Here is a 56674-nt window from a genome sequence, read left to right on the forward strand (position 1 = left end):
CCTGTCGAGGTTGTCATGAGCTTGTTCCGCACATCCACGTACCGTGGGGTCGGCGTCGCCGCGTCCATCGCGACGGCCATCGGTCTCGTCTTCGGCGGGCTGGCCATCGCCGGCCCCGCCAGCGCAGACACCATGCCGCCGAATCCAGCCAACCCGGCCACTCCGCCGACGGTCAGCGCGCAGGCGCTGCCCACCACGCAGATCGACGGTGTCGCGTGGGCGCAGGTCGTCGTAGGGAACACGGTCTACGTGGCAGGCAAGTTCACCACGGCACGTCCAGCCGGGGCGCCGGCCGGGTCCAACACGACGCCGCGCAGCAATCTGCTCGCGTACAACGTCGCCACCGGCGCCCTCATCTCCACCTTCAACGTTCCGCTGAATGCTCAGGCGCTGGCGATCGCGGCCACGCCGGACGGCTCCCGCGTGTACGTCGGAGGCGATTTCACCACGGCAGGCGGTGGAAACTACTACCGCATCGTCGCCATCAGCACCGCAACGGGCCAGATCGTCAGCTCGTTCCGGCCGATCATGGAGAGCCAGGTGCGCGCCCTCGCCGCGACCAACACCGCCGTCTACGCCGGCGGGACGTTCTCGAGCGTCAACGGCGCCTCCCGTGGCTACATCGCCGAGATCAACGCATCCAACGGGGCATTGATGACGACGTTCGCCGCGAGCGCAGACTACGTCGTGGATGCGCTCGCCGTCAGCCCGGACGGCACCAAGCTGTACGCGGGCGGCCGGTTCCAGAACATGAACGGCAGCTCCCACTACGGCCTCGCCATGCTGAACGGCACGACCGGCGCGAACCTGCCGTTCCCCGCCAACTCCGTGGTGCGGGATGCGGGCACCCAGGCGGGCATCACCACTCTCGTCGCCACATCGGACAGGGTGTACGGCGCCGGCTACGTGTTCGGATCGGGCGGCAATCTGGAGGGCAGCTTCGCCGCTGACGCGAACACCGGAGCGTTGATCTGGCTGGAGGACTGCCACGGCGACACGTACAACGTCTATCCGCTCGGCGACGCATTGTACGCGGTGGGTCACCCCCACGACTGCCGCAACGTCGGCGGCTTCCCCGAGACCAACCCGCGCACCTTCCACCACTCCATCGCGTTCTCGAAGGCGCGGACGGGCACGCTCACGAACGACGGCAACCGCAGCTACTTCAACTTCTCAGGGCAGCCGTCCCCGTCGCAGCTCAACTGGTTCCCCGACTACGTGACGGGGTCGTTCACCGGCCAGGGCCAGGCCGCGTGGAGCCTGGCGGGCAACAGTCAGTATCTCGTCGTCGGCGGCGAGTTCCCGTTCGTGAACGGCGTCGCGCAGTACGGCCTCACCCGTTTCGCCTTCGACAGCGTCGTGCGCAGCAACGTCGGACCGAACAACAACACGGCACTCGCGCCGAACGCGACCTCGCCGACGGCCGGACAGGCCAAGGTCACCTGGACGTCGACCTACGACCAGGACAACACCAACCTGAACTACAAGCTGGTCCGCGATGGCAACACCGCCAGCCCGGTCTACCAGGCCAATCAGCTCTCGACCTTCTGGAACCGGCCGGCCATGAGCTTCACCGACACCGGGCTCGCGGGCGGCAGCCAGCACACTTACACCCTGTATGTGACCGACCCGGACGGCAACCAGATCAACCGAGCGGGCAACACCGTCACCATCGCCGGCGGAGGAGCGAACCAGAACCCGGTAGCTTCGTTCGTGGCGACACCGGATGGGCTGTCCGTGTCCGTCGACGGGAGCGCATCCAGTGATCCTGACGGCTCGGTCGCCGCGTGGGCCTGGACGTTCGGCGACGGAGGAACAGCGACGGGCGTGACCGCCGGGCACACATATGCCGCAGCGGGCACGTACACGATCACGCTGAAAGTCACCGACAACCGCGGTGGCCAGGCCACCACATCCAAGCCGGTCACCGTGACGGCGACCGCCAGCACCACGGTGGCCAGGGATGCGTTCGAACGGTCGGTCGCGACCGGCTGGGGATCCGCGGAGGTCGGCGGGACGTGGGCGGGAGCCGGTGATGCGTCTGCATACGCGGTCGGCTCTGGCACCGGCCAGATGGTCGATCCCGCCGGCGTCACCAAGACGGAGACGCTGAACGCGGTGTCGTCGAACCGCACAGACACCGCGGTCACGTTCACCACCGACGTCGCGTCGTCCGGCGGCGGGATCTTCGTCTCGGCCATCGGGCGGCAGGTGGGATCCATCGGCTACGAGGGTCGAGCGTGGATCAGCGGGAGCGGGGCCGTGCAGGTGCAACTGCTGCAGGGTGGGAACACGCTCCAGGCCGTGCCTGTCAGCGGCCTCACATATACGGCGGGGCAGCAGCTCACCCTGCGTGTGCAGGTGTTCGGCACATCGCCGACCACCGTGCGGGCCAAGCTGTGGCCTGCCATCCAGGCCGAACCGGCCGCATGGCAGGCGAGCGTGACCGACACGACGGCCACCCTCCAGGCCACCGGTTCCGTCGGGCTGCGCACCTACCTGTCCGGCGCGGCGACGCTCACGCCGGTGAGGGCGAAGTTCGACAACTATCTGGTGTCCGTTGTGCCGTAACCGGCACGGCGTCTGCGGCGGAGGGGACCGGCAGAGCAGAGGCACCGCACGCAGCCCCGGCACAGGCAGATGGACTGACGGGCGTGGAGGGCGCACAGAATGCACGAGACGATGTCGGGAGAAGGCACTGATCGGAGTGGGTCGGCGGGGGCGCATGGACGCCGCTACCGATCGCTCGACGGGCTGCGAGGTGTGGCGGCGCTGTCCGTCGTGCTGTACCACTCGCTGCTCGTCGTGCCCGCTGTCTCCGTGCTCTACGTCGAGAGGACGGACCCGGCGCCGCTGACGCCGGAGTGGTGGCTGTTCCGCACGCCGTTCCGCCTGATGATGCCCGGGCACGAGGCCGTGCTGATCTTCTTCGTGCTGTCCGGATTCGTCCTCACCCTCCCGCTGCTCACGCACCGGCAGAATCCGCGTAGCATCCTGGCGTACTACGCGCGACGCATCCTCCGGCTCTACATCCCGGTGTGGGGAGCGGTGGCGTTCGCTCTCGTGCTCGCCGTCGCCGTGCCGCGCGACCCGTCGACGGGCGGTAGCTGGTTGGCCACACACGTCGCTCCGACGTTCTCCGCCGTCTGGCACGACCTCGTGCTGGTGCTCGGCACCTCCAACCTGGACAGCCCGCTGTGGTCGCTGACGTGGGAGGTGTGGTTCTCGCTGCTCCTGCCGGTCATGTATCTGCTGCTCAGGGTCGCCCGGGTGCACGACTGGTGGCTCGGCGGCATCGCGCTCCTGATCGCTCTGTCGGCGATCGCGCGCTTCCCCGCGGTGATCGACGCGCTGCCGCAATCGTGGCTGACCGGCGGGATGCTGCAGTACCTGCCCGTGTTCGGCATCGGGATGATCATCGCGACACGACGGGACACGATCGCAGACCTCGCCGCGCGCATCCGGAGCTGGTGGCCGTGGATCGCCGGCGCGTTGCTGCTGCTGATCGCACCCAGCCTGGTGCCTACGGGTCCCGCGTACACACCCGTAGCGGCGGCGCTCGCCGCTGTGAGCCTCGTCGGTGTCGCCGGGGTGGTGGTCGTCGCCCTGGAATCGCCTGCGCGGAGGGCGCTGGAGACGCGGCCCGTGCAGTGGGCGGGCACGCGCTCGTTCAGCATCTACCTCATCCACGAGCCGATCCTGGTGGCCGCCGCCCTGCTCACCGGAGCCGACGCGTGGGTGCCGTGGCTGTTCCTGGCGCTCGCCGCCGTTCCGCTGATCCTGGTTGCGGCAGAGGGCTTCTATCGCGCGATCGAACGACCGTCGATGCTGCTGTCGCAGCGGGTCGGCAGGGCGATCGCGACGTCCCCTCCTGCGCGGCCGGCGCATGGGGCGCAGGATGCGCCGATCCGGGATGCGACGACCGAGCCCGTTCGCGCTCCCAGAAAACGCAGGTAATATACCCGGATGCGCGAATCGGACACGCCCGATACTGGCATGTCGAACGGCTCTGAGCCTGACTCGACCGACACCCCCGCCACCATCGTCCCCCAGACGGACTCCCTCGACACGAGCGAGCCCGCGACCTCGTCGACCCGCGCCGCGCGCCGGTCGGAGGAGCGAAAAGGGGCTGGTGCAGGAGCAGGCACCGCACTCGGCGCCGGGCTCGGGGGCGTCCTGACGGCCATCAGGAGGCACCCGAAGGCGTGGATCATCGCCGGTGCCTCCGCGGCGTTCGTCATTCTCGGTGCAGGCTCGGTCGCTCTTGGCGCGACCGTCGGCTCGCCCGCCGAGGCAGCAGCGGTTCCGACCCACAGCGCCAGCGCGACGCCGACGCCGACGCCCACCAAGACCGCGGACCCCGTGCGCCCCGTCCCGGCCAACCAGCCGGCAGCCGCCAGGGTGCGCACCTGCTCCGTCGCCGGTCTTTCGCAGGACGGCCGGCTCGGGAACCTCGAAGCCCAAGTGGTGGATGCGCGCACCGGCGAGGTCCTGTTCGACCGCAACGGCGGCAAGCCGGGCCCGACCGCGAGCGTGCTCAAGACCCTCACCTCCGCCGCAGCCCTGCAGGTGCTCGGCCCCGATTACCGGGTGTCGACCACGGTGGTGAAGGGCAGCGTGCCGGGCCAGATCGTGATCGTCGGAGGCGGGGACGTCACGCTTTCGCGCCTCCCGGACGGCCAGGCATCCTTCTACACCGGCGCCCCGAAGATCCAGGATCTCGCGAACCAGGTGACGCAGGCGATGGGCGGCCAGCCGATCACGTCGATCGTCACGGACACGTCGCTGTTCGGCGGCCCGGTCTGGCAGCCGAGCTGGGACGAGCAGGAGGAGCGCGTCGTCGAGGGTTCGACGTCGTACATCACCGCCCTGCAGGTCGACGGCGACCGCGACGACCCGACCGCTGTCGAGTCTCCGCGCAGCACCGACCCCGTCGGGCGTGCCGTGCAGTACTTCCAGCAGTACCTCGGCACCAACGTCCCCGTGACGGCAGGCACGGCCCCCGCAGGCGCGCAGCAGATCGCGGCGGTGCAGTCGCAGCCGGTCACGACGCTGATCGACCAGGCGATGCGCGTCTCCGACAACACGATCATGGAGGAGCTCGCCAGACTCGTCGCGATCAAGACGGGCGCGGGCAACACCTTCGATGCGGAGAACGCGGGGGTGCTCGCCGCTTTGAAGCCGTACGGGATCGACACCACGGGCATCCACATCGCGGACGGATCCGGTCTGAGCGCGGACAACGCCGTGCCGCCGTCCTACCTCACGCAGCTCTTCATCAAGGTGCTCAACAAGCAGAACGGCCTCGGCGTCGTCTACGACGGCCTGCCCGTCGCCGGCCAGTCGGGAACGCTCGGGCCCGGCTACAACCGGTTCACCGGTGCGAACGCGGCCGCCCGCGGAGCCGTGCTCGCGAAGACGGGCTGGATCGACAACGGGTACACCCTGTCCGGGATCGTGAACGCGGCGGACGGCACCCCGCTGACCTTCGCCGTGTTCGCTCTCGGCAATGTGGGAGACAATGCCAAGCAGGCGATCGACACGCTCGTCACCGGCTTCTACACGTGCGGCGGCAATCTCTCCAACCAGTAACGGAGGCGACCATGGGCAAGGCCCTGTTCATCATCGACGTGCAGAACGACTTCACAGAGGGCGGGGCACTCGGAGTCGAGGGGGGAGCAGCGGTCGCCGCCGGCATCAGCGGCTACCTCGCCGCTCACTCCGGCGAGTATGCGGCGATCTTCGCGAGCCGTGACTGGCACGACGCAGACAACGACAACGGCGGACACTTCGCCACGGACGCGGCCCCCGACTTCGTGCACACCTGGCCGCGGCACTGCGTCGCGGGCACCACAGGGGCCGACTACCACCCGGCCCTCGACACGTCGGCGGTGACCTTCCACATCCGCAAGGGCCAGGGTGTACCGGCGTACTCGATCTTCGAAGGCCGCACCGAGGCCGGTTCGAGCGTGCACAACCTGCTCGACGAGCACGGCATCGACCAGATCGACGTGGTCGGCATCGCGACCGACTACTGCGTGCGCGCGTCTGCATTGGATGCGCTGGGTCACGGTCAGCGCGTCCGCGTCATCACCGACCTGGTGGCGGGGGTCGCGCCGGAGTCGTCGGAGGCGGCGCTGGCAGAGCTGGCGCACGCGGGCGCGGAGCTGGTCGTCTCCCGCTGACCGGGCGGCGGGAACGCGGACACGACGGGCAGCGGTGCACCTGCGCGGTGCGGCATCCGCAGGCGCTGGCGCTCCTCCCGATATGCGCGCTAAGCTGATTACTACCTTGGCTAGCTAATCTCGGAGGCGCAGATGAAAACCCGATCCGACTGGACTCCGGCCCGCTGGCTGCGGATCGTGCTGCCTGCCGTCGTCATCGTGATCTGGCTGATCGCCGCCGGTGTCGGCGGACCGACCTTCGGCAAGCTCTCCTCGGTGTCCGAGAACGGCCAGGCCGCCTTCCTGCCCGCCAGCGCAGAGTCCACCGAGGTCCAGGACTGGCAGAAGAAGTTCACCGACTCGAACGCGATCCCCGCCATCGTCGTCGTGCAGTCGGACACCAGCATCCCGTCGTCGTCGCTCCAGGACTACGCCGCCCTCGGGGTGAAGCTCGGCCAGGTCGACGGCGTGCAGCGGCCGGAGGGGGATGCGCAGACCAGCGTCGCGGGACCGATCCCCTCGGAGGACGGCAAGGCCGTCGAGTTCATCGTGCCGATCGCGGACTCGGACAACGTCAAGACGGTCGTCGCGGAGTTGCGAACCGTCGTCGCGGACAATCTCCCGGACGGCACCCAGGGCTGGGTGACGGGCCCCGCCGGTCTCACGGCCGATCTGGTCAACGCCTTCGGAGGCATCGACGGCATCCTGCTGCTGGTGGCCGTCGGTGCGGTGTTCGTGATCCTGCTGCTGGTCTACCGGTCGCTGGTTCTGCCGTTCCTGGTGCTGTTCACGTCGATCTTCGCGCTGTGCGCGGCGATCCTGGTCGTCTACCTGTTCGCGCTGTGGGGCTGGATCAAGCTCAGCGGGCAGAGCCAGGGCATCCTCTCGATCCTGGTGATCGGCGCGGCCACCGACTACTCGCTGCTGCTCGTCGCCAGGTACCGGGAGTCGCTCGAGCACGTCGAGTCCCGGTGGGCGGCCATCGGACGCGCCTGGCGCGCCGCGTGGGAGCCGATCGCCGCTTCCGGCGCCACGGTGATCCTGGCGCTGCTGTGCCTGCTGTTCTCCGACCTCAACTCGAACAAGAGCCTCGGCCCCATCGCAGCCATCGGCATCGTGTTCTCGCTGCTGTCCGCGCTCACGCTGTTGCCGATGCTGCTCGCCGTGTTCGGCCGCGCGGCGTTCTGGCCGTTCCGTCCGAAGTTCGTCGGTGAGCGGCCGGCCGAGCACAAGCACGCCGATGGCGTGCGCATCGCGGGGCTCGAAGGCATCGGCGGCCTCTGGCGCAGGGTCGGCACGCTCATCGCGCGTCGGCCGAGGGCGACCTGGATCGTGGCGCTCGTGCTGCTGGCCGCGTGCGCGGCAGGAGTGACGCAGCTCAAGGCGAACGGGGTGCAGCAGTCCGACCTGGTGCTCACGCAGTCGGACGCCGCGGACGGGCAGAAGATCGTGGCGAAGCACTTCGACGCCGGCTCCGGCAGCCCTGTCCTCGTGGTCGCGAAGGAGAGCGAAAAGGACGCAGTGCTCTCGGCGGTGCAGGGGACCGACGGCATCGCGACGGCGTCCTTCTACACCGGGAACGTGCGACCTGCCGCGGTCACAGGTCCGGACCAGCCGGCGCAGACCGGCCCTGCGCCTGATCCGATCGTCAAGGACGGCCGCATCCTCATCAATGCGACCCTCTCGTCGGAGGCCGATTCCACCGCCGCTGAGCAGACGGTCCGCGACCTCCGCGAGACCCTCCCGAAGACCGACCCGTCCGTGCTGGTCGGCGGCGTGACGGCCATCGCCATCGACACCAACGACACCGCCCAGAGCGACCTGGCCAAGATCATCCCCATCGTGCTCGCCGTGATCCTGGTGATCCTGATGCTGCTGCTCCGCTCGATCCTCGCGCCGCTGCTGCTCATCGCTAGCGTGGTGCTGTCGTACGCGGCCGCGCTCGGCGTCTCGGCGCTCGTGTTCAACAACGTGTTCCACTTCCCCGGGGCGGATGCGGCCGTCCCGCTGTTCGGGTTCGTCTTCCTCGTGGCGCTCGGGGTGGACTACAACATTTTCCTGATGACGCGCGTGCGGGAGGAGTCCCTGCGCATCGGAACGCGCCCGGGCATCCTCCGCGGCCTCGGTGTGACCGGCAGCGTCATCACCTCGGCCGGCGTCGTGCTCGCGGCGACGTTCGCGGCGCTCGGCGTGATCCCGATCCTGTTCCTGGCGCAGATCGCCTTCATCGTGGCGTTCGGCGTGCTGCTCGACACGGCGATCGTGCGCTCCCTGCTGGTGCCGGCGGCGGCGTACGACATCGGGCGCGCGATCTGGTGGCCGTCGAAGCTCTGGCGGGATGCATCGCACGAGGAACGACGGGGCGCGGAAGAGGCGCTGCCGGCAACGCGACGGGACTGACGCGCAACCCGCCGCCCGCGTCGCGCTGGGACTGAACAGAATGCGCAGCGGGTAGGCCGCATCCACTGTCGGAATGGACAGGATGAGCAGCCCGCGCTGTGCGCGTTGCCCACCGTACCCGCCCCTGCGAGAGTGGCGGCATGACCTTGACCACTCCCGAGAGCGCCGTGGGCGCGCGCGGCGACGATGCCGCGCTTCTTCGGCGGCTGTATCGCACGATGGTGACCGTGCGGCGGCTCGACCTCGATGGCGTCGCCATGCAGCGGCAGGGCATCGTGCCCGGCTACGCGCCGACGCGCGGGCAGGAGGCCGCCCAGGTGGGCAGCGCCGCCGCCCTCGATCTGGCGCGCGACTTCGCCTTTCCCACCTACCGTGAGCTGGGCGTCGCGGTGACGATGGGCGTCGACCCCGTCGCATACCTCGCTTCGCACCAGGGGGCGTGGCACGGCGGCATGTGGGATGCGGCCGCCGCGCGGCTCGCGCCGATCAACGCCGTGGTCGGCGGGGCCGTCACGCACGCCGTCGGGTGGGCGCTCGGCGCGAAACTGGACCGCAACGGTGGATGCGCTATCGCCTACTTCGGCGACGGCGCCAGCTCGCAGGGCGACATCCACGAGGCCATGAACACCGCGGGCGTCTCGCAGCTGCCCGTCGTCTTCTTCTGTCAGAACAACGGCTGGGCGATCTCCGTGCCGACCAGCAAGCAGGTCGCGGGCGGCTCTGTCGCAGCGCGCGCGGCCGGCTACGGGATGCACGGGGTGCGCATCGACGGAAACGACGTCGTCGCCGTGTACGAAGCCACCCGCGACGCCCTGGACCGCGCCCGTGATGGCGGAGGCCCGACCGTGATCGAGGCGATGACCTACCGGCTCGGCCCGCACTCCACCTCCGACGACCCAGGCCGCTATCGCAGCCTGGACGAGGAGCAGAGCTGGCTCGCCCGCGACCCTCTCTCGCTCTGCGAGGAGCGGCTGCGCGCGACAGGAACCGTCGGCGACGACTTCTTCGCCGAGGTGTCCGACACCGCCAACGCGCTCACCGAGCGGGTGCGCGCGGACGTCGCAGCGCTCGGTGGCCGGCCGGGCGAGGAGATGTTCGATTTCGTGTTCGCCGACGCGCCTGCTGCGCTGCTCGGGCAGAAGAGGGCGTGGGAGGAGTCACGACATGGCTGAGGTCATTGCTCAGGTCAGCACGATGCAGCGGGCGCTGAACCGCGCACTGGACGACGCCCTGGCAGCCGACGACCGCACGCTCGTCTTCGGCGAGGACGTCGGAAAGCTGGGCGGGGTGTTCCGCGTCACTGACGGTCTGAACGCCAAGTACGGCGACGACCGCGTCTTCGACACCACGCTCGCCGAGTCCGGGATCATGGGCATGGCGGTCGGCCTCGCGATGGCGGGCTGGCGTCCGGTGCCGGAGATCCAGTTCGACGGGTTCTCGTACCCGGCCATCGACCAGATCGTCAACCAGGTCGCCAGGATGCACTACCGCAGCCGTGGCGCGTTCGAGATGCCGATCACGCTCCGGCTGCCCAGCTTCGGCGGCATCCGAGCGCCAGAGCACCACGGAGAGAGCCTGGAGGCGCTGTTCGCGCACGTTCCGGGGCTCAAGGTGGTGTCGCCATCGACGCCGGCAGAGGCGTACACGCTGCTCCGCCAGGCCATCGACGATCCAGACCCCGTGATCTTCCTCGAACCGAAGTCGCGCTACTGGCACAAGGCCGCAATGGACGAGGCCGAGCTGTCCGAGCGGCTGCCGGTCGGCGCATCCAGAGTGGTCAGGCAGGGCAAGCACGTCACGCTCGTGGCGTGGGGTGCGATGGTCGCCCGCTGCCTGCAGGCGGCTGAGCTCGGCGCGGAGGACGGCGTTGAGATCGAGGTGGTCGACCTGCGCTGGTTGAAGCCGATCGACGCGGACGGGCTCGCGGCCTCCGTCGCCAGAACCAGGCGCGCTGTGGTCGTGCACGAGGCTCCGCTCACCGCCGGGCTCGGCGCGGAAGTCAGCACGCTCATCACCGAACGCTGCTTCGACGACCTGCGCGCGCCCGTGCAGCGAGTCACGGGATGGGATGTCCCGTACCCGTCCCCCGTGCTCGAAGACGAGTACCTGCCGAGCATCGACCGCATCCTGGAAGCCGTTCAGAAGACCTTGGAGTACCGCCGTGGCTGAGATCACGTTCGCCCTTCCCGATCTGGGTGAGGGCCTGCAGGAGGCGACCGTGCTGGAGTGGCTGGTCGCCGAGGGGGACTTCGTCGAGCGGAACGCTCCTCTGGTCGAGGTCGAGACGACGAAGTCGGCGGTCGAGCTGCCGTCGCCGCAGGCGGGGACTGTCGCCCGGTTCCACGCGGCAGAGGGGGAGTCGCTGGAGGTGGGGGCATCGCTCATCACGTTCACGGTCGACGACGACACCGCGGGTATCGTCGGAACCGTGCCCGTCGAGGAGGCGCCAGCGCGCCGCGTGCGCCTGCAACTGCCGGAGGACTGACCGCATGAGCACCGCCCGCACCGCCATCACCGCCGAAGGGATGCGCATCGCATACGAGCGCCACCCAGGCGACGACCCCGTGCTCCTCGTCCACGGCTTCGCCACCACGGGCGCCCTCACCTGGGAGGCGACGGGATGGGTCCGCGCTCTCGCCGAAGCCGGCCGTGGCGCCATCGTCCCCGACCTGCGCGGGCACGGCGGCAGCTCGGCGCCGCACGAGCCATCCGCGTATTCTCCGCAGCTCCTGGCAGGCGACCTGCTCGCCGTCCTGGATGCGGAGGGCCTGGACCGTGTGGACGTGGTCGGATACTCGATGGGGAGCTGGGTGACGCTCGCTCTCGTCGGGATCGAACCGGAGCGCATCCGCAGGGTGGTCGTCGGCGGCATCGGCACGGTCGAGCAGTTCGCCCGTTGGGGGGTGGATGCGGTCCGCTCCGCCCTGCTCGACGGTGCGGAGTCCGTGCCGCCTGAGTCGCCGCTCGCCCCGCTGCTGTCGTCGCTGCGGCAGGCGCCAGGCGTGGACACGACGGCGCTCGCCGCGTGCGTGGCCGGGATGGCCGCGCATCCCCTGCCGTTGGCGTCGAGCGTCCCGACGATGCTGGTCGTCGGAGACGTCGATCCTGTGACAGAAGGGCGGGAAGAGGCGGCGACAGCGCTCGGCGCCGAACTGGTCGTGCTGCCGCGCAGAAACCACGTCACGACGCTGAGCGCGCGCGCCTTCAAGCAGGCTGCTCTGCCCTTCCTGGGAGCCGTCGTCAGCGTGTAGGTGTTCGCGCATCCTGGTCGTACGATGTGCGAGGACCGAAGGAGGCCGGATGTCGATCGACAAGCTGGATGCCGAGCTGATCGCACTGCTCACCGATGAGCCACGGCTCGGCGTCTTCGAGGCATCCAGGCGGCTCGGCGTCGCCCGCGGCACGGTGCAGGCGCGGCTGGACAGGCTGCAGCGCTCCGGCGTGGTCAAGGACTTCGCACCGACCATCGACAGTGAGCGGCTCGGCTATCCGGTGACGGCGTTCGTGACGGCGGAGATCGCGCAGGGCGACAGGGACGTGACCGTCGTCGCCCACCTGAGCGAGATCCCCGAGGTGCTCGAGGTGCACACCATCACGGGCGCAGGCGACCTGATGATCCGCGCGGTCGCGCGATCCAACGCCGACCTGCAACGGGTGATCGACCGGATCGTCAGCGACCCGGGGATCACGCGCACCTCGACGGTGATCGCGCTGGCGACGAAGATCGACCATCGCGCCGTGCCGCTCGTGCTGGCGGCGGTGGACGAGCGGGAGACGGCCGCGGAGTGAGCATCGAAGCGGAATGAGGACCAAGACGACATGGGAGACGCGAACATGAACGAGCAGGAACTGCTGGCGAAGGTGCCGGGAACGCTGTACATCGGCGGCGAGTGGGTGGATGGGACATCGGGGAGGACCATCGCGGTCACCGACCCTGCAACCGGGGACACCATCAAGACCATCGCGGACGCCTCGGAGGAGGACGGCGCGGCAGCACTGGATGCGGCGGTCGCTGCCGCGGACGCATGGGCGGCGACCGCGCCTCGGGTGCGGGGCGAGATCCTGCGGAAGGCGTTCGACCTGCTGCAGGAGCGCCGCGACGAGTTCGCGCTGCTGATGACGCTGGAGATGGGCAAGCCGCTGGCCGAGGCGAACGGCGAAGTGACGTACGGCGGGGAGTTCCTGCGCTGGTTCAGCGAGGAGGCCGTGCGCATCTCCGGCCGGTACGCCACCAGCCCGGAAGGCACCGGGCGGATGATCGTCTCGCAGCATCCGGTCGGCCCGTGCTTCCTCATCACGCCGTGGAACTTCCCGCTGGCGATGGCGACCCGCAAGATCGCCCCCGCCCTGGCCGCGGGATGCACGGTGGTGGTCAAGCCCGCCGCCCTCACGCCGCTGACCACGCTGTACTTCGCGAAGCTCCTGGAGGACGCCGGGCTGCCAGGCGGAGTGGTGAACGTGATCACCACCTCCGTGTCAGGGAAGGTGTCCGGCCCGATCATCGCCGACCCCCGGCTGCGGAAGCTGTCGTTCACCGGGTCGACGGAGGTCGGCCGGTCTCTGCTGAAGCAGTCGGCGCAGAACGTGCTGCGCACCTCGATGGAGCTCGGCGGCAACGCGCCGTTCGTCGTCTTCGAGGACGCCGACCTCGACAAGGCCGTCGACGGTGCGATGCTCGCCAAGTTCCGCAACATCGGCGAGGCGTGCACGGCGGCCAACCGGTTCATCGTGCACGAGTCGGTCGCAGACGAGTTCGCGTCGCGCGTCGCGGAGCGGGTGCGCGGGATGCGCGTCGGCCGCGGCACGGAGGAGGGCGTCACGATCGGGCCGCTGATCGACCAGGATGCGGTCGACAAGGCCGCGACACTGCTCGAGGATGCGGTCTCCCGTGGCGCGACGGTGCTCGCCGGCGGTTCGCGCATCCCGGGTGCCGGCACGTTCTTCGAGCCGACCGTGGTCACCGATGTCGCCGCAGGAAGCGACATCCTGCGCGAGGAGATCTTCGGGCCCGTGCTGTCGATCGTGCGCTTCCGCGACGAGGACGAGGCGGTGCGGATCGCGAACGACACGGAGTTCGGGCTGGTCTCCTACGTCTTCACGAAGGACCTCGCGCGCGGGCAGCGGATGATCGAGCGGCTGCAGACGGGGATGATGGGCCTCAACGTCGGCGTCGTCTCCAACGCGGCTGCGCCGTTCGGCGGGGTGAAGCAGTCCGGGCTCGGCCGCGAGGGAGGGCTGGAGGGCATCCACGAGTACCTCTCCACGAAGTACACGCTCACCCCCGACCCGTTCGGAGCCTGACATGGCGACAGAGGCGGTCATCGTCGATGTGATCCGCACCCCGTCAGGGCGCGGGAAGCCGGGCGGAGCGCTGTCGGACATCCACCCGGCCGACCTGCTCGCCGGGGTGCTGGCCGAGCTGGTGCACCGCAACGGGCTTGACCCTGCTCTCGTCGACGATGTGATCGGCGGATGCGTCACCCAGGCGGGCGAGCAAGCGGGCAACATCACCAGGACGGCCGTGCTGAGTGCCGGCTTCCCGGAGAGCGTGCCCGCCGTGACGATCGACCGGCAATGCGGGTCGAGCCAGCAGGCGGCGGCGTTCGCAGCGCAGGGCGTCATCTCCGGTGCGTACGACATCGCGATCGCCTGCGGGGTGGAGTCGATGAGCCGCGCGCCGATGGGCTCGAACGTCGGGGGCGCATCCATCGGGGGAGCGCTGCTCACGCGGCGATACCCGGACGGGCTGGTGAACCAGGGGGTGGCAGCGGAACTCATCGCCGAGCAGTGGGGCTTCGAGCGGAGCGAGCTCGACGACTTCGCGGCGCGGTCGCACGCTCTCGCCGCCGAGGCCGCCTCCTCTGGAGCGTTCGACGGCGAGCTCGTGGCCGTTCCGACGCCGGACAGCGGAAGCGTCACGGCGGACGAGACGATCAGGGCGACGACCGCAGAGGCGCTCGCCGGCTTGAAGCCGTCGTTCCGGACGGACGCGCTCGCCTCGCGCTTCCCGCAGCTCGACTGGCGGATCACGCCGGGGAACTCCTCCCCGCTCACCGACGGAGCGTCGGCGGCGCTGATCATGAGCGCCGAAGCCGCAGGGCGCCTCGGCCTGCGGGCGCGGGCACGGTTCCACAGCTTCGCAGTCGCGGGGAGCGACCCGCTGCTGATGCTGACCGGGGTGCTTCCCGCCACGCGGAAGGTGCTCGACCGCAGCGGCCTGCGTCTGGACGAGATCGACGCGTACGAGGTCAATGAGGCGTTCGCGCCCATCCCGTTGCTCTGGCAGCGCGAGTTCGACACAGAGCCGGCCAAGCTCAACCCGCACGGCGGCGCCATCGCGCTCGGGCACGCGCTCGGCTCGTCAGGCACCCGGCTGCTCGCCACGCTGCTGAGCGAACTCGAAGCATCGGGGGGCCGCTACGGCCTGCAGACCATGTGCGAAGGCGGAGGAACCGCCAACGCGACCATCATCGAAGTCCTCCGCTGAACGCGGCTTTCGGAAAGGGAATTACCATGCAGATCGACGGATGCTCCGCCATCGTCACCGGCGCAGCGAGCGGTCTCGGGAACGCCACCGCCCGTGCCCTCACCGAGGCGGGAGCGCACGTGGTCGTGCTCGACCTGCCCAGCTCGGAGGGCGAGAAGGCGGCGATCGCGCTCGGCCCGACGGCACGGTTCGTCGCGGCCGACGTGGCGAACGAGGACCAGGTGCAGGCGGCGGTCGACGTCGCCGCCTCGCTCGGCCCGCTGCGCGTGGTGGTCAACTGCGCGGGGATCGCGACAGCGGCCAAGGTGCTCGGGCGCGACGGCGTGCTGCCGCTGGAGCAGTTCGAGCGGGTGATCAGGGTCAACCTGATCGGCACGTTCAACGTCGTGCGGCTGGCCGGCGCTGCGATGGTGCAGACCGAGGCTGTGGGGGAGGAGCGGGGCGTGATCGTGAACACCGCCTCCGTCGCCGCGTTCGACGGGCAGATCGGCCAGTCGGCGTACTCGGCGTCGAAGGGCGGGGTCGCGGCCATGACGCTCCCGCTCGCCCGCGAGTTCGCCCGCGACCTCATCCGGGTGGTCACCATCGCGCCCGGCATCTTCGAGACGCCGATGATGGCCGGGCTCCCGCAGCCGGCTCAGGACTCGCTCGCCGCGCAGGTGCCGCATCCCTCCCGCCTCGGCAAGCCGTCCGAGTACGCCGCGCTCGCCCTCCACATCGTCCAGAACCCCATGCTGAACGGCGAGACCATCCGCCTCGACGGAGCCATCCGCATGCAGCCCCGCTGACCAGCTCCATCCCGCCCCCGTCTCTCCCGGGACGGGGTCAGGAGGCGGAGTGGGTTTCGAGGAAGGTGTAAACGTCGGAGTCGTCGACGCCCGGGAACGAGCCGGAGGGGAGCGGCGACAGGATGTGCGCGTGAAGGCGCGCGCTCGGCCAGGCCTGGCCCGCCCAGCGGCTCTCCAGCGCTGCGGGCGGGCGCTTGCAGCACGACTCGTCCGGGCAGTGCGACTCCGCCCGTGCCGCCGTCTCGCGGCCGCGGAACCACTTGGCCTGGTCGAACGGCACCCCGACGCTGATCGAGAAGCCGCCGGCCGAGGTCGTGCCGGTCTGGGTCGCGCACCAGTACGTGCCGGCCGGAGTGTCGGTGTACTGGTACAGCTCCGTCGTACGGTTGGTGTGCGTGAACGCCGAGCGGGCGCCCCACTTCCTGCAGACGATCTGGCCCTCGATCGACCCCGTCACATCCGTCGGCAGCGGCAGGCCGTCGTTCTCGTAGCCCTTGTACAGCGCGCCGTCGTCGCCGACGCGCAGGAAGTGCAGCGTCATGTCCAGGTGCGTGGTCGCCAGGTTGGTCAGCCGCAGCGCCGCCGCCTCGTGGGTGACGCCGAACGCATCCCGGAAGTCTTCTACCGCGATGTCCTTGTCCTGCTTGGCCTGCGCGAGGAAGCCGACGGCCGCTTCCCTGGGCATCAGGCAACTCGCGGCGAAGTAGTTGATCTCCAGTCGCTGCCGCAGGAAGTCGGCATAGCTCTGCGGGCGTTCGTGGTCGAGCAGCCGGTGCGCCATCGCCTGCAGCGCCATCGAGCGCAGACCGTGCCCGCCAGGGATGCTCGCCGGCGGCAGGTAGATGCGTCCGTTCGCGAGGTCGGTGATGGAGCGGGCGGAGTGCGGAAGGTCGTTGACGTAGATCAGGTCGAAGCCGAGCTGCTCGGCCATGATGCTCACTTCGCGGTGCGTGAGCGCGCCGTGCGTGTGCCCTGAGGCGCGCACCCGTTCCTCCGCCAGGGCCTCGATCTCCGGGATGTAGTTGTTCTGCGCACGCATCCGCTCGCGCAGTTCCGTGTTGGCGCGGCGGGCCTCCTCCGGCGTGGCGATGGCTTCCGATGCGCGCCTGCTGAGCTCCCTGTGCATCCCGACCAGCGCGGCGAGGGTCTCGGTCGGCGTGCCTTTCGTCGGCTTGACGGCCGGTAGCCCGAGCGAGCCGTACAGACTGCCGCGCTGCGCCCTGGCGAGTTCGATCTCGAGCGCGGCGCGCGCATCCGGTGGCTCGGCGGAGAGCAGATCGGCGAGCTGCACGCCGAGCGCCGTCGCGAGGCTGGTCAGCAGCGTGATGCGGGGCTCGCGCTTGCCGTTCTCGATCAAGGAGAGCTGGCTCGCGGCGACCCCGGCGGCTGCGCCGAGCTCGTCGAGCGTGAGGCCGCGCTGGCTGCGGAAGTGCCGGATGCGGTGGCCGAGGGTCGCTACGTCGGCGGTGGGCTGATCCATCTCTTCACGATAGCGAAAGAATCGCGATTCTTTCCAGCACTTTTCGAGAGATTAACCCCGAAAACTCTCGGATGCTTGGTTCACGCCCAAACTTTCTACCGAGAGGACTCCGGAATGACACTCGCCGAGCTCCCGCTCTCCGACCTCGATGACCAGCCTGACGGCCTCGACGCGCTGCGCGCCTGGGTCGCTGACATCGCCGCCATCACCCAGCCGGACGACGTCGTCTGGTGCGACGGCTCCCTCGCCGAATCCGACAGGCTCACCAAGCAGCTCGTCGCAGAGGGCAAGCTCATCCGCCTCAATCCGGAGTGGCGTCCCAACAGCTTCCTGGCCCGCACCGACCCCGGCGATGTCGCCCGCGTCGAGGACCGCACCTTCATCTGCTCCGTCGACGAGACGGACGCAGGGCCCACCAACAACTGGCGCGAGCCGGAGGCGATGCGCGCAGAGCTGCGCGAGGTCTTCACCGGCAGCATGCGCGGCCGCACGATGTACGTGGTCCCGTTCTCGATGGGCCCGGTCGGCGGTCCGATCTCCCAGGTCGGCGTCCAGCTCACCGACTCCGCCTACGTCGCCGTCAGCCTCGGGATGATGACCCGGGTCACCCCGACGGTCCTCACCCTCATCGAGGCCGGCCAGCCGTGGGTCGCCACCGTGCACAGCGTCGGGGCGCCCCTGGTGGATGCGCACGGCGTCCGGCACGACGACGTCGCCTGGCCGTGCAACGAGACCAAGTACATCGTGCAGTTCCCGGAGACCAGGGAGATCTGGTCGTACGGCTCCGGCTACGGCGGAAACGCGATCCTCGCCAAGAAGTGCTTCGCACTGCGCATCGCCTCGGTGATGGCGCGCGACGAGGGCTGGCTGGCCGAGCACATGCTCATCGTCAAGGTCACGTCCCCCGAGGGGCGCGCGTTCCACATCGCTGCGGCGTTCCCGTCCGCGTGCGGCAAGACGAACCTCGCGATGCTGCGCCCGAGCATCCCCGGCTGGACGGTGGAGACGGTCGGCGACGACATCGCCTGGCTCCGTCAGGGACCGGACGGGCGCCTGCGCGCGATCAACCCGGAGGCCGGGTTCTTCGGCGTCGCACCCGGCACGGGTCCAGGCACGAACGCCACGGCGGTCGACACGCTGTGGGGCAACACGATCTTCACGAACGTCGCGCTGCGCGACGACGGCGACGTGTGGTGGGAGGGCCTGACAGAGGAGCCGCCTGCGCACCTCATCGACTGGCGCGGCGAGGACTGGACGCCGCAGAGCGGACGTCCGGCCGCGCATCCGAACTCCCGGTTCACGGTTTCCGCCGCGCAGTGCCCCGCGATCGCGGACGACTGGGACGCCTTCGACGGCGTGCCGATCGACGCGATCCTGTTCGGTGGACGCCGTGCGACGAACGTGCCGCTGGTCGCGCAGTCCCGCGACTGGAACCACGGCGTCTTCCTCGGCGCGACCATCTCGTCCGAGCAGACCGCCGCTGCGGAGGGGACGGTCGGCGAACTGCGCCGCGACCCGTTCGCGATGCTGCCGTTCTGCGGATACAACATGGCCGACTACTGGGGCCACTGGCTGAAGATGGGCGAGAAGCTCGGGGCGAACGCTCCGGCCATCTTCCAGGTCAACTGGTTCCGCAAGGGCGAAGGCGGCCGGTTCCTCTGGCCGGGCTTCAGCGAGAACGCGCGCGTGATCGAGTGGATCGTCCGACGCGTCGAAGGCAGCGCGGGAGCAGTGGATGCGCCGATCGGCCGGCTGCCGATCCCCGCGGAGCTCGACCTGGACGGCCTCGACCTCCCCGACGCCGACGTGGATGCGCTCTTCGACGTCGACCGCGAGTCCTGGCTGGCCGAGTGCGATCTCACCGAAGAGTTCTTCTCCCGCTTCGGCGACCGCGTCCCCGCCGCGCTGCGAGCCGAGCTCGCGTCGCTCCGCTACCACCTGCGCGACTGACCGCCTCCGTCCCGCCCCACGACCCCCGCGCCTGACCGCGGGTACCCATCGAGTCCGGACCTCTTCACACCGCTCCCCGGCGTGTCTCGTGAAGAAGTCCGGACTCGATTCTTTAGACGAGGAGCTGGTGCTTGGCGAGGTCGCGGTAGAGGGGCGTGGAGACGACCAGCTCGGAGTGCGTGCCTGTGTTGAGGACGCGGCCGTGGTCGAGCACGACGATCTGGTCGGAGTCGACGACCGTCGAGAGCCGGTGGGCGATGACGATGAGCGTCCTGTCCTCTGCGACGGCGTCGATCGCTTCGCGCATCAGCTGCTCGTTGCGGCCGTCGAGGCTCGACGTCGACTCGTCCAGCAGCAGCACGGGAGGGGCGGCCAGCAGCGCGCGGCCGATGGCGAGACGCTGGCGCTCGCCTCCCGACAGCATGATGCCGTCTTCGCCGACCGGCGCATCCAGGCCAGTGTCGTCGCGCTCGAGCACCTCGGTGAGGTTGACGGCGTGCAGCACCTCGATGCACTCGGCGTCCGTCGCATCCGGTGCGGCGAGTTTGAGGTTGTCGCGCAGCGAGCCGGCGAGCACCGGCGCGTCCTGCTCCACATAGCCGATCTGGCCGCGCAGCGCCGCGCGGTCGAGCGTGCGGACGTCGAGGCCGCCGAAGCGCACCTCGCCGCCTGTCGGGTCGTAGAACCGCTCGATCAGGGCCAGGATGGTCGACTTGCCGGCGCCGGACGGGCCGACCAGCGCGGTGCGCTTGCCTCGGGGAGCGGCGAAGCTGACCCCGTGGAGCACCCCGGCCTGCCGGTGCCTGCCTGCGCCGTCGCTCTCCGCATCGCCGCGACCGGCAGCGACCTCAGCCTCCGCGACGATGTCCGTGCCTCCCATCGCCTCGAACGCGAGCCGTTCCATGCTCGCCTCGCCGGCGTCCGGCGTCGGCTCGGCCTTCACGGAGGAGTCCGGATAGGAGAACTGCACGTTCGCGAACTCGATCGCCGGCGCATCCGGTGCCAGCCCCTCGTTGGCCGCGCCGATGGTCATGGCGAGCGGCGCGATCTCGCGGTCGTGCTCATCCTCCGACGGCAGGTCGATGATCTCCTGGATGCGCCCGAGTGCTCCGAGCGCGGAGTTGACGGCCGTGACGGCGCCGAACGCCTGACCGAGCGGCAGGATCATCATGAACAAGAACAGGATGAACGCCACCAGGTTCGCCACCGTGATCGCGCCGCTCGCCACGCGGAAACCGCCGACGCCCAGCACGACCAGGAACGACACCTGCATCGCGATGCCGGCGACGGGGACCACGAGCGCCGAGATCTTTGCGACCTTGATGCCCATCTTCCACGCGCCGGTTGCGTCGGCGTCGATCGCCGCGATCTCGCGCTCTGTCGCGTTGGCGGCACGGATCGTCCGCACGGAGCTGATCGCCCGCTCGACAGACGCGGCGAGGTCGCCGACCTTGGTCTGCGCCTGCTGGCTGGCCACCCGGATGCGGCCGGACAGCAGGGTGACCACCACGATGGACACCGCGATCACCAGCACCGTCAGCCCGAGCAGCACGGGGTCGATGATGAGCATGGCGATGAGCGCGCCGATGAACGTGAGCGCGCCGCCGATGGCCTCGACGAGGCCCTGTGTCAGCACAGCGCGCAGCAGGGTGGTGTCCGAGCCGACCCGCGACACCAGGTCGCCGGTACGCCTGGTGTCGAACTCGCTGATCGGGAGGTTGAGCATCCTGGCCACCAGGCGGCGGCGCGAGGAGAGCACGACGCCCTCGCCCGTGCGCTGCAGCAGGTAGTGCTGGTAGCCGGAGATCAGAGCGGAGACGACCACCAGGACCACCAGCAGCCAGACCAGGCCGCCGAGTGGCTGCTGCTTGCCGACGATGTCGATCACCTGGCTGACCAGCAGCGGCTGGGCCAGGCTCGCGGCCGCGCCGAGCACGCTGAGCACGATGACGACGCTCAGCACCGCTTTGTGCTCGAACAGGTACGGCAGAAGCTGGCTGAACTTCGCGCGAGGGCCATCGTCCCCGTCTTTGCCCGGTCGGCCGAAGCGTCGGCGCGGTTGGCTGGTCTGTTCGGTGGTCATGACAGTCTCGTTCGTCTTCTCGGGGTTGATGGGGCTTCTCGGGGTTGGTGGGGCGCTGCCGCTGCTCGGGATGCGCGGACGCGGGATGCGCCGACTCGGAATGCTACTTCGACCGTACTTCCTGCGGACTGCGTGTTCACCCAGATCTGGTATCTCGCCCGACCGATCGGCAGTACCGATCGATCCGCGGTGCGGGCCGATCGGCGGCACAGGCGACGATGTCGGAGGATCGGTCTACTCTGATGAACTATGCCAGCGCCTGTCATCACCGCGAACAACCTTGTCAAGAAGTACAAGGAGTTCGCCGCCGTCAACGGGATCAGCTTCGAGGTGGCTCCCGGGGAGTCGTTCGGGCTGCTCGGTCCGAACGGCGCAGGCAAGTCGACGACGATGCGGATGGTCGGCGCCGTGTCAACGCGCACGGGCGGCGAGCTGAGCATCCTGGGCCTCGATCCGAACAGCCACGGACCGGAGATCCGCTCGCAGCTGGGCGTCGTGCCGCAGGCCGACAACCTCGACACCGAACTGCGCGTGCGCGACAACCTGATCGTCTACGGCCGCTACTTCGGGCTGCCGGGCTCGCGGGTGCGGAAGCGGGCGGACGAGCTGCTGGCCTTCGCACAGCTCGAGGACAAGGCGAAGGCCAAGGTGGACGACCTCTCCGGCGGCATGAAACGCCGCCTCACCATCGCCCGCGCCCTCATCAACGACCCGCGCATCCTGCTGCTCGACGAGCCGACCACCGGGCTCGACCCGCAGGCCAGGCACATCCTCTGGGACCGGCTGTTCCGGCTCAAGGAGCAGGGCACCACGTTGGTGCTCACCACCCACTACATGGATGAGGCCGAGCAGCTCTGCGACCGCCTGGTGGTCGTCGACAAGGGCACGATCATGGCGGAGGGATCGCCTGCGGCGCTCATCAGGGAGTACTCGTCCCGTGAGGTGCTCGAGGTGCGGTTCGGCTCCGAGCGCAACAGCGAGGTCGCCCAACGGCTCGACGGCATCGGCGAACGCATCGAGGTGCTGCCCGATCGCATCCTGGTCTACAGCGACGACGGAGAGGCGGAGCTGGTGCGCATCGCAGAGCGCGGTCTGCACCCCATCACGAGTCTCGTGCGCCGCTCCAGTCTGGAGGACGTCTTCCTCCGGCTCACCGGCAGGAGTCTGATCGAATGAGCGCAACAGACACGGCTCCGGATGCGCAAGTCGCCATCGCCGCGGCGGTCCGGCCACGCAGGTTCGGGGCGTGGTACGTCGCGGAGCACCGCTTCCGGGTGATGCGCTCCTACCTGCAGACGGTGCTGATGACCGCGCTGGGGTACCCGCTGCTCTACCTGTTCGCGATGGGCGTCGGTCTCGGCAGCCTGGTCAGCCGCAACCTGGGGGACCAGGGCGTCGATGGCGTCAGCTACCTCGCGTTCGTCGCCCCGGCGCTGCTCTGCACGGCGGCGGTGACGATCGCCAGCGAGGAGTTCACCTACCCGGTGATGCTCGGGTTCAAGTGGAACCCGACCTTCTACGGTATGAACGCGGCGCCGATCTCGGCCGGGCAGATCATCGACGGCCTGGTGATCTCGGTGGTCGCGCGGCTGCTGACGGCCAGCATCATCTACTACGCGGTGATGCTGCTGTTCGGCGCGGTTCCGCTGGCCACCGGGTTCCTGGCCATCCCGGTCGCCGTTCTCGCCGGCGTCGCGTTCGGCGTGCCGGTGATGACCTACGTGGCGACCCTGGAGCAGGACACCGGCCAGCTCGCCCTCGTGATGCGCTTCGTGCTGCTGCCGATGACGCTGTTCTCCGGCACGTTCTTCCCCCTCACCGCGATGCCGTGGTTCCTGCAGTGGATCGGCTGGCTGTCCCCGCTGTGGCATGCGTCGGAGCTGGCGCGCGTGTTCACCTACGGCATGCCGGAGCCGCTCTGGCTGACGATCACCCACGTGCTCTATCTGGCTGCGCTGTTCGTCGTGTTCTGGATGTGGACGCGCCGGATCGCCGCGAGGAGGCTGAACAAGTGAGCGGCGCAGGACAGACCCAGACCGACGAGCGTCTCATCGCGACCGTCTCGCACAGCAGGCCGCTGCGCGCGCTCTACGCGGGGAACGCATCCAGTGTCATGCAGCGCGGCTGGCTCGCCACCCGCAGCACCAACTGGCTTGTCGTCGTCTCCGGCTTCTTCGAGCCGATCTTCTATCTGCTGTCCCTCGGGGTCGGGCTCGGCGCGATGGTCGGGGTCGTCACCACCTCGTCCGGCCAGGAGGTGTCGTACGCGGCGTTCATCGCGCCGGCCCTGCTGGCGACGGCCGCGATGAACGGCGCGGTCTACGACTCCACGTGGAACGTGTTCTTCAAGATGCACTTCGCGAAGCTCTACGAGGGGATGCTGTCGACCTCGCTCGGGCCGCTCGACGTGGCGCTGGGGGAGATCCTGCTCGCCCTGGCACGCGGAGCGCTCTACGCCATCGGCTTCATGCTGGTGATGCAGGTGCTCGGGCTCAACCTGTCGTGGTGGGCCATCCTCGCACTGCCGGCCGTGCTGCTGATCGCGTTCGGGTTCGCCAGCTTCGGGATGGGCATCACCAGCTACATGAAGACCTTCCAGCAGATGGACTGGATCAATTTCGTCATGCTGCCGATGTTCCTGCTGTCCGCCACGTTCTACCCGCTGAGCGTCTACCCACCGGCCATCCAGATGGTCATCCAGGCGCTCCCGCTCTGGCACGGCGTCGAGCTCGTCCGCGACCTGACCACGGGGGCGGTGGATGCGGGGCTCCTCTGGCACGTGCTGTACTTCGCCGTGATGATCGTGCTCGGCCTCATCCTGACGACCAGGCGGCTGCGCGCGCTGTTCCTCGACTAGCGCGCGCATCCACTCGTGCGAAAGGCGCGGCCCGGGCATCCCGGACCGCGCCTTCTGTACGAGTCGAGCCCGCTAGGAGACGTTCTCGTTGAAGTCGATGTCCTTCGTCTCCTTGCTGAGGAAGAGCGCGATGAGCGTGAGGACGCCGGCGCCGGACAGGTAGATGCCGACCCAGAGCGTCGAGCCGTGCGCGACGGTCCACAGCCAGACCGCGATGGTCGGGGCGACGGCCGCGCCGAGCACGCTGGACAGGTTGTAGCTGATCGCGGAGCCGGTGTATCGCACCTTGGTCGGGAACAGCTCAGGCAGTTCGGCGCCCATCGGCCCGAAGGTCAGCCCCATCAGCGTGAAGCCGACGATGAGCAGCGCCATCGTGCCGACGAACCCTCCGCCGAACAGCGGGACGAACAGCAGACCGAAGACGATGATGCCGAGCGTCACCCAGATCAGCGTCTTGCGGCGGCCGTAGCGCTCGGCGAGCGGTCCGGCGACCAGCGTGAAGACGCCGAAGAACACCACGCCGACGATGAGCATGATGAGGAACTCGTTGCGGGTGTAACCGAGCCCCGGCACGAACGTACTCGGGTCGAACGCCTTGCCCGCCTTCTCGGCTGCCGCGCGGGCCGTGGCCTCGGTGGCGGCGGTGGTGCCGTAGGTGAGGGTGAACGCGGTCATCAGGTAGAACAGCACGTAGGTGGCCAGCATGATGAACGTGCCGAGGATGATCTGGTACCAGCTGGTCTTGAACACCCGCGCCAGGGGCAGCTTGGCCACCTCGCCGGTGTCGACGACTTTCTGGAATGCCGGGGTCTCGACCAGCTTGAGCCGCACGTACAGCCCGACGATCACCAGGATGGCGCTGAGCAGGAACGGAACGCGCCAACCCCACGCGCTGAACGCCTCGGGGCTCATCGACAGGTTGAGCGCCAGGAACAGCAGGTTGGCGATGATGAAGCCGATCGGTGCGCCGAGCTGCGGGAACGTCCCGTAGATCGCGCGCTTTCCTGCCGGGGCGTTCTCCGTCGCCAGCAGCGCCGCGCCGCTCCACTCTCCGCCGAGCCCGAGGCCCTGGCAGAACCGCATCACGACGAGGAGGAACGGCGCCCAGAACTCCCAGCCTGGCACCTGTGCGGTGGGCAGGCAGCCGATGAGGACCGTCGCGATGCCCATCGTGAGCAGCGAGCCGACGAGGGTGCCCTTGCGGCCGATGCGGTCGCCGAAGTGACCGAACAGGATCGAGCCGACCGGCCGGGCGATGAACGCGACGCCGAAGACCGCGAACGACGCGAGGAGCGCCGTCGTGGGGTCTTCGTTCGTGAAGAACAGCGCGGGGAACACCAGCACGGCCGCGGTCGCGTATACGTAGAAGTCGTAGAACTCGATCGAGGTGCCGATGAGGCTGGCGAGGATGACGCGGCCGCGCGTGTTCGCTGGTGCGGCTGGTGGGGTGACGGAGGCCGTCGAAGACATGGAGGTGCTACTTCCGGGTTGCGTGACGAACAGAGAACGATGCTGGTGGATGCGGGCGTCGGTCGGGCGTCTCGCGAACTCGTGAGCAGAAGTGGTGTGGTTGCGGCGCTTGTGGCGCCCCTCCACCATACGTCGGCGGCGCGGCTGGCTCGAATCCGGCGCGGATGGGACCGGTCGCTACGCTGGAGGCATGGATACTCTGTTCGCAGTTCTGCACGTCGTGTCGGCCGTCTTCATCGTCGGTCCGATGGCCATCCTGCCGATGACCGCGATGCGCGCCGTCCGCGCGGGCAACGCCGCCCAGGTGGCCACGCTGGCGAAGTCGACCAACCTCTTCTCGCTGCTGTCGCTGCTCGTGATCGTGTTCGGCTTCGGTGTGATGGGGATGTCGGACCCGAAGTACAAGACCAGCGTGACGACGCCGTGGATCCTCTGGTCGATCATCGCCTACGTGATCGCCCTCGGCCTGACGCTGTTCGTCGTGGTGCCCGCGATGAAGAAGGCTGCGGAGGCGCTGGAGACGCGCAGCGCATCCGATGCCCCGGCCGCCGTCGCGGCAGGACAGACCCCGGCAGGCGAGGCCGCCGACCTGTCCTCGCGCGGCTACCCGGCCATCGCCGCAGGCTCAGGAGTCGCGTCGCTGCTGCTGGTGCTCGTGGTGGTGCTGATGGTCTGGAAGCCGTAGCGGCCCTCAGCCGCGCAGCGCGCGCAGCGTGACAGCCGTGCTCAGCGCAGCGTGCGCCGCCTCAGCGCCCTTGTCCTCTCGCGAGCCCGGCAGGCCGGCCCTGTCGATGCCCTGGGCTTCGTCGTCGAGGGTCAGCACGCCGAAGCCGACGGGCTTGCCGGTGTCGATGGCGACGCGGGTGAGGCCATCGGTCGCCGCGGACGAGACGTACTCGAAGTGCGGCGTCCCTCCGCGGATGATGACGCCGAGGGCGACCACCGCATCCGCACCGGCCTCGAGGGCGGCCTTGCTCACCACGGGGAGTTCGAAGCTGCCAGGCACGCGCACCAGAGAGAACGTCGCTCCTGAGGCCTCCAGCGTGCGCTTGGCGCCCGCGATCAGGCCGTCGGTGATCTCGTCGTGCCAGGTGCCGGCGACGATCACGACGTTCATGCCGGTTCCGTCGACGTTCTCCAGGGCGTTCGGGGCTCCCGCTCCGCTCATCGTGCTGTCCTTTCCGCTGTCTGCTCAGCAGGGGTGAAGAGGTGACCCATGCGGTCACGCTTGGTTTCCAGGTAGCCCTCGTTGAAGGTGCCGACGCCGACGACGAGCGGCACGCGCTCCTCCACGCCGATGCCGTGCTCTTCCAGCTGGCGCACCTTCTCCGGGTTGTTGGTCAGCAGGCGCACCGACTCGATGCCGAGCTCCTGCAGGATGGCCGTCGCCGCCCCGTAGTCGCGGGCGTCGATCGGGAGGCCGAGGGCGAGGTTCGCGTCGAGCGTGTCCAGGCCCTCCTCCTGCAGCTTGTACGCGCGGAGCTTGTTGATCAGCCCGATGCCGCGGCCCTCGTGGCCGCGGAGGTAGACGACGACGCCGCCCTCGCGCTGGATCGTGTCGAGCGCCGCATCCAGCTGCGGGCCGCACTCGCACTTGAGCGAGCCGAACGCCTCACCTGTCAGGCACTCCGAGTGCACCCGGACGAGGGTTCCGGATGCGCTGGGCTTGCCAGACACGATGGCCACGTGGTCCGCTCCGGTCATCCGGTCGCGGTATGCGCGCATCTTGAACGAGCCATGCGTGGTCGGGACCGTGGTCTCGACCTCGAAGATCACCCGGGAGGTCTCCGGGATGGGCGTGACCGTCTCCAGCTGCTGGTCGCAGTGGAACTCCTGCAGGTAGGCGATCAGCGCCTCGATCGTGATGACGAGCACGCCCTCGCGCTCGCCGAGGTCGATCAGGCCGGGGAGGCGCATCATCTCGCCGTCGTCGGCGACGATCTCGGCGATGGCGCCCACCGGGGTGAGCCCGGCCAGCTTCAGCAGGTCGACGGCGGCCTCCGTGTGCCCGTCGCGCTCGCGCACGCCGCCGTCGACGGCGCGCAACGGCAGGATGTGTCCTGGCCTGTGCAGGCTGGACGGCACGGAGTCGAGGTCGGCGAGCACGCGCAGCGTGTGGGCGCGGTCGGCGGCGCTGATGCCGGTGCTGAGCCGGTCGGCCGCATCCACGCTCACCGTGTAGTTGGTGCCGCGCGCGTCCTCGTTGGTGGCGACCATGACGGGGAGGTCGAGCCGGTCGGCGATCTCGTTGGTCATCGGGGCGCAGATGAAGCCGGAGGAGTTCTTGACCGTCCAGGCGATCCACTCCTGGCTGGCCAGCTCTGCGGCGAGGATGACGTCGCCCTCGTTCTCGCGGCTCTCGTTGTCCGCGACGATCACCGGCCGTCCGGCGCGGAGCTCGCTGAGGGCCTGGGGGATGGTGGCGAGGCTCATGATGCGCTCCGTTCCGGTTCTGCGGTCGATGGGTCTGAAATGGAGGACGGGAGCACGCTCTCGCGTCCCGCGTAGCCGAGGCCGAGCATCCGCTCGACGTGCCTGGCGAGGATGTCCGTCTCGATGTTGACGAGGTCGCCGACGGCGCGCTCGCCCAGGGTCGTGGCCGCGAGGGTCTCCGGGATGAGGGAGACTTCGAACCAGCCGTCGTCGATGGTGCCGCCGACCTCGCTCACTGTGAGCGAGACGCCGTCGATGGCGATGGAGCCCTTGCGCGCGACGAGCGGCGCGTGCTCAGGGTCGAGGCTCAGCCGCACGACGCGCCACGCGCTGCCGTCTGTGATGGAGAGCACACGGGCGGTGCCGTCGATGTGGCCCTGCACGATGTGGCCGCCGAGGCGGTCGCCCACCTGGGCGGCGCGCTCGAGGTTCACCGTGCGGCCGGGCTGGACGCCGTCGAGCGTGCTCATGGCGAGCGTCTCGGCCATCACGTCGGCGGTGAACGTCTCCGCATCCTGGCCGATGACGGTGAGGCAGACGCCGCTGACCGAGATCGAGTCGCCGTGTTTCGCGTCGCTGACCGCGAGCGGGCCGCGCACCGTGATGCGGGCGGCGTCGTCCGTGAGGTCGACGGCGACGATCTCGCCGAGCTCTTCGATGATTCCGGTGAACATGCTCAGTTGCCTTCTCTCTGTGACTGCTCTGTGTTCTGCGACGGCTGCGACGACTCCCGCGACGGCTCCGGCACGGCGCGGATCAGCAGGTCGGCCCCCAACTGCTCGACCGACTGGATGCGCAGCAGCCGCTGCTCAGCGATGGTCCCGACCCCGATGTCCCCCAGCGCGAGCCTGCCGCCGCCGAGCAGGGTGGGCGCGAGGTAGATCGCGAACTCGTCGACGAGGCCGGCCTCGACGAACGCGCTGGCGAGCGTCGGCCCTCCCTCGACGTAGACGCGCCGGAAGCCGCGCTGGTGAAGGTCGGCCACCACCTCGTGCACATCGTGCGTCCCCTCGAAGATGACGGGGTTGGGGTGGCGGAAGATCGCCGCATCCTTGGGCACGCCGCGCATCCCGACCACCACAGGCGTCGGCTGGGTGCGCATCAGCTCGCCTGCGTCGCCGCGGGCCGTGAGGCTGGGATCGTCGGCGAGCACTGTGCCTGTGCCGACCACGATGGCGTCGGAGGCTTCGCGCTGCTCGTGAACGCGCTGCCTGGCCGCTGCGCCGGTGATCCAGGTGCTCGTGCCGTCGTCCGCGGCAGCACGGCCGTCGAGGCTGCTCGCCCACTTGAGGGTGATGTGCGGGCGGCCGAGGCGCGCTGCGGTGAGCCAGTCGTCGAGGAATGACTCGACCTCGTCGGCCAGCACGCCGCCGATCACCTCGACTCCGGCTTCGCGCAGCCGTTCCGCGCCTCCGCCGGAGGAGTGGCCGGGGTCGGACACCGCGTAGACGACGCGGGAGACGCCCGCCTCGATCAGGGCCTCCGAGCACGGACCGGTGTGACCCCAGTGGTTGCACGGCTCGAGCGTGACGACGGCGGTCGCGCCGCGCGCGGCTCCCTCGCCGAGCTTGGACAGCGCGTCCACCTCCGCGTGCGCCGTTCCGACGCCGCGGTGCCAGCCCTCGGAGATGGTCGCGCCGTCGGCGTCGACGATCACGCAGCCCACCCGCGGGTTCACGCCGGTGGCCGGCCCGTTGTGAGCGAGTTCGATGGCGGTTCTCATCGCCGCGTCCCACGTCATCCCAGATCGGTCCTGTCTCTTTGAATCGAGACGTGTGCCGGGGTCGCGTGGCGAACGGTCGCACGCGACCGCCACCCGTGCTGCCTCCCATCCGGACTGAGTTGCCAGGCGTTGCCTGACCCCATTACCGTCGGTGCCGGAATTTCACCGGCTCAACAGTGCTGCGCTCTCACGCAGCCCCGCTCGCGGACTGTCACCGCCGGTTCGGACTTTCACCGACCCCGGAGCACGTTTATCTTCTGAGTCTAGTCAACGCGCGGGTCCGCCGAGTATTCCCGTCGCACTGTTACGCGGTCGGCTGCCTGATCCAGCCGGCCGTGACGCCCTGGACGACCGAGCCGTCGAGGTCTGCGAGCTTCACCCCGGCGAACCGGCGCGCTACCTCCGACGGCTGCACGCGGGCGGCGGGATGCTCGTCCGCCAGCACGGAGACGATCACCTCCGCGACGCCGTCTGGCGTCTGCGCGTTGGCTGGATCGAACGCGGCGGCGGTGCGCGCGAGGTACGCGTCGAACAGCGGCCGGTACGGCGAGTCGTCCGCAGGAGCCGAGCCGGCCGCTCCGACGTTCGCCACGAACTCGGTGGAGACGGCGCCAGGCTCGATGACCGTCACCCGCACGCCGAGCGCGGCGGCCACCGGCGTCAGTGACTCCAGGAAACCTTCGACGGCGAACTTCGCCGCGCAGTACGCCTCGTTGAACGGCTGACCGACCACCCCGCCGACGCTGGAGACGGTCAGCAGCCTGCCTCCGCTCTCGCGCAGCAGGGGCAGCGCCGCCTTGGTGACGGCGACGACGCCGAAGAAGTTGACCTCCATCACGTCGCGAACGGCCTGAACGGACTCGTCCTCGATCGTGCCGACGTGACCGGCGCCCGCATTGTTGAGCAGCGCGTCCAGGCGTCCGTGCGCCGACCGGATGTGCGCGAAGCACGCCTCGATGGATGCGGGCCTCGTCACATCCAGAGCCTGCACGTCGAGCGATACTCCCGCCTCGCGCGCGGCGGCGTCGAGGGGCCCGCGCTTGCCGAGATCGCGCATCGTCGCGACGACGGTGTGACCTGCGCGGGCGGCGGCGATGGCGGCGGCCCGGCCGATGCCGGTCGACGTTCCGGTGATGAGGAGGACGGAGGCGGAGCCGGTCGCGGAGGCGGTCATGCGCTCAGTCTCGCAGCGACACCAGTGCGCGCGCTGTGCCCTCGTCCACGATCAGGTCGGTGATGAGCTCGGCGGAGAGGGCGCCGCGGAGGCTGTGCACCTTGGAGGGGCCGGACACCACGCAGACCCGGCGCGGCACCCGTTTGATGAGGTCGATGTCCGGGCCGCTCGCCCGCTCGTTGAGCGGGATGCCGTGGTGACTGCCGTCCTCGCGGAAGAACACCGTGGCGACGTCGCCGACCACACCGGACACGTCCAGGGATGCGTAGTCGGCCTGGTCGAGGTAACCGCCGGCGTACACGTGGGAGCGCACCTCGGAGAAGGGGGAGCCGAGGCCGAAGATCGCCACGTCCATCCGCTCCTGGATGTCCAGGATGCGCCTGGTGCTGCGCTCGCGCCACATCGCCTTCTTGGTCTGCGGGTCGTCGAACAGGGCGGGGACGGGGAACTCCTGGATGGTGCCGGAGAAGGTGTCGCCGAACCTGCGCAGGATCTCCGAGGCGTAGAGCACACCCGTCGTGTACGTGTTGCCCGCACCGTTGAGCTGCACGAATTCGAGGTTGTGCAGATCCTTCGGGATGAGGTGCCTGCTGAGGGCGCTCATCGTGGACCCCCAGGCGATGCCGACGGTCTGGTTGGAGTCGATGAACCTGTCGAGAATTCGTGCAGCCGAGATGGCGACGCGCTCCAGTCTGTCCACGTCGCTGATGGCGCTCGGCATGGGGACGATGTGCGCCGCGATGCCGTACCGGTCGTGGATGTCCTGCTGGATGCGCGTCGCGCCCTCGTGCGGTGTCGCGATCTGGATGGTGACCAGTCCGGAGGCCCGCGCATAGCTGAGCAGGCGGGAAACGCTGGACCGCGAGGTGTGCATCTCGTGGGCGATGGCCTCCATCGTCAGGTCCTGCATGTAATAGAGGTGGCCTGCTTTGAGCGCGTCGCGCGTCTTCTCCGGCAGGTTCTCGGTCTCTGGGCTGGGCATCGGGTGTCGTCTTCTCTCGTCGAGCTACGGCTGCACGTATGTGCAGCCAGCTTGAACAAAGTGTCCGGGCATCGAAAACTATAGCTGCCAGACACCCGCACCGACAGAACCACAGGAGAAAGCCGTGACGACGAAGTCGAACGCAGCCCGCAGCGAGGTCGAACGCCTCCGTGACCGCCCGAACGCCCGCGTGCTCGTCATCGGCGGCGGCATCAACGGCATCGGCACCTTCCGCGACCTCGCCCTGCAGGGAGTCGACGTGGTGCTCGTCGAGCGCAACGACTTCGTCTCCGGAGCGTCCGCTGCGTCGAGCCACATGATCCACGGCGGTGTCCGTTACCTGGAGAACGGCGAGTTCCGCCTCGTCAAGGAGTCGGTCACCGAGCGCAACGGCCTGCTGAAGATCGCGCCGCACTACGTCAAGCCGCTGCAGACCACCATCCCGATCTTCTCCACCTTCTCCGGAATCCTGGCCGCCCCGCTGCGCTTCCTCACCCACAAGCAGGGCAAGCCGAAGGAGCGCGGTGCGTTCCTGATCAAGACCGGCCTCACGATCTACGACTCGTTCTCCCGCGACGGCGGCAGCGTTCCGCGCCACCAGTTCTCCGGCAAGAAGAAGTCCCTGGAGACCCAACCGGAGCTGAACCCCGGCATCAAGTACACGGCCACATACTTCGACGCCAGCGTCCACGACCCGGAGCGCCTGGCGCTGGATGTGCTCGCCGACGGTCTCGCAGCCGGTCCGCACGCCCGCGCGGCCAACTACGTCGAGGCGATCGGCGTCCGCGACGGCGGCGTGCTCGTCCGCGACCGCGAGACGGGCGAGGAGTTCTCGATCGTCGCCGACGTCGTCGTCAACGCGTCAGGACCGTGGACCGACCTCACCAACGCCGCGCTCGGCCGCAGCACCGAGTTCATGGGCGGCACGAAGGGCTCGCACATCGTCCTCGACAACCAGGAGCTGCTCGAGGCGTGCAAGGGCCGCGAGATGTTCTTCGAGAACAACGACGGCCGCATCGTGCTCATCTACCCGCTCAAGGGCAGGGTCATGGTCGGCACCACGGACCTCGAAGCGGACATGTCGGAGCGCGCCGTGTGCACCGAGGACGAGATCGACTACTTCATCGAACTGGTCTCGCACGTTTTCCCAACGATCCCTGTGACCCGCTCGCAGATCGTCTACAGCTTCTCCGGGGTCCGCCCTCTGCCGCACCACGACGACACAGCGCCTGGGTTCGTGTCCCGCGACTACCGCATCGTGCCAGGCAGCATCGACGGCCTCGGCGACACGAAGATCCTCAGCCTGGTCGGCGGCAAGTGGACGACGTTCCGTGCGCTGAGCGAGCACCTGGCCAACGAGACGCTGGATGCGCTCGGCGCCACCCGCACTGTCTCCACCGCCGGTCTCGCCATCGGAGGAGGCGTCGGCTTCCCTGCCACCCCGGCGGCGGAGCGCGACTGGATCGCCAGGTACGGCGCCGACGTGGGAAGCGAGCGCGCATCCCAGCTGCTGCACCGCTACGGCACCAAGGCGACATTCGTGATCGACGCCGTCGCCGGCAGCGACGACGACGATACCCGCCTCGCCAACGCGAGCGAGTACTCCCGCACCGAGATCGACTACCTCGTGCGCACCGAGCACGTCGTGCACCTCTCCGACGTGTTCCTGCGCCGCACGAGCATCGCGTTCGTCGGCGGAATCAGCGGCGCGCTGGTGCGCGAGGTCGGCGAAATCGTGGCGAACGCACTCGGATGGTCGCCAAACCGGCGGTCCGAGGAGGAAGATGCATTCATAGCGGAACTCGCCGACGCCCACCGGGTGCACCTCGAGTCGGAGGACGGCAGCGAAGCCGCAGCGCTCCGATGATGCACGAACGTGCATAGCACGGTTCTTGTCACGGTGGGCTGGCGCGAATAGCGTTCAATTGCCCACCCTGACGAGAACCACACCACATCGCACAACAGGGTGCGGGTCAACTGAACAACTGGAAGGTCAACGTGGACAATATCGGTGTAGATTTCCTGTCGGAGTTGGTGGGCACGGCGATGCTCGTCCTCCTCGGTACTGGCGTTGTGGCGAACGTCGCTCTCATCAAGAACAAAGGCTTCAACGGCGGGTTCCTGATGGTGAACATCGGCTGGGGCCTCGCGGTCTTCGCTGGTGTGATCGTCTCCTACAACTCCGGCGCTCATCTGAACCCTGCTGTGACGCTCGGACTTGTCGCCAACGGCGCCAAGGCGTTCGGCTCCGCAGCCGCGCACACGCTTGTTCCGGTGAACTTCGGTGTCGTGGCCTTGTACATCCTGGCTCAGCTGATCGGTGCCATCATCGGCGCCGTCCTCACCTGGCTGGCGTACAAGAAGCACTTCGACGAGGAGCCGGAGCCCGCGAACAAGCTCGGTGTTTTCTCGACCGGCCCTGCCATCCGCAGCTACGCGTGGAACCTCGTGACGGAGATCATCGGCACGTTCGTGCTGGTGTTCGTGGTCATCGCGTTCGGCCACCAGCCGGGAACCGCTGCCGGTCTCGCCGCCCTCGGCGCTCTGCCCGTCGCCCTCCTGGTTATCGGCATCGGCGCCAGCCTCGGTGGTCCGACGGGGTACGCCATCAACCCTGCCCGTGACCTCGGCCCGCGCATCGCGCACGCCATCCTGCCGATCAAGGGCAAGGGTTCGAGCGACTGGTCGTACGCCTGGGTTCCCGTCGTCGGCCCGATCATCGGTGGTCTGCTCGCCGGTTGGCTCGCCATCATCCTGCTCCCCATCCTCAAGTAGCACCCGCGGGCCGGTCCGGAATCGGACCGGCCCGCATCAGTCCCACCCCCCCAAAACAAAGGAGTTACCTATGGCCGACTACGTTGTCGCCATCGACCAGGGCACGACCAGTACCCGAGCGATCATCTTCGACAAGTCCGGGTCGATCGTGTCGACCGGTCAGTTGGAGCACGAGCAGATCTTCCCGAAGGCCGGTTGGGTGGAGCACAACCCGGTGGAGATCTGGAACAACACCCGCGAGGTGATCGGTCAGGCGCTCTCCAAGGCAGATCTGACCCGTCACGACATCGCGGCCGTCGGCATCACGAACCAGCGCGAGACCGCGGTGGTCTGGGACAAGAACACCGGCGAGCCCGTCTACAACGCCATCGTCTGGCAGGACACCCGCACCCAGCCGATCGTCGACCGCCTCGCGGCCGACGGGGGCGTCGAGCGGTTCAAGCAGATCGTCGGCCTTCCGCTGGCGACCTACTTCTCGGGCACCAAGATCGTCTGGATCCTGGAGAACGTCGAGGGAGCTCGTGAGCGCGCGGAGGCCGGGGACCTGCTCTTCGGCACCACGGACTCGTGGGTGCTCTGGAACCTGACAGGCGGCCCGGACGGCGGCGTGCACGCCACCGACGTGACCAACGCCTCCCGCACCCTGTTCATGGACCTGGAGACGCTGACCTGGCGCGACGACATCCTCGAGGTGTTCGGCGTTCCGAAGTCGATGCTCCCGGAGATCAAGAGCTCGTCGGAGGTCTACGGCGAGGTCGAGCCGTCCAGCCTTCTCCGCGAGGTGCCTGTCGCTGGCATCCTCGGCGACCAGCAGGCGGCGACGTTCGGCCAGGCCGCGTTCGACACCGGCGAGTCGAAGAACACCTACGGCACGGGTAACTTCCTCATCTTCAACACGGGTGAGGAGATCGTCCACTCGAAGAACGGTCTGCTGACGACGCTGGGCTACAAGCTCGGCGACTCGAAGCCGCACTACGCCCTCGAGGGTTCCATCGCCGTCACCGGTTCGCTGGTGCAGTGGCTCCGCGACAACCTGGGCATCATCTCGAGCGCCCCGGAGATCGAGGAGCTCGCCAAGACGGTCGAGGACAACGGCGGCGCGTACTTCGTGCCCGCGTTCTCCGGTCTGTTCGCGCCGTACTGGCGGTCGGATGCGCGCGGTGCGCTCGTCGGCCTCACCCGGTACGTCAACAAGGGGCACATCGCCCGCGCCGCCCTGGAGGCCACGGCATTCCAGACCCGCGAGGTGCTGGATGCGGTCAACGCCGACTCCGGCGTCGACCTCACCGAGCTGAAGGTCGACGGCGGCATGATCGCCAACAACACCCTGATGCAGTTCCAGGCCGACATCCTCGGCGTCCCCGTCATCCGCCCGGTCGTCGCAGAGACGACCGCTCTGGGTGCCGCGTACGCCGCCGGTCTGGCGGTGGGCTTCTGGGAGAACCTGGACGACCTCCGCAAGAACTGGCAGGAGGACAGCCGCTGGGAGCCGAAGATGGAGGACGACGAGCGCGACCGTCAGCTCCGCCTCTGGAAGAAGGCCGTCACCAAGACCTTCGACTGGGTCGACGAAGACGTGCAGAACGCCTGATCGTCACGCACACACGAACGCCGCTCGGCTCCCGCCGGGCGGCGTTCGCGCGTTTCCCGCTTACGCGAGCAGGGAGGGCAGCTCGGCGAGCGACGCGATGCGCAGCACGCCGGCCGCGGCGGCGTCGGCCGCGTCCTCCTGCGCAGGCGTCTCTCCTGTGCGGTCCAGCCAGACGCCGGTGAGCCCGGCGCGGGCAGCGCCGATCGCGTCGGTGCGCAGCCGGTCGCCGATGTATGCTGCGTCGCCGGGCGCGACGCCGAACACCTCGCAGGCGTGCAGGAAGATCGCCGGGTCCGGCTTCACGATGCCCAGCTCTCCGGACGCGATCACGTGCTCGACCCGCTGGTCGAGGGCTACGGTCGTCACCTTGCGCGTCTGGAACGCCAGGTCGCCGTTCGTGATGAGACCGAAGCGCACGCCGGGGATGCGCTCGGTCAGCGCATCCAGGCACGGCAGCGCGTCGTCGTGGAGGGCCCAGCTCTCCACGTAGCGCTCGAAGTACGTCGCGAACCACACGCTCGCCGCCGCGTCGTCGAGGGCGACCCCGTGCCTGGCGGCGAAGTCGCGGGCGCGCGCCCGGCGCTGCCCCTCGAAGTCCAGACGGCCGGCGAGGTACGAGTGGTAGTGCGTCTCCTCCAGGTCGTGCCAGAAGGAGACCGTCGTGGCGGCGTCCAGGGCGCCGTATGGCGCGCCGAGCGTCGACACGTGCTTCTGGATGCCGGCGGCCACGGCGGCCCGGTGGGCGAACAGGGTGTCGTCCAGGTCGAACAGCACGACAGTGGGCGCTGTCATGCGTCCGCTTGCACGTAGGTCGCGTCCGGCCAGTCGTCCGCCTGCTCACGCGGATCGGACGGCAGCAGCGCGGCCTGCCAGTCGTCCAGGCGAACGCCGCGCTGGACTCCTCCCGCGCGCCTGGTGCCCTCGAATCGGAAGCCTGCGCGGCGGGCGACGGATGCGCTGGCCGCGTTGCCGACGAACGCCCGCCAGACCAGGCGCTCGAGTCCGAGGCCGGACGGCTCCGGCGCGAACGCGTGGTCGATCGCGAGCGCGACGGCGGCCGTCATCAGGCCACGGCCCCGTGCCTCCGGCGCCAGCCAGAAGCCGATCTCCGCTTCGCCGTCGCGGATGCCGTCGAGGCCGATCATGCCGATCAGCTCGCCGTCTTCCGATTCGCGGATCGCCCAGGTGCGCGACGCGCCGCTCGTCCAGGCGGCTGGCACGATATCGAGCACGAACGTCTCCGCGTTCTCTCGGACATACGGGGACGGCACCGTCGTCCAGCGCGCGATCGCGGGCTCGGCGCACAGCTCGGTCACCCGGTCGATGTCGGCTGCTCCCGGCACGGAGAGCACGACGCGTGAGCCCGTCAGGACGATGGGCTCACGCGTCGATTCCGCTGTCATGCTGCGACCTCAGCGCACGCGGCGCAGGAAGCCGACGCGGTCGTAGACCGTCGCGAGCGTCGCCTCGGCGATCTCCTCCGCGCGAGCGGCGTTCCTGGCGAGGATGCGATCGAGCTCCGCCGGGTCGTCGAGCAGGTCGAGCGCGCGCTGGCGCACGGGCGCGAAGGTCTCCACGACCACCTCGGCGAGGCCCTTCTTGAAGTCGCCGTAGCCTTTGCCGTCGTACTCCAGCTCGATCGACTCGACGCTGCGGCCAGAGAGCGACGCGTAGATCGACAGCAGGTTGGAGATGCCCGGCTTGCCTTCTCGATCGAACGACACGACGCCGTCGGTGTCGGTCACGGCGCGCATGATCTTCTTCTGAGTGACCTTCGGCTCGTCGAGCAGCCACACCACACCAGCGTGCGACTCCGCCGACTTCGACATCTTGGCCGTGGGGTTCTGCAGGTCGTAGATGCGGGCGCTCTCCTTGAGGATCATCGCCTGCGGCACCACGAACGTCTCGCCGAACCGGCTGTTGAAGCGCTCAGCCAGGTCGCGGGTCAGCTCGACGTGCTGGCGCTGGTCGTCGCCGACCGGCACGACCTCCGCGCCGTAGAGCAGGATGTCCGCCGCCATCAGCACGGGATAGGCGAACAGGCCGACAGAGGTCGCCTCGGCGCCCTGCTTGGCCGACTTGTCTTTGAACTGCGTCATACGCGACGCTTCGCCGAACCCGGTGATCGTGTTCAGCACCCAGGCGAGCTCGGCGTGAGCGGGGACGTGCGACTGCACGTACAGGGTGGATGCCGACGGGTCGATCCCGGCCGCGATGTACTGCGCCGCCGTCCTGCGCGTCTTCTCGCGCAGTTCGGCCGGCTCCTGGGCGACCGTGATCGCGTGCATGTCGACCACGGAGAAGAACGCGTCGTGGGTGGTCTGCAGCTCTTTCCACTGCAGCAGCGCGCCGATGTAGTTGCCGAGCTGCAGGGAGTCTGCCGATGGTTGCATGCCCGAATAGAGGCGGGGGAGAGTGGTCATGGGATGTCCTTGAAAGTCTGAAGAGTGGAGAAGCGGGTCAGATGGCGTAGTCGACGACCACGGGAGTGTGGTCCGACCATCGCTCGTCGTAGGCTTCCGCCCGATCGACCGCGTAGTGCTTCACCGTCGCCGCGAGCGCGGGGGTCGCGAGCTGGTAGTCGATGCGCCAACCTGTGTCGTTGTCGAACGCCTGTCCGCGCCACGACCACCAGGTGTACGGGCCGTCGACCTCTCCTGCCCACTTGCGCCCGACGTCGACCCAGCCGAGACCGCCGCCCGCGTTGTAGTCGTCGTCGCCCTCCGCGCCGACGAAGCGGTCGAAGTACGCCCGCTCGTCCGGCAGGAAGCCGGCACGCTTGACGTTGCCCTTCCAGTTGCGGATGTCGAGCGTGCGGTGCCCGACGTTCAGGTCGCCGAGCACGACCGCGTACTCGCTGTGCTTCTGGAGTTCCGGCAGGCGGGCCTCCATCGCATCCAGGAAGGTGTACTTCTCGACCTGCTTGGGGGAGTCGGCCTCTCCGGAGTGCACGTAGGTGCTCACCACGGTGATGACCTTGCCGCCAACCTCGTAGTCGGCCTCCAGCCAGCGCCCTGCGCTGTCGAACTCCTCTGGCCCGAGCTCCACCCGGTGGATGGACGCGCGGTGCCTGCTCGCGATGGCCACCCCTGCCCGCCCCTTAGCCGTGGCCGGGTCGTGCAGGATGTCCCACTCCTCACCGAGCAGCGACTGGATGTCCTCCGTGGATGCGCGGACCTCCTGAATGGCGAGGATGTCCACATCCCGGGTGTCGAGCCACGCGCCCATGCCCTTGCGGAAGGCGGCGCGGATGCCGTTGGTGTTGATCGTGGCGATACGCACGGGCTTCGAAGGCATGCATCAAGCCTACCGGGGACGACCGACGGTCCCCTCGTCGAGCACGTCGTTGAGGTTGTTCTGGGCGCGCTCGACGGAACGCTGCGCGCGCAGTCTGCCGAGCCAGCGAGCAGAGGCCAGCGCATCCTTGGCCCGTTCGAGCTCCGCCTTGGCCACGACGACGCGGGCCTGGTGCTCTGCCGCCGCCTTCTCCGCTGCCGCCTGCTCCGGCGTGACCAGGCGTGGGGAGAGCCCGCGGTCGAACATCCCGACGGCGATCCAGGAGGCGGAGAGTAGGATCACCCGCGAGACGAAGTTGAACCAGATCAGCAGACCGATGAAGACGGCGAACGTTGCCAGCAGCGGGTTCTTGGTCGCCCCGCCGAGGAAGACACCGGCCAGGGTGCTCAGCCCGGCGAGGGTGAGGCTGCCGAGCAGCGTACCGAAGAAGAGGTTCCGCCACGGCACGGCGACGCGCGCGAGCACGCGGAACATGGCGCCGAGCGTGACGATGTTGAGGAGCACGGAGACGAACAGGCCGGACACCCGCGCGACCACACTGGTCCAGAACGAGTCGCCCAGTCCGATCAGATCGAGCACGAACGTGAGCGCCTCGGTGCTGACAATGGTGAGCACCGCCGAGATCAGCAGCACGATGCCGAACAGCATGGCCAGGCCGAGGTCGCGGATCTTCTGCAGGACGTAGTTGGTGGTGTCCCTGGTGAGCCCGAACACCGCGCGGACGGCCTGCCTCGTGTAGTACAGCCAGCCGATCGCCGTCCAGATCAGGCCGACCGCGGCGATGATGCCGGTCCAGCCGAAGGATGTGGCGCTCTCGAGCTGCGACAACTGGATGGCGCCCGGCTGAGTGTCCGTCGCGATGAGCCCGGGGACCGCTCGGTTGATGAGGTCCGTGAGCGCCCCCAGTACCTCCTGGTTGCCTGTCAGCCAGAGGCCCGCCACCGAGAACGCCACCCAGATCGCGGCGAAGATCGCGAACAGGGCCTGGTAGCCCATCCCGGCGGCGCGAAGGTTGCCGTCGCTGTACGAGAAGTTCATGTACACGCGATACGGCCGGAGGGCCTTGACCCACTTGGCCCAGATGGTGACCCGCGCGACCGGCTTCTCCAGCCGTTCGCGCAGCGGCTCCGTCGCCTCGGTGATCTTGTCCTTCAGCGACTCGGAGTCCGGGTCGATCGTGCCCTCAGCGCGCTGCAACGCCGGATCGGGACGCACGGGTGCGACGTCGTGTCTCGACTTCTTGGCCACGGCCCCAGCCTATCCACCGCCAGATACCGGAAACTGCGCGATTTCCGTCGGAAATCGCGCAGTCACGGGTAACCCGTGAAGAGCTCGGCTCAGCGCTTGCCGCGCATGATGGCCTGCTTGACCTCGGCGATGGCCTGCGTCACCTGGATGCCGCGGGGGCACGCGTCGGTGCAGTTGAAGGTGGTGCGGCAGCGCCACACGCCTTCCTTGTCGTTGAGGATGTCGAGGCGCACCTGCGAGTTGTCGTCGCGGGAGTCGAAGATGAAGCGGTGCGCGTTGACGATCGCCGCCGGGCCGAAGTACTGCCCGTCCGTCCAGAACACCGGGCACGACGAGGTGCACGCCGCGCACAGGATGCACTTGGTGGTGTCGTCGAAGCGGGCGCGGTCTGCGACCGACTGGATGCGCTCCTTGTCCTTCGGCGGAGCGCTGTTCGCGACGAGGAAGGGCTGAACCTCGCGGTAGGAGGCGAAGAACGGCTCCATGTCCACGATGAGGTCCTTCTCCAGCGGCAGGCCCTTGATGGCCTCGACGTAGATCGGCTTCGAGATGTCGAGGTCCTTGATCAGCGTCTTGCAGGCGAGGCGGTTGCGGCCGTTGATCCGCATGGCGTCCGAACCGCAGATGCCGTGCGCGCAGGAGCGGCGGAAGGTCAGCGAGCCGTCCTGCTCCCACTTGATCTTGTGCAGCGCGTCCAGGATGCGGTCGGTCGGGAACATCTCGACGTCGAAGTCCTGCCAGCGCGGCTCCGTGTCCACATCCGGGTCGAAACGCCGGATGATCAGGGTCACGGTGAACGACTGGATCGGCGCCTCGGGTGCGGGCGGAGTCTCGAGCACGGCGTTCGACATCAGTACTTCCTCTCCATCGGCTGGTAGTTGGTCACGACGACCGGCTTCCAGTCGAGTCGAATGTGGTCGGCGGCGTCGGACGAGTGCGGGTCGCCCGAGAGGTACGCCATGGTGTGCTTCATGAAGTTCTCGTCGTCGCGCTTGGGGTAGTCGTCGCGCATGTGGCCGCCGCGGCTCTCCTGGCGGTTGCGCGCCGAGTACACCACGACTTCGGCGAGGTCGAGCAGGAAGCCGAGCTCCACAGCCTCGAGGAGGTCCGTGTTGAAGCGCTTGCCCTTGTCCTGCACGACGATGTTGCGGTAGCGGTCGCGGAGCTCGTGGATGGTCGTGGTGACCTTCGCGAGCGACTCGTCCGTGCGGAACACCTGGGCGTTCTTGTCCATCTCGTCCTGCAGTTCCTTGCGGATGGCAGCGATGCGCTCGGTGCCCGTTCCGTTGCGGAGCCCGTCGATCATCTCGCGGACGGCCTTCGCCGGGTCTTCCGGCAGCGGGACGGCGGTTGCGGTCTTGACGTACTCGACCGCGTTGTTGCCTGCACGCTTGCCGAACACGTTGATGTCGAGCAGCGAGTTGGTGCCAAGACGGTTGGAGCCGTGCACGGAGACGCAGGCGCACTCGCCCGCGGCGTAGAGGCCGGGAACGACCGTGGTGTTGTCGCGCAGCACCTCGGCGGCCGTGTTGGTCGGGATGCCGCCCATCGCGTAGTGCGCTGTCGGCATCACGGGCACGGGCTCGACCACGGGGTCGACGCCGAGGTAGGTGCGGGCGAACTCGGTGATGTCCGGCAGCTTGGTCTCCAGGACCTCGGCGCCCAGGTGGGTGCAGTCGAGCAGCACGTAGTCCTTGTGCGGACCGGCGCCGCGGCCTTCCGCGACCTCCTGGACCATGCAGCGGGCGACGATGTCGCGCGGCGCGAGGTCTTTGATGGTGGGGGCGTAGCGCTCCATGAAGCGCTCACCGCTCGCGTTGCGGAGGATCGCGCCCTCACCGCGGGCGCCCTCGGTGAGCAGGATGCCCAGCCCGGCGAGGCCGGTCGGGTGGAACTGGAAGAACTCCATGTCCTCGAGCGGGAGCTTCTTGCGCCAGATGATGCCGACGCCGTCACCGGTGAGGGTGTGGGCGTTGGAGGTGGTCTTGTAGATCTTGCCGAAGCCGCCCGTTGCGAAGATGATCGCCTTCGAGTGGAAGACGTGCAGCTCGCCGGTGGCCAGCTCGTAGGCGACGACGCCGGCGGGCTGGTCGACCCCGTCCACCTCGTTCATGATCACGTCGAGGACGTAGTACTCGTTGAAGAAGTTGATGCCGAGCTTGACGCAGTTCTGGAACAGCGTCTGCAGGATCATGTGGCCGGTGCGGTCCGCTGCGTAGCAGGCGCGGCGCACAGGCGCCTTGCCGTGGTCGCGGGTGTGACCGCCGAAGCGGCGCTGGTCGATCTTGCCCTCTGGCGTGCGGTTGAACGGCAGGCCCATGTTCTCGAGGTCGATGACGGCGTCGATGGCTTCCTTGGCGAGGATCTCGGCGGCGTCCTGGTCGACGAGGTAGTCGCCGCCCTTGACGGTGTCGAAGGTGTGCCACTCCCAGTTGTCCTCTTCCACGTTCGCCAGCGCCGCGGCCATGCCGCCCTGCGCGGCTCCCGTGTGGGAGCGGGTGGGGTAGAGCTTCGAGATCACCGCGGTCTTGGCGTGCGGACCGGCTTCGATCGCAGCGCGCATCCCTGCGCCGCCTGCGCCGACGATGACGATGTCGAACTCGTGGTAGTGGACGCCGTCGATGACGGTCGATTCAGAGGTTTCAGTTGTCACAGCGTTTTCCGTAGTCGTTGGCTACTAGGTGATTACTTGACCGGGCAGAACGACGGCAGAAGATCGGCCGGAGCGCCTGCTGGGCAGGGTTCGAAGGTGAAGATCACGAGCGTGCCGAGGACCACGAGCACGACGACGGCGGCGAGGATCGCGCCCTTCAGGATGCGGTTGACCACCTTGTTGTACGAGTAGTCGTTGACCAAGGTGCGCATCCCGTTGCCGCCGTGGATCATGGCGAGCCAGAGCATCAGCAGATCCCAGATCTGCCAGAACGGCGTTGCGTACTTGCCGCCGATGAAGGCGAAGTCGATCTGCTTGACGCCCTCGCCCATGACGAGGTTGACGAACAGGTGGCCGAAGATGAGGACGATCAGCAGCACGCCGGACGCGCGCATGTAGATCCAGCCCCACTTCTCCCAGTTGACGCCCTTGCGGGCAGGGCGGGACGGGGTGCGAGGCGCTTCGATGGTGGTCATGGTCAGTGCCCCTCTCCGAAGATGTGGATGAGCTGCACGGGAACGAAGCCGGCCATGAGCACGACCCAGATCACGATGACGATGTAGAACATGACCTTCTGGTACTTGACGCCCTTGCTCCAGAAGTCGATGAGGATGATCCGGATGCCGTTGAAGGCGTGGAACATGATGGCGCCGACGAGGGCGATCTCACCGAGTCCCATGATGGGGTTCTTGTATGTCCCGATCACCGCGTTGTACGCCTCTGGGCTGACCCGGACGAGCGAGGTGTCGAGGATGTGAACGAGAAGGAAGAAGAAGATGGCGACGCCGGTGATGCGGTGCAGCACCCACGACCACATTCCCTCTCGGCCCCGGTACAGTGTCCCGCCCGGCCTGTTCTTGGTCGGCTGCAGGGTTCCTGCCGCTTGATCTGGCACGAACAACCCTCCCTGGTTGTGGTCGCTTGCTGACGCGCTTGAGCGCCGTACCAGTCTATGCCGCACGGCTGTTTCACGCTGCTTAGGCAGGCCTAAGTATCTCGACGTCGAGACAAATCCGGTCGGCGGTCAGGAGGGCGCCGACAGGCCGAGAACAGGGTAGAGGACGCGGAAGCCCTCCTGCAGGCCGCCGGTGAGCGCCTTCTGCACGTGCCCGCCGTTCGGCACCTCGTGATAGTCGACGTTCATTCCCACCTGGCGGGCCGCCGCGGCGACCCGGAGGGCGACGGGGCGGTACATCGCGTCGTCGGAGCCGACGGTGAAGACAGCCGTGGTGTGCCGGAAGTCCTTTCCGTGCATGATGCGGAGCGGCTTCTGGTTCTCGTACGCGTCCTTGTCTCCGCCGAACACGTCGTGGAGCACGGCCGCCTCGTGGTCGGAGCCCGGGAACTCCTCTCCCGAGATGTCGATGAGGTTGGAGAACAGGTCGGGCCGTTTGACCGCGATCGACAGGGCGCACTGCCCGCCGTTGGAGTATCCGGCGATCGTCCAGAACCGGTGGTCGTGGGTGATGTTGAGGTGCTTCTGCGCCCAGTCGATGACGTCGCCGGTGAGGAAGGTCTGCGCGTTCCCGAACCGCTTCGTGTCGAGGCAGAGCGGGTCCCTGAGCGGGTCGCCGAGCTGGTCGGCGACGATGACGATCGGGGCGAGGCCTCCGTGCTTGGCGGCGATCGGGTCGAGCACCGCCGCTGCCTGATACGGGTCGGGGTTGCCTGGCTGCCCCATCAGCATCACCACGAGGGGAAGGGGCGGCGGGTGCTCGACGAGGGCGGCGGGAGGCAGGTAGATCCCCGCAGGCCGTGAGGAGAAGCCGGACCCGCTGTTCGGGATCACCTGGCTGCCCGTCCTGCCGTGCTTCGGGAGGTCGGCAGGCGGCTTCCAGTGCTTCCAGAGCTGCGTGTCGTACCCGGATGCTGCCGTCGGCGGCGTGAGCCTGATCGGCTTGTCTGTCGAGATGGAGAACAGGTTGCCGAGCGTGCGGTTGATTCCGTACGTCGCGTTCACAGCGAGCGTGCCTGCCGCGATGAACACCGGGATGCACGCCACCGCGACGATCTTCCGCCAGCGGGGAGACCGCCACAGGTTCACCACGGCGAGCGCCACCGCGCAGCAGGTCGCGGTGATCCACGTGTAGTTCACGAGGCCGAGCGAGGTTCCGAAGAGGTCGAGCCAGCGCACGGCGACCAGCCAGATGCCCACGGAGACCACGAGACCGGCCGCGACAGCGGACACCGCGGTCACCAGCCAGCGCAGGCTGGGCCGCCGCGCCAGCAGGAACGCGGCAGCGACGGCCGCGACGGCCAGCACCGTCACGATCACCGGGCCATCGACGACATCGGTCGTCAGCAGCGCGTCGAACATGCGTATTCCACCCCCAGGCTGGCTGCCGGGAGTTCGGGTGCGCGGCAGGCGCCGGACGGAACGCTAGCGCATCAGGATGGCTGAACTCCTTACAACACGTCGCTGGAGCCCGTGAGCTTCAGCGCATCCACGACGGCCTTCACCCGCTGGGCGTTCTCGCTGGTCGTGACGAGGAGCGCATCCGGGGTGTCGACCACCACGATGTCCTTCACGCCGATGAGGCTGATCACCCGGCCGGACTGACTGACCACGATGCCGCTGGAGGCATCGGAGAGGACGCGGGCGTTCTCGCCGAGGATGGCCAGGTCGGACTTGCGGCCGCCCGAGTTGAGCTTGGCGAGCGAGGCGAAGTCTCCGACATCGTCCCAGTCGAAATATCCGGGAATGACAGAGAGCGCGCCCCTGCTCGCTGCCGGCTCCGCCACGGCGTAGTCGATCGCGATCTTCTCCAGCCCTGGCCAGATGCGGTCGACGGCCGGGCCGCGCGTCGCGGGGTCGTCCCAGGCCTCCGCCAGCTCGAGCAGCCCGGCGTGGAGTTCGGGCTTCGATCGGCCGATCTCCTCCAGCAGGCGGTCGGCGCGGGAGATGAACATGCTCGCGTTCCAGAGGTACGCGCCGCTGGCCAGGTAGCCCTCCGCCGTCTCCAGATCCGGCTTCTCGACGAACTCGGTCACCGAGAGCGCGCTCGGCGCCCCGTCGATACCCAGCCCTTCGCCGGTCCGGATGTAGCCGAAGCCGACCGAAGGCTCCGTCGGCCGGATGCCGATGGTCGTGATGTACCCGGCGTCTGCGGAGGCGACGGCCTCGCGGACCGCGGCGCCGAACAGGGGGAGGTTCTTGATGACGTGATCGGCGGCGAACGACCCGATGATCACGCCGGGCTCCCTGCGCTCCAGGATCGCGGCGGCCAGGCCGATGGCGGCGGTGGAGTCGCGCGGCTCCGACTCCAGGACGACGTTGTGATCGGCCAGTGTCGGCAGCTGCGCCTCGACGGCGGCGCGGTGGGCGCGGCCGGTGACGACCATGATCCGCTGCTCGCCGGAGAGTGGAGCGAGCCTGTCCCAGGTGTCGCGAAGCAGGGTCTGTCCAGAGCCCGTGAGATCGTGCAGGAACTTGGGCGCGTCGGCGCGGGAGAGCGGCCAGAGCCGCGAGCCGATCCCGCCGGCCGGGATCACGGCGTAGAAGCGGTCGAGCGCGCTGGAGGTGTGTGCCATGTCGAAAGGATACCGAGCGCTCCCGGACACCGGCCGTTCACACCGGGGTCACCGCGGCTGCCTAGCCTGGCGGCATGCGCGTAGCGGTGGTCAGCGAGAGCTTCCTCCCCACAGTCAACGGGGTCACCACCAGTGTCTGCCGGGTGCTGGAGCACCTGGCGGCCGAGGGCCACGAAGCGATCGTGGTGTGCCCGGACGCAGGAGCTCCCGCCGAGTACTCCGGCTTCCGGGTGCATCAGGTGCCGTCCGTGGCGTACCGGCAGTTCCCCGTCGGGCTCCCCAGCCCGCAGGTGCAGCGCATCCTGAGCAGGTTCGAGCCCGACGTGCTGCACGCCGCGTCCCCTTTCCTCCTCGGGGCGCAGGGGATCGCTGCCGCCAATCGGCTCGGCGTGCCGTCCGTGGCTATCTACCAGACGGATGTCGCAGGGTACGCCAGGCGCAACGGGCTCGGGATGACGTCGGCCATCGCGTGGAAGTACGTGCGCTGGGTGCACGACGGCGCCGACCTCACGCTCGTGCCGTCCGCCGCGTCGGAGTACGACCTGCGCACCGCGGGCGTCCGCTCGCTCGCGCGCTGGGGCAGAGGGGTCGACCTGGAGCGCTACCACCCCAACAACCGCAGGACGCCTGCCGCCATCGCGCTCCGCGATCAGCTGTCGCCGGACGGCGAGCTCGTCGTCGGGTACGTCGGCCGCATCGCGCCGGAGAAGCAGGTGGAGCGCCTCCGCGCGCTGCGCGGCATCCCCGGCCTCCAGCTCGCCATCGTCGGGGACGGCCCGTCGCGCGCCTCCGTCGCCGCCGAGCTGCGCGGGATGCCGGTGACCTGGCTCGGCCGGCTGGGCGGCTCCGACCTCGCTGCGGCGTATGCGAGTTTCGACATGTTCGTGCACACCGGCACGGAGGAGACCTTCGGCCAGACCGTTCAGGAGGCCCACGCGTCTGGCATACCGGTGGTCGCGCCGCGTGCTGGAGGGCCGATCGACCTGGTCGAGCACGGCGTCGACGGACTGCTGGTGCAGCCGTCGGACGACAGGGCGCTGCGCGCCGCTGTGAAGATGCTCGCCGCAGACGCACCGCTGCGCCTCAGGATGGGCGAGGCGGGCAGGCGTGCAGTGCTCGGCCGCAGCTGGGAGGCGATCTGCACCGAGCTCGTCGGACACTACGAGAGCGTGCTCGGCGGCGCACGAAAGCGGGTCCAGCGCACCGGCAGACAGCGCGCGTACAGTTAGGTGGCCGTGCGAGCACGGCCGGTCCACTCGTACGCAGCACCCCGGAGGTGACTCATGGCTTTGAACACCAACCGACGCGGCATCCCGATGCCCTTCGTCTCCCGCACGCGCCGAGTCGATCCTCCGTCAGAGACCTCGTCGTCCGAGCAGAACCAGCCGCGCGAGCCGCGGCCCAGCATGGTCGACTCCGCCATCTACTCCGACGGCCACCGCGTCGCGTCGCCACGCAGCCTCGCAGAGACGTACCGAGCGCTGGACGCGACGAAGGACGGCGTCGCATGGATCGGCCTCTACCGGCCGAGCGCCGATGAGCTGATGTCCCTCGCCGACGAGTTCGGCCTGCACCAGCTGGCCATCGAGGACGCGATCGTCGCGCACCAGCGGCCCAAGCTGGAGCGCTACGACACCGTTCTCTTCGTGGTGCTCAAAGCGGCCAACTACCTGGATGTGCCAGAAGAGGTCGACTTCGGCGAGCTGCACCTCTTCGTCGGCCCGAACTTCGTCATCACCGTCCGGCACAGCGAGTCGCCCGACCTCTCTCATGTCCGGCAGAGGATGGAGAGGGAGCCGGAGCTGCTCGCCCTCGGCACCCAGGCCATTCTCTACGCGATCATCGACGCTGTGGTGGATGCGTACAGCCCGGTCGTCGCCGGTCTCGCCAACGACATCGACGAGATCGAGACGCAGGTGTTCGGCGGGGACGCGCTGGTGTCCAGGCGCATCTACGAGCTGTCGCGCGAGGTCATCGACTTCCAGAGGGCGACGCATCCACTGACCGCTGTGATGGATGCGCTCGAGCACGGCTCGTCGAAGTACGGCGTCACCCAGGAGTTGCAGCGCGGACTGCGCGACGTCGCCGACCACCTCACGGTCGTGAACGAGCGGGTCGACGGGTTCCGTCAGCTCCTGCGCGACATCCTCACGGTGAACTCCACGCTCGTGTCCGAGCGCAGGAATGAGGAGATGGAGCGGCTGGCGCACTCGACGCACAGGCAGGGCGAGGAGGTCAAGCGCATCTCGTCCTGGGCGGCGATCCTGTTCGCTCCGTCGCTCGTCGCCGGCGTCTACGGGATGAACTTCACCCATATGCCGGAGCTGGACTGGACCTTCGGGTATCCGCTGGCCGTCCTGGCCATGCTCGGGCTGAGCGGTCTCCTCTACTTCGTGTTCAAGAAGCGCGGGTGGCTGTAGGGGGCAGACGCGGGGGACAAGATGCTCAAATGAGCAGGTGCCAAACAGGCGTGCATTTGTAACGCTTGCATGAAGAAGCCGGATTTTCGAACGGAGCGGTTCGTCACATTCGGTAACGTGAACAGCAAATGGCCTCCCTTCACCCGAGGAGGCCTGCATCTTGGAGGACACCACCTTGACAATCACAGCCCGTAAGGCCGGAGTGCTCGGCCTGGTAGCGGTCGGCGTCATGTCGATGCTGGCCGCGTGTTCGGCTGCCCCGTCGGACAACTCGACCACGGGAGCCGCGAAGAGCGACTTCCTGCCCTGCATGGTCTCCGACGCCGGCGGATTCGACGACAAGTCGTTCAACGAGACCAGCTACAACGGCATGGTCAGCGCGACGAAGAGCCTCGGCATCAGCTACAAGAAGGCCGAGTCGAAGAACGCGAACGACTACAGCCCGAACATCCAGAGCATGGTCGACCAGAACTGCAACCTGATCATCTCGGTCGGGTTCAACCTGAAGGACGCCACCGAGAAGGCCGCCAAGGCCAACCCGGACATCGACTTCGCCACGGTCGACGACAACGAGATCACGGCGGACAACGTCCGCCCGATCATCTTCGACACCGCTCAGGCCGCCTTCCTCGGCGGATACGCTGCTGCGAGCTACTCGAAGTCCGGCGTCGTCGGCACCTTCGGCGGCATGCAGTTCCCGACCGTCACCATCTTCATGGACGGCTTCGCGGACGGCGTCGCGTACTACAACCAGCAGAAGGGCAAGGACGTCAAGGTCGTCGGCTGGGACGTCAAGGCTCAGAACGGTGCGTTCACCGGTGGCTTCGACGCCAACGACACGGCCAAGACCACGGCGCAGGGCATCATCGACCAGGGCGCTGACGTGATCATGCCCGTCGGCGGCCCGATCTACCAGTCGGCAGCGCAGGCGATCAAGGACTCCGGCAAGGACATCGCGATGGTCGGCGTCGACACCGACGTCTTCATCTCGGACCCGGCTGTCAAGGACATCCTGCTCACCTCGGTGATGAAGGGTCTCGACACCGCCACCGCATCCGTCGTCAAGGACGCCGCGAACGGCAAGTTCACCAACACGCCGTACGTCGGAACCCTGAAGAACGACGGCGTCGGGCTGGCCCCGTTCCACAACTTCGAGTCGAAGGTGGACAAGGGCCTGCAGGGAGAGCTGGACAAGATCAAGGCCGGCATCATCGACGGCTCGATCACGGTCGAGTCTCCGTCGTCGCCCAAGGCGTAACAGCACGATCGCACTACACGGGGAGGTCAGCGGATGCTGGCCTCCCCGGTCTTTTGGCCCTTGTCACGACTGCTCAACTGAGCACACACTGACATATGTGCAAAAAGGTAGGGTGAAGACGCGCATCGAGGCCATCCTCCTTTCCCGCGCGTCATCGCTCCACCCGGGCGAGTAGAGAAGGAACCCCACCCGAATGAAGCTCGAACTTCGCGGCATCACCAAACGGTTCGGTGCCCTGGTCGCCAACGACCACATCGACCTCACGGTCGAACCAGGCGAGATCCACTGCCTGCTCGGCGAGAACGGCGCAGGCAAGTCCACCCTCATGAACGTTCTGTACGGCCTCTACCAGGCCGACGAGGGCGAGATCCTGCTCGACGACGTCGTCCAGCAGTTCTCCGGCCCCGGCGACGCGATGAAGGCCGGAATCGGCATGGTGCACCAGCACTTCATGCTCATCCCCGTCTTCACGGTCGCGGAGAACGTCATGCTCGGCCACGAGGAGACCGGGTTCGCCGGACGCCTCGACCTGAACGCCGCTCGCAAGCGGGTGCGCGAGATCTCCGACCGCTTCGGCTTCGACGTCGACCCGGATGCGCTGATCGAGGACCTGCCCGTCGGCGTCCAGCAGCGCGTGGAGATCATCAAGGCGCTGTCCCAGAACGCGAAGGTGCTCGTGTTCGACGAGCCGACCGCCGTGCTCACCCCGCAGGAGACCGACGAGCTGATGGCGATCATGCGCCAGCTCAAGGAGCAGGGCACCGCCATCGTCTTCATCACCCACAAGCTGCGCGAGGTGCGCGAAGTGGCGGACCGCATCACCGTCATCCGCCTCGGCAAGGTCGTCGGCGAGACGGAGCCGACCGCCACGAACACCGAGATGGCGTCGATGATGGTCGGCCGCGCGGTCGAGCTGACCGTGCACAAGGAGCCGGCGCACCCCGGTGCCCCCGCGCTGATCGTGCGCGACCTGTCTGTGATCGACCCGATCGGGCAGCTCGTCGTCAACAACGTCAGCTTCGACGTCAAGGCGGGCGAGATCCTCGCCATCGCCGGAGTCCAGGGCAACGGCCAGACCGAGCTCACCGAGGCGATCCTCGGGCTCCAGCCGCGCGTCGAGGGCACGATCGAGCTGGACGGCAAGCACATCCAGGGCCACAGCGTGCGCAGGGTGCTCGACGCCGGTGTCGGCTTCGTGCCTGAGGACCGCAACGAGGACGGCCTGGTCGGCGAGTTCACCATCGCGGAGAACCTGATGCTCGACCGCTCGAGCGGCGAGCCGTTCGTCAAGGCGGGCAACCTGCAGCTCTCCTACCGCGCGGAGTTCGCCGAGGAGAAGATCAAGGAGTTCGACGTGCGCGCCCAGGGCGTCGACACGAAGGTCGGCAAGCTGTCGGGCGGTAACGCCCAGAAGGTCGTCCTCGCCCGCGAGCTGAGCCGCGACCTCAGCCTGTTCGTCGCAGCGCAGCCGACGCGCGGTCTCGACGTCGGCTCGATCGAGTTCGTGCACAAGCGCATCGTCGCGACCAGGGATGCCGGCATCCCCGTCATCGTCGTCTCCACGGAGCTCGACGAGGTAGCCGCCCTCGCAGACAGGATCGCGGTCATGTACCGCGGCGGAATCGTAGGAATCGTGCCGGGCAACACCTCGCGTGCTGTGCTCGGTCTGATGATGGCCGGCGAGCTGCCGGCGGATGTGGAAGTCGCAGCATGAGCCAGACCGCCCAGGCCCCTGAGCCGACGAAGGGGCCGGAGCCGACCAAGGCCCCCGGCGTCGAGCCGCCGTCGCGCTGGCAGGTCGCCATGCGCGACATCGCCGGCGGCAGCGTCGTCATCTCGATCCTCGCCGTCGTGATCGCCCTGGTGATCGGCGCCATCCTGATCGCCATCACCGACCCGACCGTGCAGAAGGCGTCCGGCTACTTCTTCGCCAGGCCGGGCGACACGTTCCAGGCCATCTGGAACTCCGTGTCGAGCGCGTACGTCTCGCTGTTCCAGGGCTCGATCTACAACTTCCGGCGTCCGTCCTTCTCCGCGGGCATCCGGCCGCTGACCGAGACGCTGACGTTCGCCACGCCGCTGATCGCCGGTGGTCTCGGCGTCGCCCTCGCGTTCAGGGTCGGCATGTTCAACATCGGTGGCCGCGGCCAGATGCTGATCGCCGCCGGTGCTGCGGGCTGGGTCGGCTGGTCGTTCAACCTGCCTCCCGTGCTGCACCTGCTGCTCGCGATCGTCGCCGGCATCGCCGGTGGTGCGATCTGGGGCGGCATCGCCGGTCTGCTGAAGGCTCGGACGGGCGCGCACGAGGTGATCGTCACGATCATGCTCAACTACATCGCCTTCTATCTGCTGGCGTACTTCCTGCGCACGCCCGGTCTCTTCCAGATGGCGGGGTCGAGCAACCCGAAGTCGCCCCCGGTGAAGCCGAACGCGATCCTGCCTCCGCTGTTCGGAGATCAGTACAACCTCACCTGGGCGTTCGTCATCGTCATCGCGCTGACCGTGTATGTGTGGTGGCTGCTCAACCGCTCGGCGATGGGCTTCCGGTTCAAGGCGGTCGGCGAGAACCCGAACGCAGCACGCGTCGCCGGAATAGACGTCAAGAACGTCTACTTCGTCGCCATGCTGATCGCCGGTGGCCTCGTCGGGTTCGCCGGTGTGAACCAGGCGCTCGGCACCTTCCCGCAGGGCATCACCTCCGACCTGGATGCCGGCATCGGCTTCGACGCGATCACGGTCGCGCTGCTCGGTCGATCGCGGCCGTGGGGCACTTTCATCGCCGGTCTGCTGTTCGGCGCTCTCAAGGCGGGAAGCTTCGCCATGCAGGCGGCCAACGACATCCCGATCGACATCGTGCTCGTCGTGCAGTCCCTCATCGTGCTGTTCATCGCAGCGCCGCCGCTCGTGCGGGCGATCTTCCGCCTGCCGACCCCCGGCGTCGCATCCAAGAAGTCCACCCTTCCCATCGTCAGCAAGGAGGTGGCAGCCAAGTGAGCACCGTCACCGAGACCCAGCCGGGCATCCCGTCGAGCGACCAGATCGTCCTGGAGCGCACTCAGATCAAGAGCTGGAAGGCGCCGATCGCGCTGGGCGTCTTCGCCCTGCTCGCCATCGTGCTGTTCGTGTTCCTGCCCAGGCAGGGCGACAGCAGCTTCCGCTTCGCCGATCCTGGCGACTTCTTCGCCATCCCGCTGCTGACCGTCCCCACCCAGGCGACGAGCGTCATCTGCGCGATCCTGTGCGTGCTCCTCGCTGTCGGCGCGTACTTCTACATCGCCTCGGGCCGCAAGGTGCCGATCTGGTACGCGATCGTGTTCGCGCTGGTGTTCATGTTCGGCTTCCTCACCTGGGCGGCCGCCGGCCACACCGTGCCGTTCACCGGCCTGCTGCTCGGCAGCGTGAGCCTGTCGGTCCCGCTCGTATTCGGTGCCCTCGGCGGTGTCATCTCCGAGCGCGCGGGTGTCGTGAACGTCGCCATCGAGGGTCAGCTGCTCGCCGGTGCGTTCGTCTCGGCGTTCATCGCCTCCGTCGCGCAGCACGTCTGGCACCTTCCGGTCGTCGCAGCGCTCATCATCGGGATGCTGTCGGCGATGATCGCCGGCGTCCTGGTGTCGTTCGTGCTGGCCGCGTTCGCGATCAAGTACCTGGTCGAGCAGGTGATCGTCGGTGTCGTGCTCAACGTGCTCGTCACCGGTCTGACGAGCTTCCTGTTCTCCACGGTGCTGTCGAACGACATCCCCGTGCTGAACAACCCTCCGCGCTTCGAGCGGCTGCCGATCCCGCTGCTCAGCGAGATCCCGGTCATCGGCCCGGTGCTGTTCAAACAGACGATCATCGTCTACCTGATGTACATCGCCGTGTTCCTGGTCTGGTTCGGCCTGTTCAAGACCCGCTGGGGCCTGCGCGTCCGCGCAGTCGGCGAGCACCCGAAGGCAGCGGACACCGTCGGCATCAACGTCAATGGCACCCGGTTCTGGAACGTCTCGCTGGCGGGAGCGGTCGCCGGTCTCGGTGGAGCGTACTTCACGCTCGCCTCGGTCGGAGCGTTCGGCAAAGAGATGACCAACGGCGCCGGCTTCATCGCCCTCGCCGCCGTCATCTTCGGACGCTGGGACCCGATCAGGGCCACCCTGGCCGCTCTGCTGTTCGGCTTCGCGTCGTACCTGCAGACCACGCTCGGGATCATCGGCGCCCCCGTGCCGAGCGAGTTCATGCTGATGCTGCCGTACGTCGTGACGATCTTCGCGGTCGCAGGGCTCGTCGGGATCTCGCGGGCACCCGCCGCAGACGGCAAGCCGTACATCAAATCATGAGCGAGGCAATGGCGACGGACGCCGTCGACTGGGAGGCGCTGCGCGCAGCGGCCCGCGAGGCCATGACGCACGCGTACATCCCGTACTCGAAGTTCGCCGTCGGCGCCGCGGCGCTCGTCGACGACGGCAGGATCGTCTCGGGCTGCAACGTCGAGAACGCCAGCTACGGCGTCACGCTGTGCGCGGAGTGCGGACTCGTCTCGGCACTGCACATGTCGGGTGGCGGCCACCTGGTGGCCTTCACCTGCGTGGACGGCGACGGCAACGTCCTGATGCCGTGCGGTCGCTGCCGCCAGCTGCTGTACGAGCACTCGGCGGAGGGCATGGTGCTGGAGACGGTGTCCGGCTTCCGCACCATCGACGAGGTGCTGCCGGACGCGTTCGGCCCGCGCCAGCTGACCGAGTACGCCGCACGGCACGACGCCTGAGCTCACACCCTGAGCGCACGACGACACAGAAAGCAGATATGAGCGACACCGCAGGGACGGTCGAGGCCTTCGACGCCGTCGACCTCATCCACACCAAGCGCGACAGCGGAGAGCTGTCGACGCCGCAGATCGACTGGCTGATCGACGCGTACACGCGCGGCTACGTCGGCGACGAGCAGATGGCCGCGATGACGATGGCGATCTTCCTCAACGGGATGACCCGCCGCGAGATCAAGGACCTCACGATGGCGATGATCGCCTCCGGTGAGCGGATGAGCTTCGACGGCCTCGGCAAGCCGACGACGGACAAGCACTCCACGGGCGGCGTCGGCGACAAGATCACGCTGCCGCTGATGCCGCTCGTCGCGACGTTCGGCGCGGCCGTGCCGCAGCTCTCCGGGCGCGGGCTCGGCCACACGGGAGGGACGCTCGACAAGCTGGAGAGCATCCCCGGCTGGCGGGCCAACCTGACCAACCAGGAGATGTTCGACCAGCTGCGGGATGTCGGCGGCGTGATCTGCGCAGCGGGCTCCGGCCTCGCTCCGGCGGACGGCAAGCTCTACGCGCTGCGCGACATCACAGGAACGGTCGAGGCCATCCCGCTGATCGCCTCCTCGATCATGAGCAAGAAGATCGCGGAAGGCACCGGCGCGCTCGTACTCGACGTGAAGTTCGGCTCCGGCGCGTTCCTCAAAGACATCGAGAAGTCGCGCGAGCTGGCCCGCACGATGGTCGACCTCGGCCGCGACGCCGGCGTCGCCACCTCCGCTCTGCTCACCAACATGAACGTGCCGCTCGGCCTCGCCATCGGCAACGCCAACGAGGTGCGCGAGTCCGTCGAGGTGCTGGCGGGTGGCGGACCGGCGGATGTCGTCGAGCTGACCATCGAGCTGGCGCGCGAGATGCTCGCCCTCGCGGGCAAGACGGACGTGGATGTGGAGGCCGCCCTGAAGGACGGCCGCGCGATGGACAAGTGGCGGGAGACCATCCGCGCCCAGGGCGGAGACCCCGCCGCGCCGCTGCCGGTCGCGAAGGAGACGCACACCGTCGTCGCCGACCGCGACGGCGTGCTGGTCGAGCAGCAGGCACTGCCGTTCGGCATCGCCGCCTGGCGGCTCGGCGCAGGGCGCGCCCGCAAGCAGGACCCCGTGCAGCACGCCGCGGGCGTC

At 68.5% G+C, this 56674-nt stretch carries 49 protein-coding genes and 1 riboswitch (1 of these 50 running past the window's edge); of the genes, 29 read left to right on the forward strand and 20 right to left on the reverse strand.

Features of this window, described 5'->3' with window-relative positions; genetic code table 11:
* Positions 1 to 15: 15 nt before the first annotated feature.
* The 13 genes from ACIRCZ_RS14080 to ACIRCZ_RS14140 all read left to right on the forward strand — a co-directional run bounded on the left by ACIRCZ_RS14080 (position 16) and on the right by ACIRCZ_RS14140 (position 15839).
* Positions 16 to 2571 (forward strand): PKD domain-containing protein, encoded by a 2556-nt coding sequence (locus ACIRCZ_RS14080; RefSeq protein ID WP_402854158.1) that lies wholly within the window; start codon positions 16 to 18, stop codon positions 2569 to 2571.
* 111 nt (positions 2572 to 2682) lie between these two features.
* Positions 2683 to 3957, forward strand: a complete 1275-nt coding sequence (locus ACIRCZ_RS14085; RefSeq protein ID WP_402854563.1) for an acyltransferase family protein — start codon at positions 2683 to 2685, stop codon at positions 3955 to 3957.
* Positions 3958 to 3966: 9 nt separating this feature from the next.
* The gene (gene dacB / locus ACIRCZ_RS14090) at positions 3967 to 5592 is read left to right on the forward strand and encodes a D-alanyl-D-alanine carboxypeptidase/D-alanyl-D-alanine-endopeptidase (protein WP_402854161.1); all 1626 of its coding nucleotides are present in this window, start codon (positions 3967 to 3969) and stop codon (positions 5590 to 5592) included.
* An 11-nt stretch (positions 5593 to 5603) separates the two neighbouring features.
* Positions 5604 to 6185 carry an isochorismatase family protein gene (locus tag ACIRCZ_RS14095; RefSeq protein WP_402854164.1) on the forward strand — a complete coding sequence of 194 codons (582 nt, stop codon included), beginning with the start codon at positions 5604 to 5606 and terminating at the stop codon, positions 6183 to 6185.
* Positions 6186 to 6317: 132 nt separating this feature from the next.
* Positions 6318 to 8564: an MMPL family transporter gene (locus ACIRCZ_RS14100; protein WP_402854167.1), complete on the forward strand. Its 2247-nt coding sequence runs from the start codon at positions 6318 to 6320 to the stop codon at positions 8562 to 8564.
* A 140-nt stretch (positions 8565 to 8704) separates the two neighbouring features.
* A complete protein-coding gene (locus tag ACIRCZ_RS14105) occupies positions 8705 to 9736 on the forward strand; it encodes a thiamine pyrophosphate-dependent enzyme (protein ID WP_402854170.1) in 1032 nt (343 codons plus the stop codon).
* Positions 9729 to 10733 (forward strand): alpha-ketoacid dehydrogenase subunit beta, encoded by a 1005-nt coding sequence (locus tag ACIRCZ_RS14110; protein ID WP_402854173.1) that lies wholly within the window; start codon positions 9729 to 9731, stop codon positions 10731 to 10733. Before ACIRCZ_RS14105 ends, ACIRCZ_RS14110 begins: the two co-directional genes overlap by 8 nt.
* Positions 10726 to 11049 carry a biotin/lipoyl-containing protein gene (locus ACIRCZ_RS14115; protein ID WP_055890657.1) on the forward strand — a complete coding sequence of 108 codons (324 nt, stop codon included), beginning with the start codon at positions 10726 to 10728 and terminating at the stop codon, positions 11047 to 11049. Before ACIRCZ_RS14110 ends, ACIRCZ_RS14115 begins: the two co-directional genes overlap by 8 nt.
* 4 nt (positions 11050 to 11053) lie before the next feature.
* Complete coding sequence (locus ACIRCZ_RS14120) at positions 11054 to 11815, forward strand: alpha/beta fold hydrolase (RefSeq protein WP_402854177.1); 762 nt, start codon at positions 11054 to 11056, stop codon at positions 11813 to 11815.
* Between the two features lie 49 nt (positions 11816 to 11864).
* On the forward strand, positions 11865 to 12353 hold the full coding sequence (locus tag ACIRCZ_RS14125; protein ID WP_055890659.1) for an Lrp/AsnC family transcriptional regulator: 489 nt from the start codon (positions 11865 to 11867) through the stop codon (positions 12351 to 12353).
* A gap of 45 nt (positions 12354 to 12398) precedes the next feature.
* Positions 12399 to 13865 carry an NAD-dependent succinate-semialdehyde dehydrogenase gene (locus ACIRCZ_RS14130; protein ID WP_402854181.1) on the forward strand — a complete coding sequence of 489 codons (1467 nt, stop codon included), beginning with the start codon at positions 12399 to 12401 and terminating at the stop codon, positions 13863 to 13865.
* A 1-nt stretch (position 13866) separates the two neighbouring features.
* Positions 13867 to 15051, forward strand: a complete 1185-nt coding sequence (locus ACIRCZ_RS14135) for a thiolase family protein (RefSeq protein ID WP_402854184.1) — start codon at positions 13867 to 13869, stop codon at positions 15049 to 15051.
* Between the two features lie 26 nt (positions 15052 to 15077).
* Positions 15078 to 15839: a 3-hydroxyacyl-CoA dehydrogenase gene (locus tag ACIRCZ_RS14140; protein WP_055890663.1), complete on the forward strand. Its 762-nt coding sequence runs from the start codon at positions 15078 to 15080 to the stop codon at positions 15837 to 15839.
* 37 nt (positions 15840 to 15876) lie between these two features.
* Here ACIRCZ_RS14140 and ACIRCZ_RS14145 read toward each other — a convergent pair whose 3' ends face one another.
* Complete coding sequence (locus ACIRCZ_RS14145; protein ID WP_402854188.1) at positions 15877 to 17319, reverse strand: helix-turn-helix domain-containing protein; 1443 nt, start codon at positions 17317 to 17319, stop codon at positions 15877 to 15879.
* A 114-nt stretch (positions 17320 to 17433) separates the two neighbouring features.
* On the opposite strand from ACIRCZ_RS14145, the gene ACIRCZ_RS14150 reads away from it, so the two are divergent.
* Positions 17434 to 19269 carry a phosphoenolpyruvate carboxykinase (GTP) gene (locus tag ACIRCZ_RS14150; protein ID WP_055890667.1) on the forward strand — a complete coding sequence of 612 codons (1836 nt, stop codon included), beginning with the start codon at positions 17434 to 17436 and terminating at the stop codon, positions 19267 to 19269.
* Between the two features lie 112 nt (positions 19270 to 19381).
* On the opposite strand, the gene ACIRCZ_RS14155 is transcribed toward ACIRCZ_RS14150, so the two are convergent.
* The gene (locus ACIRCZ_RS14155) at positions 19382 to 21352 is read right to left on the reverse strand and encodes an ABC transporter ATP-binding protein (RefSeq protein ID WP_402854191.1); all 1971 of its coding nucleotides are present in this window, start codon (positions 21350 to 21352) and stop codon (positions 19382 to 19384) included.
* A 249-nt stretch (positions 21353 to 21601) separates the two neighbouring features.
* On the opposite strand from ACIRCZ_RS14155, the gene ACIRCZ_RS14160 reads away from it, so the two are divergent.
* The 3 genes from ACIRCZ_RS14160 to ACIRCZ_RS14170 are packed head-to-tail and all read left to right on the forward strand — an operon-like array spanning position 21602 to position 24209.
* On the forward strand, positions 21602 to 22528 hold the full coding sequence (locus ACIRCZ_RS14160; RefSeq protein WP_055890669.1) for an ABC transporter ATP-binding protein: 927 nt from the start codon (positions 21602 to 21604) through the stop codon (positions 22526 to 22528).
* Positions 22525 to 23367: an ABC transporter permease gene (locus ACIRCZ_RS14165; RefSeq protein WP_402854194.1), complete on the forward strand. Its 843-nt coding sequence runs from the start codon at positions 22525 to 22527 to the stop codon at positions 23365 to 23367. The genes ACIRCZ_RS14160 and ACIRCZ_RS14165 overlap by 4 nt, the downstream gene beginning before the upstream one ends.
* A 35-nt stretch (positions 23368 to 23402) precedes the next feature.
* On the forward strand, positions 23403 to 24209 hold the full coding sequence (locus ACIRCZ_RS14170) for an ABC transporter permease (RefSeq protein ID WP_402854565.1): 807 nt from the start codon (positions 23403 to 23405) through the stop codon (positions 24207 to 24209).
* A 72-nt stretch (positions 24210 to 24281) separates the two neighbouring features.
* On the opposite strand, the gene ACIRCZ_RS14175 is transcribed toward ACIRCZ_RS14170, so the two are convergent.
* Positions 24282 to 25679, reverse strand: a complete 1398-nt coding sequence (locus tag ACIRCZ_RS14175) for an MFS transporter (RefSeq protein ID WP_402854197.1) — start codon at positions 25677 to 25679, stop codon at positions 24282 to 24284.
* Between the two features lie 190 nt (positions 25680 to 25869).
* Between ACIRCZ_RS14175 and ACIRCZ_RS14180 the strand changes: the two genes are divergently transcribed.
* A complete protein-coding gene (locus ACIRCZ_RS14180; RefSeq protein ID WP_402854200.1) occupies positions 25870 to 26364 on the forward strand; it encodes a DUF2269 family protein in 495 nt (164 codons plus the stop codon).
* Between the two features lie 6 nt (positions 26365 to 26370).
* Here ACIRCZ_RS14180 and ribH read toward each other — a convergent pair whose 3' ends face one another.
* From ribH to ACIRCZ_RS14210, 6 genes are all read right to left on the reverse strand, one after another.
* Positions 26371 to 26847 (reverse strand): 6,7-dimethyl-8-ribityllumazine synthase, encoded by a 477-nt coding sequence (ribH, locus tag ACIRCZ_RS14185; protein ID WP_402854203.1) that lies wholly within the window; start codon positions 26845 to 26847, stop codon positions 26371 to 26373.
* Positions 26844 to 28112 carry a GTP cyclohydrolase II gene (ribA, locus tag ACIRCZ_RS14190; protein ID WP_055890679.1) on the reverse strand — a complete coding sequence of 423 codons (1269 nt, stop codon included), beginning with the start codon at positions 28110 to 28112 and terminating at the stop codon, positions 26844 to 26846. Before ribA ends, ribH begins: the two co-directional genes overlap by 4 nt.
* Positions 28109 to 28786 carry a riboflavin synthase gene (locus ACIRCZ_RS14195; protein WP_055890681.1) on the reverse strand — a complete coding sequence of 226 codons (678 nt, stop codon included), beginning with the start codon at positions 28784 to 28786 and terminating at the stop codon, positions 28109 to 28111. The genes ribA and ACIRCZ_RS14195 overlap by 4 nt, the downstream gene beginning before the upstream one ends.
* 2 nt (positions 28787 to 28788) lie before the next feature.
* Positions 28789 to 29853 carry a bifunctional diaminohydroxyphosphoribosylaminopyrimidine deaminase/5-amino-6-(5-phosphoribosylamino)uracil reductase RibD gene (gene ribD, locus ACIRCZ_RS14200; protein WP_402854208.1) on the reverse strand — a complete coding sequence of 355 codons (1065 nt, stop codon included), beginning with the start codon at positions 29851 to 29853 and terminating at the stop codon, positions 28789 to 28791.
* Positions 29854 to 29926: 73 nt separating this feature from the next.
* Positions 29927 to 30087: riboswitch (FMN riboswitch) on the reverse strand.
* Between the two features lie 52 nt (positions 30088 to 30139).
* Complete coding sequence (locus ACIRCZ_RS14205) at positions 30140 to 31009, reverse strand: SDR family NAD(P)-dependent oxidoreductase (RefSeq protein ID WP_402854211.1); 870 nt, start codon at positions 31007 to 31009, stop codon at positions 30140 to 30142.
* A gap of 4 nt (positions 31010 to 31013) precedes the next feature.
* Positions 31014 to 31991, reverse strand: a complete 978-nt coding sequence (locus ACIRCZ_RS14210) for a sugar-binding transcriptional regulator (protein ID WP_055890687.1) — start codon at positions 31989 to 31991, stop codon at positions 31014 to 31016.
* A gap of 124 nt (positions 31992 to 32115) precedes the next feature.
* On the opposite strand from ACIRCZ_RS14210, the gene ACIRCZ_RS14215 reads away from it, so the two are divergent.
* The 3 genes from ACIRCZ_RS14215 to glpK all read left to right on the forward strand — a co-directional run bounded on the left by ACIRCZ_RS14215 (position 32116) and on the right by glpK (position 36357).
* On the forward strand, positions 32116 to 33858 hold the full coding sequence (locus tag ACIRCZ_RS14215; protein ID WP_402854214.1) for a glycerol-3-phosphate dehydrogenase/oxidase: 1743 nt from the start codon (positions 32116 to 32118) through the stop codon (positions 33856 to 33858).
* A gap of 179 nt (positions 33859 to 34037) precedes the next feature.
* Positions 34038 to 34766 carry an MIP/aquaporin family protein gene (locus ACIRCZ_RS14220; RefSeq protein ID WP_055891577.1) on the forward strand — a complete coding sequence of 243 codons (729 nt, stop codon included), beginning with the start codon at positions 34038 to 34040 and terminating at the stop codon, positions 34764 to 34766.
* Between the two features lie 70 nt (positions 34767 to 34836).
* Positions 34837 to 36357 carry a glycerol kinase GlpK gene (glpK, locus tag ACIRCZ_RS14225; RefSeq protein WP_402854217.1) on the forward strand — a complete coding sequence of 507 codons (1521 nt, stop codon included), beginning with the start codon at positions 34837 to 34839 and terminating at the stop codon, positions 36355 to 36357.
* 60 nt (positions 36358 to 36417) lie between these two features.
* Here glpK and ACIRCZ_RS14230 read toward each other — a convergent pair whose 3' ends face one another.
* From ACIRCZ_RS14230 to ACIRCZ_RS14280, 11 genes are all read right to left on the reverse strand, one after another.
* A complete protein-coding gene (locus ACIRCZ_RS14230) occupies positions 36418 to 37149 on the reverse strand; it encodes an HAD family hydrolase (protein WP_402854220.1) in 732 nt (243 codons plus the stop codon).
* Positions 37146 to 37760 (reverse strand): GNAT family N-acetyltransferase, encoded by a 615-nt coding sequence (locus ACIRCZ_RS14235; RefSeq protein WP_402854223.1) that lies wholly within the window; start codon positions 37758 to 37760, stop codon positions 37146 to 37148. Before ACIRCZ_RS14235 ends, ACIRCZ_RS14230 begins: the two co-directional genes overlap by 4 nt.
* A 9-nt stretch (positions 37761 to 37769) precedes the next feature.
* On the reverse strand, positions 37770 to 38780 hold the full coding sequence (gene trpS, locus ACIRCZ_RS14240) for a tryptophan--tRNA ligase (RefSeq protein ID WP_402854225.1): 1011 nt from the start codon (positions 38778 to 38780) through the stop codon (positions 37770 to 37772).
* Between the two features lie 37 nt (positions 38781 to 38817).
* Positions 38818 to 39654, reverse strand: a complete 837-nt coding sequence (locus tag ACIRCZ_RS14245; RefSeq protein WP_055890697.1) for an exodeoxyribonuclease III — start codon at positions 39652 to 39654, stop codon at positions 38818 to 38820.
* 9 nt (positions 39655 to 39663) lie between these two features.
* A complete protein-coding gene (locus tag ACIRCZ_RS14250; protein WP_402854228.1) occupies positions 39664 to 40902 on the reverse strand; it encodes a YihY/virulence factor BrkB family protein in 1239 nt (412 codons plus the stop codon).
* Positions 40903 to 40991: 89 nt separating this feature from the next.
* On the reverse strand, positions 40992 to 41753 hold the full coding sequence (locus tag ACIRCZ_RS14255; RefSeq protein ID WP_055890702.1) for a succinate dehydrogenase iron-sulfur subunit: 762 nt from the start codon (positions 41751 to 41753) through the stop codon (positions 40992 to 40994).
* Complete coding sequence (sdhA, locus tag ACIRCZ_RS14260; RefSeq protein ID WP_402854232.1) at positions 41753 to 43555, reverse strand: succinate dehydrogenase flavoprotein subunit; 1803 nt, start codon at positions 43553 to 43555, stop codon at positions 41753 to 41755. The genes ACIRCZ_RS14255 and sdhA overlap by 1 nt, the downstream gene beginning before the upstream one ends.
* Before the next feature lie 32 nt (positions 43556 to 43587).
* Entirely contained in the window at positions 43588 to 44031 is a 444-nt protein-coding gene (locus ACIRCZ_RS14265; RefSeq protein ID WP_055890706.1) for a succinate dehydrogenase hydrophobic membrane anchor subunit, read from the reverse strand.
* Between the two features lie 2 nt (positions 44032 to 44033).
* Positions 44034 to 44372, reverse strand: coding sequence for a succinate dehydrogenase, cytochrome b556 subunit (gene sdhC, locus ACIRCZ_RS14270; protein ID WP_402854568.1), 339 nt, complete (start codon positions 44370 to 44372; stop codon positions 44034 to 44036).
* 207 nt (positions 44373 to 44579) lie between these two features.
* The gene (locus ACIRCZ_RS14275; protein WP_402854235.1) at positions 44580 to 45872 is read right to left on the reverse strand and encodes an alpha/beta hydrolase; all 1293 of its coding nucleotides are present in this window, start codon (positions 45870 to 45872) and stop codon (positions 44580 to 44582) included.
* Between the two features lie 89 nt (positions 45873 to 45961).
* A complete protein-coding gene (locus tag ACIRCZ_RS14280) occupies positions 45962 to 47086 on the reverse strand; it encodes a mannose-1-phosphate guanylyltransferase (RefSeq protein WP_402854238.1) in 1125 nt (374 codons plus the stop codon).
* A 74-nt stretch (positions 47087 to 47160) separates the two neighbouring features.
* Here ACIRCZ_RS14280 and ACIRCZ_RS14285 point away from each other — a divergent pair, with 74 nt between their 5' ends.
* The 8 genes from ACIRCZ_RS14285 to ACIRCZ_RS14320 form a co-directional block, all read left to right on the forward strand.
* Complete coding sequence (locus tag ACIRCZ_RS14285; RefSeq protein ID WP_402854241.1) at positions 47161 to 48315, forward strand: glycosyltransferase family 4 protein; 1155 nt, start codon at positions 47161 to 47163, stop codon at positions 48313 to 48315.
* Between the two features lie 54 nt (positions 48316 to 48369).
* Positions 48370 to 49506, forward strand: a complete 1137-nt coding sequence (locus ACIRCZ_RS14290; RefSeq protein ID WP_082581212.1) for a magnesium and cobalt transport protein CorA — start codon at positions 48370 to 48372, stop codon at positions 49504 to 49506.
* Between the two features lie 175 nt (positions 49507 to 49681).
* The gene (locus ACIRCZ_RS14295) at positions 49682 to 50764 is read left to right on the forward strand and encodes a BMP family protein (protein WP_402854246.1); all 1083 of its coding nucleotides are present in this window, start codon (positions 49682 to 49684) and stop codon (positions 50762 to 50764) included.
* A 193-nt stretch (positions 50765 to 50957) separates the two neighbouring features.
* Entirely contained in the window at positions 50958 to 52478 is a 1521-nt protein-coding gene (locus ACIRCZ_RS14300; RefSeq protein ID WP_055890715.1) for an ABC transporter ATP-binding protein, read from the forward strand.
* Positions 52475 to 53758: an ABC transporter permease gene (locus ACIRCZ_RS14305; protein ID WP_055890718.1), complete on the forward strand. Its 1284-nt coding sequence runs from the start codon at positions 52475 to 52477 to the stop codon at positions 53756 to 53758. Before ACIRCZ_RS14300 ends, ACIRCZ_RS14305 begins: the two co-directional genes overlap by 4 nt.
* Entirely contained in the window at positions 53755 to 55077 is a 1323-nt protein-coding gene (locus tag ACIRCZ_RS14310) for an ABC transporter permease (protein ID WP_082581213.1), read from the forward strand. Before ACIRCZ_RS14305 ends, ACIRCZ_RS14310 begins: the two co-directional genes overlap by 4 nt.
* Complete coding sequence (locus ACIRCZ_RS14315) at positions 55074 to 55505, forward strand: cytidine deaminase (RefSeq protein ID WP_055890720.1); 432 nt, start codon at positions 55074 to 55076, stop codon at positions 55503 to 55505. The genes ACIRCZ_RS14310 and ACIRCZ_RS14315 overlap by 4 nt, the downstream gene beginning before the upstream one ends.
* Before the next feature lie 38 nt (positions 55506 to 55543).
* On the forward strand, positions 55544 to 56674 hold the 5' portion of the coding sequence (locus tag ACIRCZ_RS14320) for a thymidine phosphorylase (protein ID WP_402854252.1). It continues 180 nt past the right edge of the window; 1131 of the gene's 1311 nt are visible here — the first part of the coding sequence; its start codon is at positions 55544 to 55546; its stop codon lies off the right edge, out of view.

The organism is Leifsonia sp. NPDC102414 (assembly GCF_044765685.1).
GTDB lineage: Bacteria > Actinomycetota > Actinomycetes > Actinomycetales > Microbacteriaceae > Leifsonia.

Excerpts from the sequence above, each read along its gene's own strand:
- ACIRCZ_RS14080 (WP_402854158.1), top strand. The coding sequence starts at position 16 with ATGAGCTTGTTCCGCACATCCACGTACCGTGGGGTCGGCGTCGCCGCG.
- ACIRCZ_RS14085 (WP_402854563.1), top strand. The coding sequence starts at position 2,683 with ATGTCGGGAGAAGGCACTGATCGGAGTGGGTCGGCGGGGGCGCATGGA.
- dacB (WP_402854161.1), top strand. The coding sequence starts at position 3,967 with ATGCGCGAATCGGACACGCCCGATACTGGCATGTCGAACGGCTCTGAG.
- ACIRCZ_RS14095 (WP_402854164.1), top strand. The coding sequence starts at position 5,604 with ATGGGCAAGGCCCTGTTCATCATCGACGTGCAGAACGACTTCACAGAG.
- ACIRCZ_RS14100 (WP_402854167.1), top strand. The coding sequence starts at position 6,318 with ATGAAAACCCGATCCGACTGGACTCCGGCCCGCTGGCTGCGGATCGTG.
- ACIRCZ_RS14105 (WP_402854170.1), top strand. The coding sequence starts at position 8,705 with ATGACCTTGACCACTCCCGAGAGCGCCGTGGGCGCGCGCGGCGACGAT.
- ACIRCZ_RS14110 (WP_402854173.1), top strand. The coding sequence starts at position 9,729 with ATGGCTGAGGTCATTGCTCAGGTCAGCACGATGCAGCGGGCGCTGAAC.
- ACIRCZ_RS14120 (WP_402854177.1), top strand. The coding sequence starts at position 11,054 with ATGAGCACCGCCCGCACCGCCATCACCGCCGAAGGGATGCGCATCGCA.
- ACIRCZ_RS14125 (WP_055890659.1), top strand. The coding sequence starts at position 11,865 with ATGTCGATCGACAAGCTGGATGCCGAGCTGATCGCACTGCTCACCGAT.
- ACIRCZ_RS14130 (WP_402854181.1), top strand. The coding sequence starts at position 12,399 with ATGAACGAGCAGGAACTGCTGGCGAAGGTGCCGGGAACGCTGTACATC.
- ACIRCZ_RS14135 (WP_402854184.1), top strand. The coding sequence starts at position 13,867 with ATGGCGACAGAGGCGGTCATCGTCGATGTGATCCGCACCCCGTCAGGG.
- ACIRCZ_RS14140 (WP_055890663.1), top strand. The coding sequence starts at position 15,078 with ATGCAGATCGACGGATGCTCCGCCATCGTCACCGGCGCAGCGAGCGGT.
- ACIRCZ_RS14145 (WP_402854188.1), bottom strand. The coding sequence starts at position 17,319 with ATGGATCAGCCCACCGCCGACGTAGCGACCCTCGGCCACCGCATCCGG.
- ACIRCZ_RS14150 (WP_055890667.1), top strand. The coding sequence starts at position 17,434 with ATGACACTCGCCGAGCTCCCGCTCTCCGACCTCGATGACCAGCCTGAC.
- ACIRCZ_RS14155 (WP_402854191.1), bottom strand. The coding sequence starts at position 21,352 with ATGACCACCGAACAGACCAGCCAACCGCGCCGACGCTTCGGCCGACCG.
- ACIRCZ_RS14160 (WP_055890669.1), top strand. The coding sequence starts at position 21,602 with ATGCCAGCGCCTGTCATCACCGCGAACAACCTTGTCAAGAAGTACAAG.
- ACIRCZ_RS14165 (WP_402854194.1), top strand. The coding sequence starts at position 22,525 with ATGAGCGCAACAGACACGGCTCCGGATGCGCAAGTCGCCATCGCCGCG.
- ACIRCZ_RS14175 (WP_402854197.1), bottom strand. The coding sequence starts at position 25,679 with ATGTCTTCGACGGCCTCCGTCACCCCACCAGCCGCACCAGCGAACACG.
- ACIRCZ_RS14180 (WP_402854200.1), top strand. The coding sequence starts at position 25,870 with ATGGATACTCTGTTCGCAGTTCTGCACGTCGTGTCGGCCGTCTTCATC.
- ribH (WP_402854203.1), bottom strand. The coding sequence starts at position 26,847 with ATGAGCGGAGCGGGAGCCCCGAACGCCCTGGAGAACGTCGACGGAACC.
- ribA (WP_055890679.1), bottom strand. The coding sequence starts at position 28,112 with ATGAGCCTCGCCACCATCCCCCAGGCCCTCAGCGAGCTCCGCGCCGGA.
- ACIRCZ_RS14195 (WP_055890681.1), bottom strand. The coding sequence starts at position 28,786 with ATGTTCACCGGAATCATCGAAGAGCTCGGCGAGATCGTCGCCGTCGAC.
- ribD (WP_402854208.1), bottom strand. The coding sequence starts at position 29,853 with ATGACGTGGGACGCGGCGATGAGAACCGCCATCGAACTCGCTCACAAC.
- ACIRCZ_RS14205 (WP_402854211.1), bottom strand. The coding sequence starts at position 31,009 with ATGACCGCCTCCGCGACCGGCTCCGCCTCCGTCCTCCTCATCACCGGA.
- ACIRCZ_RS14210 (WP_055890687.1), bottom strand. The coding sequence starts at position 31,991 with ATGCCCAGCCCAGAGACCGAGAACCTGCCGGAGAAGACGCGCGACGCG.
- ACIRCZ_RS14220 (WP_055891577.1), top strand. The coding sequence starts at position 34,038 with ATGCTCGTCCTCCTCGGTACTGGCGTTGTGGCGAACGTCGCTCTCATC.
- glpK (WP_402854217.1), top strand. The coding sequence starts at position 34,837 with ATGGCCGACTACGTTGTCGCCATCGACCAGGGCACGACCAGTACCCGA.
- ACIRCZ_RS14230 (WP_402854220.1), bottom strand. The coding sequence starts at position 37,149 with ATGACAGCGCCCACTGTCGTGCTGTTCGACCTGGACGACACCCTGTTC.
- ACIRCZ_RS14235 (WP_402854223.1), bottom strand. The coding sequence starts at position 37,760 with ATGACAGCGGAATCGACGCGTGAGCCCATCGTCCTGACGGGCTCACGC.
- trpS (WP_402854225.1), bottom strand. The coding sequence starts at position 38,780 with ATGACCACTCTCCCCCGCCTCTATTCGGGCATGCAACCATCGGCAGAC.
- ACIRCZ_RS14245 (WP_055890697.1), bottom strand. The coding sequence starts at position 39,654 with ATGCCTTCGAAGCCCGTGCGTATCGCCACGATCAACACCAACGGCATC.
- ACIRCZ_RS14255 (WP_055890702.1), bottom strand. The coding sequence starts at position 41,753 with ATGTCGAACGCCGTGCTCGAGACTCCGCCCGCACCCGAGGCGCCGATC.
- ACIRCZ_RS14265 (WP_055890706.1), bottom strand. The coding sequence starts at position 44,031 with ATGACCACCATCGAAGCGCCTCGCACCCCGTCCCGCCCTGCCCGCAAG.
- sdhC (WP_402854568.1), bottom strand. The coding sequence starts at position 44,372 with ATGTGGTCGTGGGTGCTGCACCGCATCACCGGCGTCGCCATCTTCTTC.
- ACIRCZ_RS14275 (WP_402854235.1), bottom strand. The coding sequence starts at position 45,872 with ATGTTCGACGCGCTGCTGACGACCGATGTCGTCGATGGCCCGGTGATC.
- ACIRCZ_RS14280 (WP_402854238.1), bottom strand. The coding sequence starts at position 47,086 with ATGGCACACACCTCCAGCGCGCTCGACCGCTTCTACGCCGTGATCCCG.
- ACIRCZ_RS14285 (WP_402854241.1), top strand. The coding sequence starts at position 47,161 with ATGCGCGTAGCGGTGGTCAGCGAGAGCTTCCTCCCCACAGTCAACGGG.
- ACIRCZ_RS14290 (WP_082581212.1), top strand. The coding sequence starts at position 48,370 with ATGGCTTTGAACACCAACCGACGCGGCATCCCGATGCCCTTCGTCTCC.
- ACIRCZ_RS14300 (WP_055890715.1), top strand. The coding sequence starts at position 50,958 with ATGAAGCTCGAACTTCGCGGCATCACCAAACGGTTCGGTGCCCTGGTC.
- ACIRCZ_RS14305 (WP_055890718.1), top strand. The coding sequence starts at position 52,475 with ATGAGCCAGACCGCCCAGGCCCCTGAGCCGACGAAGGGGCCGGAGCCG.
- ACIRCZ_RS14315 (WP_055890720.1), top strand. The coding sequence starts at position 55,074 with ATGAGCGAGGCAATGGCGACGGACGCCGTCGACTGGGAGGCGCTGCGC.